Below are 56,029 nucleotides of genomic sequence, written 5' to 3'. Positions count from 1 at the left end.
GCCGATCTCGACGAGCCGAAGAAGCCGCGCGGCGGCATGATGACGGTCGCAGCGATCCTCGCGCTTGCCGTGGTCGGCACTGGCGCGGCCTTCGCCTACAAGACCTATGTCGGTTCGCCTCGCAGCGGCGAGCCGCCGATCATCAAGGCGGACAACACGCCGACCAAGATCGTGCCGGCGCCGACCGACTCCTCGGCCAAGGTGCCGGATCGCATGGCGAGCGGCGATGGCTCCGAGAAGATCGTGCCGCGTGAAGAGGCGCCTGTCGACGTCGCTGCCAAGGCGGGCGGTCCGCGCGTGGTGTTCCCGCCACTGAACCAGAACGCGAACCCGCCAACGGTCGCGAGCGTGTCGCCGTCCACGATCCCGCCGCCAAGCGCGGGTCCAATCCCGAGCAACGGCACGCTGCCGGCCAACACGCCGCGCTCGATCAGGACTGTGGCCGTGAGGGCCGATCAGACCGATAGCACCGCGCCGCAATCCGCGGCCGCCAAGCCGGCGGCAGCCGCGCCGAAGCCCGTTGCCGGGCCCGCCGCACCGCCTGCGCCGCGCAATCCGCCGACTTCGGCCAATGCCAGTGCCAACCAGCCGCTCTCGCTTGCGCCGCAATCGACGCCGGTTGCGGAGGTGCCGCAGCGGATGGCTGCGACCAACCCGACGCAAATCACGCCCGCCAGCAATGGTGGTGGCGGCTACGTCGTGCAGGTCTCCTCGCAGCAGAGCGAGGACAGCGCGGCCGCGTCCTACCGGGTGCTTCAGAGCAAATATGGCAGCGTGCTTGGATCGCGCTCGCCGGTGATCAAGCGGGTCGATCTGACCGACAAGGGCAAGGGGGTCGTCTATCGCGCTTTCGCCGGACCCTATGGTTCGGCCGAGGAAGCGACGCAGGCTTGCAACAGCCTGAAGTCCGCTGGCCTGTCAGCCTGCTTCGTCCAGAGGAATTAACGGCCGTTTCCTTGACCCCCTCGCGGGGCAGGGTTAATCGGCCGTTATGAGCACGCGGGCCTTCATTACCGGTGTATCCGGAACGGAACTAACCGCCGCCGAGCGGGAGTTTATCCGTGCCGAACGCCCATGGGGCTTCATCCTCTTCAAGCGCAATGTCGAGGCGCCGGCTCAAGTTGCTGCGCTGGTTGAGGAATTGCGGGCGGCTGCGGGCGCGGCTGACGCGCCTGTCCTGATCGACCAGGAGGGGGGCCGGGTGCAGCGGCTGGGCCCGCCGCACTGGCCGGTCTATCCGCCGGGCGCGATTTTCTCGACCTTGTACGACGCTGATTCGGTACTCGGATTGACGGCTGCGCGCCTCAGCGCCCGGCTGATTGCGTCGGATCTCACCGATCTTGGCATTACCGTGGATTGCTTGCCGCTGGCTGACGTGCCGGTGCCGGGTGCCGACGCCGTCATTGGGAACAGGGCTTACGGCACTGAGCCGGGCAAGGTTGCCGCGATCGCGCGCGCGGTCACCGAGGGCCTGGAGCAGGGCGGCGTGCTGCCGGTTCTGAAGCACATTCCCGGACATGGACGCGCCACCGCCGACACCCATTTCAAACTGCCGACGGTCGATGCTCCGAGGGATGAGCTCGACCGGACCGACTTTGCGGCATTCAAGCCGCTGGCCGACCTGCCGATGGCCATGACTGCACATGTTGTGTTTAGCGCGGTCGACCCCGCCCATCCGGCGACGACTTCTGCGACAATGATCACTCAGGTGATTCGCGGCGTGATCGGGTTCCAGGGTTTGTTAATGAGTGATGACGTGTCGATGAACGCGCTGTCGGGGGATATCGCCGAACGGACCCGCGCCATCTTCGCGGCCGGCTGCGACATGGCCCTGCATTGCAACGGCAACATCGAGGAGATGCGCGAGGTCGCCGGCCAGACACCTGAGCTGTCCGGCACGGCGCTGGCGCGCGCGAAGGCCGCACTTGCGTCGCGCAAGGCACCGCAGCCGTTCGACCGGGTGGCCGCACGCGCCGAACTGGACGCATTGATCGCACGGGCAAACACGGCATCCGCATGACCGCAGAAATCCTATCGTTTGAAACCGGGCGGCCTGCAGAGCTCGCCGAGGGTGAGCCGGCGTTGGTTGTGGACGTAGAGGGCTATGAGGGCCCGCTCGACCTGTTGCTCGCGCTGGCGCGGCAGCAGAAGGTCGATCTCGCCAAGATCTCGATCCTGGCGCTGGCCGACCAGTACCTCCACTTCATCGAAGCCGCGCGAAAGATCCGGCTGGAGCTTGCCGCCGATTATCTCGTGATGGCGGCTTGGCTTGCCTTCCTGAAGTCGCGCCTGCTGCTGCCGGAGCCGCCCAGTGCGGAAGGCCCGAGCGCAGAAGAGATGGCGACCGCGCTCGCCAACCGCCTGCGCCGGCTGGAAGCCATTCGCGAAGCCGCCAACCGGCTGATGAACAGGCAGCAATTGCTGCGCGACATCTTCCCGCGCGGCGAGCCAGAGCAGATCGCGGAGATCAAGCACCCGAAATACACCGCGACGCTGTACGACCTGCTCACCGCCTATGCCGCGCAGCGCCAGTCGCGCGTGCTGGCGAGCGTGCATCTGGCCAAGCGCACGGTGTGGTCGCTCGCTGAGGCACGCGCCACGCTGGAGCGGCTTGTCGGCAGCATCAGCGAACAGGACGACTGGGGCGTTCTCGACGACTTTCTGCTCCGGCACGTTGCCGATCCGACGCAGCGCGCGACGGTGCTCGCCTCGAGCTTTGCGGCTGCGCTCGAACTGGTGCGTGAAGGTCAGCTCGAGTTGAACCAGAAAGAGGCGTTCGCGCCCATCTATTTCCGGAAGGGGCGCCCGAAACCGGTCGTGGACGCAGCTCCTGCGCCTGATGCGCCGGTCGGTTAAGTGCAAGAAGGAGAAGCTACCATGGCAAGCCTGGCTGAAGTGCGGGTAGAAGAGGCCGAGCCGATGGAGAACGAGTCCCAGGCACGTCCTGAAGAGCTGCGGCTGCTGGAAGCGCTGCTGTTTGCTTCGAATGAACCGCTGGACACCGCGACGCTGGCCAAGCGCATGCCTGATGGGGTCGATGTCAAGGCTGCGCTCGAACAGCTCCAGGCCGACTATGCCTTGCGCGGCGTCAATCTCGTGCGCGTCRCCAACAAATGGACCTTCCGTACCGCCGGCGATCTCGCCTGGCTGATGACGCGGGAGAGCACCGAGACCCGCCGCCTGTCGCGCGCCGCGATCGAGGTGCTGGCGATCATCGCCTATCACCAGCCGGTGACGCGCGCCGAGATCGAAGAGATCCGCGGCGTCGTCACCTCGAAGGGCACGCTCGACGTGCTGCTGGAGACCGGCTGGATCAAGCCGCGCGGTCGTCGCAAGACGCCCGGCCGCCCCTTGACCTTCGGAACCACCGAGGACTTCCTGTCGCAGTTCACCCTGGAACAGCTTGGCGATCTGCCGGGCCTGGAGGAGCTGAAGGGCACGGGCCTGCTGGATTCGCGCCTGCCGACCGGATTCAGCGTGCCGACCCCGTCGGATGACCCGCAGCTGCGCGAGGACGAGGATCCGCTGGAACCGGGCGAGGACCTGGATCTGGCGCTGGCGCCTGCGGTCGAGCCCGAGACGCCGGAAGGCGGCAATGAGGGCGGCGAGGGTGGCAGCGAGGACTGACGTCCCGGCCGCTTAGAGGCTCCCTGCGACCAGTTAACACTGGCAAGATTACGTAGCGCCAACAGCGAATTGGCGCTGCCTTGGTCCTTGTTTTTGAGGCCTRCCAAGCCTAGGTTTCCGGGAAGATCGGCCGGGTCCCCGGCCAAGTGTGTTTGGAGGGTTGCAGGATGGGTTCGCTTAGCATTTGGCACTGGATCCTGGTGATCGCAGTCGTCCTGCTGCTGTTCGGCCGCGGCAAGATTTCGGATCTGATGGGCGACGTGGCCCAGGGCATCAAGGCCTTCAAGAAGGGCATGCAGGACGACGACAAGGTCGCCGACAAGCCCGAGCCGGCCAAGTCGATCGAGCACGCCGCCGCGCCGCCGACCGCGGCCCGGTCCGACGTCGGCAGCAAGGCCGTCTGAGTAAGCGTACGCGAGACGCGGGTGACGGCGCCGATCCTAAGCGCGAAGGATTGGGCCGGTCGCGGCTGGCGTGAACGGAAGGCCTCATGTTCGACATCGGGTGGAGTGAACTGGTCCTGATCGGGGTCGTGGCTCTGGTCGCCATCGGCCCGAAAGAGCTGCCGGGCGTGCTGCGCATGGTCGGGCAGTGGATGGGCAAGGCCCGCAAGATGGCTGCCGAATTCCAGGGCCAGTTCCAGGAAGCGATGCGCGAGGCCGAAATGGCCGACCTCAAGAAGAGCTTTGACGAGGTCAAGGAAGCCGCTTCCGGCTTTGCCGGCAACAATCTGATGACCTCGCTCCAGAAGGATGTCAGCGACGCGCTCCGCGTCGATGCGCTGGACAAGCCGGCCGAGACCACCACGACCACCGCCGTCGAAGCGCCGGCGACTTCAAGCGAAGCGCTGGCGATTTCAACCGAAACGCCGGCGACACCGACCACGCCGGAAGCGCCGACGCCCGAGACCTTCGTGGAAGCCGAGGCGCATGCGGCCGTGAACGAGCCGCTCGCGATCACCCGCGAGGTCGAGCAGGCCCAGGTCATTCAAGACACTGCGACACCTGAGGCGATCAAGGACGTCAAAGCGTCATGAGCGACGCCGATATCGAGGCCAGCAAAGCCCCTCTGATGGACCACCTGATCGAGCTGCGATCGCGGCTGATCAAGGCGCTGCTCGGCTTCGGCGTGGCCTTCATCTTCTGCTTCTTCTTCGCCAAGCAGATCTACAACGTGCTGGTCTGGCCGTTCGTGTGGGTCGCGGGTCCCGAGAATTCGAAGTTCATCTACACGGCGCTGCTGGAATATTTCATCACCCAGCTCAAGCTCGCGTTGTTCGGCGCCGGCTTCATTTCGTTCCCGATCGTCGCGACGCAGATCTACAAGTTCGTCGCGCCCGGACTCTACAAGCACGAGAAGCAGGCCTTCCTGCCGTATCTGGTCGCCACCCCGTTCTTCTTCGTGCTGGGCGCGGCGCTGGTCTATTTCGTGGTGCTGCCGATGCTGGTTCGCTTCTCGCTCGGCATGCAGCAGGCCGGCAGCGACGAGACCGCGCAGATCCAGCTCCTGCCCAAGGTTGGCGAATACCTGTCGCTGATGATGTCGCTGATCTTCGCCTTCGGCATCGCCTTCCAGCTTCCGGTGATCCTGACGCTGCTCGGGCGTATTGGGATCGTGACCTCGAAGATGCTGCGCGAGAAGCGCCGCTATTTCATCGTCATCGCCTTCGTCATCGCGGCCGTTCTGACGCCGCCCGACGTGCTGAGCCAGTGCTCGCTGGCGATCCCCCTGCTCCTGCTCTACGAGGGCTCGATCATCGCGGTCGGGATGGTGGAGAAGAAGGCGGCGGCGTCGAAGGCCGCCACCGGCACTGATGTGTCGACGCCGGCTAATCCGGCGGAGTAGGGCGCCACGTCCACCGGTGTCATTCCCCGCGAAGGCGGGGAATCCAGTACGCCGCAGCCTCTCGGGGAATCACGGGCGCCTCTGGAATACTGGATCGCCCGCTTTCGCGGGCGATGACAGCTGTGCTAGGGGGAACGCGCTGACGTACAACGTTCGCCGTTGTAGGTTTATGCGCTGATCCAGGACCACCGCCATGCACGACATCAAATCGATCCGCGACAATCCGCAAGCCTTCGACGCCGGCCTCGCCAGGCGTGGCCTGAAGCCGTTGTCGGCGTCGCTGCTCGCGATCGACGAGAAGCGGCGGGCGGCGATCCTGGCCTCGGAGCAGGCGCAGGCGCGGCGCAATGCGGCCTCCAAGGAGATCGGCGACGCCAAGAAGGCGAAGGATGACGCGCGTGCCGCCAAGCTCATGGCGGAGGTCGCCGAGCTCAAGACCACGATGCCGCAGCTCGAAGCCGTTGCGAAAGCCGCCGACGAAGAGCTTGCCACGGCGCTGTCGGCGATCCCCAATCTGCCGCTCAGCGAGGTGCCCGACGGCGTCGACGAGCACGGCAATGTGCAGCGCCATGTCTTCGGCAACCGGCGCAACTACGCGTTTGCGCCCAAGCCCCATGATGATCTCGGCGGCGCGCTCGGTGACATGGATTTCGAGACGGCGGCCAAGCTCTCCGGCGCGCGCTTCGTCGTGCTGAAGAAGGGGCTGGCGCGGCTCGAACGCGCGCTCGGCCAGTTCATGCTGAATCTGCACATCGACGAGCACGGCTATACCGAGATCAATCCGCCGCTGCTGGTCCGCAACGAGATCATGTTCGGCACGGGACAATTGCCGAAATTCGAGGATGACCAGTTCTGGGCGATCAAGGGCGAATTGCTCGCCGCACCCGATCTGGAGCGGCTGCGGACGGAGCGTCTCGGCATCATTCCGACAGCGGAGGTGGCGCTTACCAACCTCGTTCGCGAATCCATCCTCGATGAGAAGCAGCTGCCGATGCGCTTGACTGCGCTGACGCCGTGCTTTCGCGCGGAGGCGGGCGCCGCAGGACGTGATACCCGAGGCATGATCCGCCAGCACCAGTTCACCAAGGTCGAGCTGGTGTCGATCACGACGCCGGAGACCAGCAAGGACGAGCATGAGCGGATGCTGGCATGTGCCGAGGAAGTGCTGCGCCGGCTCGATCTGCATTACCGTGTGATGACGCTTTGCACCGGAGACATGGGCTTTTCGTCGCAAAAAACCTATGACATCGAGGTCTGGATGCCCGGGCAGGGCGAGGGCGGCGCGTTCCGCGAGATCTCGAGCTGCTCGGTCTGCGGTGACTTCCAGGCCCGTCGCATGGACGCCCGCTCGCGCGGTCCGGACGGCAAGCCACGATTCGTGCACACGCTGAACGGCTCCGGCACCGCGCTCGGCCGCGCGCTGATCGCCGTGATGGAGACTTATCAACAGGAGGACGGCTCGATCGCCGTCCCCGACGTGCTCCAGCCCTATATGGGCGGGCTGAAGGTGGTCGCGCGCGAGTAGGGCGTTTTCGAGCGAAGTGGATACCGGTTCGCGTCGAGAATGCGCGTCAAACAAGATAAAAATCTGAAGTCCCGTTCCGATTCTATCGGAACGCGAACCCGGTGCGTGTTGCCCGGCTGTCACGCAGAAACGTTTGGTTGCGAAGATCGGGCGGCTGGTTATTCTGCCGGCCATCCGACAATGCGAACTCACTGTTCATGGCCTTGCACAGCGACATCTTCTGGGTCGGCAGACAATGGGCGGTGACAGGTGCCGGTATCCAGGCTGTCGATCAGCGTCTGCGTGGTGTGCTCGACATCGCGATCGCGCGGCTCTGGGATGACGATCTCGTGTGCAGCCGGCGGGCCAAGCCCGGCGTGAATGCTGCGGATTTCGACAAGGCGCTGACCGTGGCGCGCGAACGCTTTCCGCAGACGCGGGAGCCGGAGCCGATCCTCGCGCAATTGGAGGCGCTCGGGGTGATCGAGGCTCCGGTTGTGAGCCTGGTGGTGCCGGCGATGAAGCTGCGCGCGGAAGGCAGGCTCGCACGCTTCCTGCCGCAATGGCGCATCCGCAGGTAGCAGGACCAGGCTGGGAACCCGCCGCCGGACCCAGTCGGCCGGTTTGCCTGATCGGCCCCGGCCGGATAAGACGGCTCAGACCCGCTTCAGGAACGATTTTTAATATGCGCATTCTCTGCACCAATGACGACGGCATTCACGCCCCCGGCCTCAAGGTCGTGGAGGAGATCGCACGCGCATTGTCCGACGACGTCTGGGTCGTGGCGCCCGAGCTCGACCAGTCCGGCGTGTCGCATTCGCTCTCGCTGAACGATCCGCTGCGCCTGCGCGAGGTCGGACCAAAGCACTTCGCCGTGCGCGGCACGCCGACCGACTGCGTCATCATGGGCGCGCGCCATATCCTCGGCACCAAGCCACCGGACCTCGTACTGTCCGGCGTCAACAAGGGCCGCAACGTCGCCGAGGACGTGGTCTATTCCGGCACCATCGCCGGCGCGCTGGAGGGCACCATCCTGGGGCTGCCGTCTTTCGCCCTGTCGCAGGAGTTCAGCGTCGAGACGCGCGAGCGCCCGCTTTGGGACACCGCGCTCAAATTCGGACCCGACATCCTGCGCAAGGTGATCGCCGCCGGCATCCCGAAGGACACCGTCATCAACGTCAATTTCCCGGCATGTACACCGGAAGAGGTGCTCGGCATCCGCGTCACGCGCCAGGGCAAGCGCAATCTCGGCTTCCTCAGGATCGACGAGCGCAGGGACGGCCGCAACAATCCCTATTTCTGGATCGGCTTCGAGCGTGCCGCGATGATGGATACGCCTGCCGAAGGCACCGATCTGGCGGCGCTGCGCGAGCGCTATGTCTCCGTCACGCCGCTCCGGCTCGACCGCACCAATGAGGCGTTTTCCGAAGCGCTGAGCGCGACGCTGAAGTAATCGCTAGCCGCCGCGAAGGGCGGCTTCGATGGTCTTGCCGAGCGCGTCGAGCTGGAACGGCTTCTGCAGAGCCGGCCGGTCGCGGTACTGCTCGGGCAGGCCGGAGGAGCCGTAGCCGGTGGCGAAGATGAACGGGCAGCCCTTCGCCCTGATGACATCGGCGACCGGAGAGATGACCTTGCCGTTGACGTTGACGTCGAGGATGGCGATGTCGAACTCGGTCGCCTGGGCGAGCCGCAGGGCCTCGGTGATATCGCCGGCCTCGGCAGCCACCTTGTAGCCGAGCTCTTCGAGCATATCCGCGACCATCATCCTGATCATCACCTCGTCCTCGACGAGGAATACAGAGCGGCCCGAAGGTCCGGTCGCGGTCATAGTCGTTGAGTCCTTGCCCATTTGCGGAAAACGTTCGCAGATAACGCGAATCGACGCAATGCGCGTTTCGGCGAGCGGACACCTGAAAATGGTCTTTGCAGCCAACCCGTTGCAAGCCGATTTATGGTCCAATACCGCGCCCGAACGGCTATCATGGGTTCCTGGGTAGGAACAGGATTCCTGCCCCGGGTCTTAACGAGACACGTGGCCCCGGACCCGACGAGACGATAAGCAGCGATGACCTCCGATCAGCACCCGCCGGAAAAGATGATGTTTCAGCTCTCGCTGAGGCGGCGGGGCATCAGCGATCAGGCGGTGCTACGAACCATGGAGGAGGTGCCGCGCGATCTGTTCGTCGAGGAGACCGATCGCGACGCCGCCTATCGTGACAGCGCGCTGCCGATCGCCTGCGGGCAGACCATCAGCCAGCCCTTCGTCGTCGCCTACATGACCGAGCAGCTGCAGCTCCAGAAGAAGCACCGCGTGCTCGAGATCGGCGCCGRCTCGGGCTATCAGGCCGCCGTGCTGTCGCGTCTCGCAGGCCAGGTGCTGACCGTCGAGCGCTACCGCAAGCTCGCGGAGGCGGCACGCGCCCGGCTCGAAAAGCTAAACTGTCACAATGTCGAGGTGATGCTCGGCGACGGCCTCAACCTGCCGGCCAATATCGGCCCGTTCGACCGCATCATCGTCACCGCCGCGATGGAGCAGCTTCCGGAGAACCTGGTCGAGCGGCTGGAGGTCGGCGGCATCCTGATCGCACCCATCGGCCCGCACCATGGTGTGCAGACGCTGGTCCGCTTCAGCCGGACCGAAGCCGGGATCGAGCGCAAGGAACTCGTCGAGGTCCGCTTCGTGCCGGCGCTGCCCGGGGTGGCGCGGGAGCTGTAGATTTCCGGATCGGTGCTGTGCCGCCAACATCTTATTGGGAGGGTTAAGCCGTTATTTACTCGCGACGTGTTTACTTAAAAGACCAGTTCTGTTGCGTACGAGTGAGTAACCATGTCTGTAGTCGCCGAGTTGCTTTACTCGCGCCGCGTGCCGCAGGTTGCGGTCTTGGCGCTGATCTCGTTCAGCTTCGCAGGGTGCAGCGCCGACATGCAGTCGCGGCTGTCCCAGTCGAATTTCTCCAATCCTTTCGCGTCTGAGCAGACCGGCTCGGTGCAGCAGGCACCGCCGCCGCAGCGTGAGCTGCCGCAATATTCGCGGCCGCAGACGCAGCCCGGTTATTATCAGTCGCAGCCCTTGCCGCCGCCGGCGGTCTCCGCGCCGCAATCCTATCCGGTTGCGGCGGGTGGCGGCGTGTCCGGAGGCGGTCGCGGCGTCAGCTCCTACGCGCCCCCGGCGCAGCCGCATCTGGAGACCACGGCCACCGTGCCGCCGCGCTCGGTCGCGGCCGCCCAGCCGGCCGGCGGGACCAAAATCATCGTCGGTACCAGCGACACTCTCGACGTGCTCGCCAAGCGCTATCGCGTCACGCCGCAGGCGATCCTCGCCGCCAACGGCTACAAGGGCCCGCGCGCGCTCTCGCCCGGCCAGCAATTGATCATCCCGCATCCGGCCACAGCGGCTGCGCCCGCACCGGCGATGGCTCCTGTCGCGGCGGCTCCCGCGATGGCGCCTGCTGCGAAGCCGGTTGCAGCTGTCGCCGCGCCGCCGAGCACGCACTTCGTCAACCACGGCGACACGCTCGCCAGCATCGCCCGCAAGAACCATATCTCGCCTGTCGAACTCGCCCGCGCCAACGGTCTTGCTCCGTCGGCCAAGCTCAAGCTCGGCACCAGGCTGACCGTGCCGGGTGCCAAGACCGCCGCCGTCGCGGCGCCGGTTGCTGCGGCTCCTGTCGCGGGCACGCTGCAGCCCGTTGCAGTTGCTCCCGCGCCCGCCACCAAGATGGCCGCTGTCGCCGCACCCGTGCAAAGCGCGCGTCTGGCCCAGGCCACGGCCAATGTCGAAGAGAAGGCCGCGGAGGCTCCGGCGAAAGCTGCGGAGACCACGAGCGCGCTGCCGACCTTCCGCTGGCCGGTGCGCGGCAAGGTGGTCACGAGCTACGGCGCCAAGACCAATGGCAAGTCCAATGACGGCATCAATCTCGCGGTGCCCGAGGGTACGCCGGTCAAGGCGGCAGAAGACGGCGTCGTCGCCTATTCAGGCAACGAGCTCAAAGGTTACGGCAATCTGGTCCTGGTTCGGCACTCCAACGGCTACGTCACCGCATATGCCCATGCGAGTGAGCTGATGGTGAAGCGCGGCGATACCATCAAGCGCGGTCAGGTCATTGCCAAGTCGGGTCAATCCGGGGAGGTGGCGTCGCCGCAGCTCCACTTCGAGATCCGTAAGGGATCGAGCCCGGTTGACCCGCTTCAATTCCTGAACGGGGCGTGAGGCGCGGGCCCGCAGAGTAGGGCACGCAATCACCACGAGTATGCTGTCATCGCCCGCCTTGTGCACATTGCGCACTGGTGCGGGCGGTCCAGTATTCCAGAGGCGGCGGTCGCCAAGCCGAGAAGCTGCCTCGAACCGTGGCGTACTGAGGCTTTTGTGGCCGGACAATCAATTTTCGAAAAACAACCCCATGCAAAGTAGCCGACGGCTGCCGGTGAAATGTCCTAATGTCCTGAAGCTGCTTCAGTTTCGATGGCGCAGCGGACTTGGCAGCCGGACCGTCAACGTTGTGACCAGGACCCTTTGATTTAGATCAACCTGGAAGTCTGTCGTTCCGTTTCCGTAGCAGCGCAGGCCAATGACGCACGGGTCCGGAGTTCGGCATGAAGCTGGCTGATACGAAATCGTCGCCTGATTCCGGACAATCGTACCAGCATCCAACAGGTGAGGGGATGCTGTTCGTGCCGGGTGGCACGTTTCGCATGGGTTCGGATCGGCACTATCCGGAAGAAGCGCCGGTCCACCGTGTCACCGTGGATGCGTTCTGGATGGATTGCCATCCAGTGACCAACCGGCAATTCAAGGCGTTCGCCAAGGCTACCGGCCACGTCACCGTTGCCGAGATCGCGCCCGATCCAAAGGACTATCCGGGAATACTCCCGCACATGGTCTATGCGGGCTCGCTGATGTTCTCTCCGCCCGCGCATCCGGTCAGTCTCCGGGACTTCAGCCAGTGGTGGACCTTCGCCAAAGGCGCGAACTGGCGGCATCCCTACGGGCCGGGCAGCGACATCCGTGGGCTGGACGATCATCCCGTCGTGCATGTGGCCTTCAGCGATGCGATCGCCTACGCAAAATGGGCCGGCAAGGATTTGCCAACCGAAGCGGAATGGGAGTTCGCGGCGCGCGGCGGACTGGACGGCGCCGAGTTCGCATGGGGAGATGAATTTGCGCCCGGGGGCCGTCACATGGCCAACACCTGGCAGGGCGAATTTCCACGCCAGAACACCAGGGACGACGGATACGAACGGACATCGCCGGTCACCGCATTTCCGCCGAACGGTTACGGGCTGCACGATCTGATCGGCAACGTCTGGGAATGGACGTCCGACTGGTACTCGCCTCGGCATGAGGCCGACGCTGCAAAAGCCTGCTGCATTCCAGAGAACCCGCGCGGCGGCCGCGAGGCCGACAGCTACGACCCCAGAACGACCAACGTCAAGATTCCACGCAAGGTCATCAAAGGCGGCTCGCATTTGTGCGCGCCGAACTACTGCCGACGCTACCGGCCGGCTGCGCGGCATGCGGAGCCGATCGACACATCCACGAGTCACCTTGGATTTCGGTGCATCAGGCGAGGTGTCTCTATCGCATCATAATGGGAGAGCGAGGCCATGTTGAATTGCATATTCAATGACAAGCCACCCTTTGCCGCAATTCCACCGTTCAAGACGTCCAGTTGCCACAAGAGGTCCTGCGCCTCGCTGCTTGGCGCGACGATATTGATGTCGCTGTCCGGGGCAGCCAGCACGCCGGCGACCGCACAGCCGGCACAGAAACCCAATATCCTCTTCATCATGGGTGACGACATCGGCCTGTACCAGCCGAGCATCTACCATCGCGGCCTGATGGTCGGCGAGACGCCCAACATCGATCGCATCGGCAACGAAGGCGCGATCTTCACGCATTACTATGCCGAGCAGAGCTGCACCGCCGGTCGCAACGCCTTCTTCACCGGCATGCATCCGCTGCGCACCGGCATGATTCCTCCGCAACTTCCAGGCAGCCCGTCCTATCTGCGGCCCGGCACCCCGGCGCTCGCCAAGTTCCTGCTCGATCTCGGCTACAACACCGGCGAATTCGGCAAGAACCATCTCGGCGATCACACCGACGCACTGCCGACCGCGCACGGCTTCCAGGAATTCTGGGGCTACCTGTATCACCTCGATGCGATGCAGGGCGTGAGCTTCCCGGACATCAACAAGTCCCCAACCCAGCAGACTGTTGCCCCGCCATGCAAGAATACGCCGATCCCCGGCATCCCGGAGGTACCGGGCGCGGTCGATCCGAAAACGTCGGTTTGCCTGACGCCTCCGCGCAACGTCCTGTCGTGCAAGTCCGATGGTACGTCCAGGACTCAGCAGTGCATCGACCAGGGCCCGCTGACACTCGAGCGATCGAAGGGTGTCGACGAGGAAATCTCGGCCAAGGTCATCGACTTCATCGATCGCAACGATCCGAAGACGACGGGCAAGCCTTTCTTCGTCTGGTACAACCCTGCGCGCATGCACATCACAACCGTGCTGAATGACAAGTACGCGGCCATGGTCGGCGAGCCCGGCGGCAAGGATTGGGGCCTCAACGAGGCCGGCATGAAGCAGATGGACGACAACATCGGCTATGTGCTCAAGAAGCTCCAGGACATGGGCCAGCTCGACAACACGATCATCGTGTTCACGACAGACAACGGCGCCGAGACCATCACCTTTCCGGACGGCGGCACCACTCCGTTTAAGGGCGGCAAGCTGAGCACCTGGGAAGGCGGCATGCGCGCTCCGGCGCTCGTTCGCTGGCCGGGGGTCATCAAGCCCGGCACCATCAAGAACGACATATTCGCGTCACTCGACTGGCTGCCCACATTTGTCAACATCGCCGGTGGTGCAAAGGGAGACGCGCTGAAGAAGCGCATCGAGGCCGGCCAATATCCCGGCATCGTGAAGACGACGCTCGATGGCGTCGATCAGGCCGAATACCTCTCCGGGCGTTCGGAAACGTCGGCGCGCGATACCTTCTTCTACTATTCGGGCAAGGATCCGTCGGCGGTGCGCTACAAGAACTGGAAGATCTACTTCACGATGGTGTCCGACAACCCGGCGGGCTTTATTGCCGGAGCGCTTCCCTATCACTGGGCCCAGGTCGTCAACATCAAGCGAGACCCGTTCGAGACTTCGATCGGTTCACAATACAAGACGCTCATGGGCCAGGGCGGCACAATCGGCTCCCCTTCGACAGCCTACATCTACGATTGGAACATGCTGCCCATCGGCCAGGCGCTCTGGCTGAAGGAACTCGAGAGCTATATTGCGTACCCGCCGCTGCAGGACCCGGCGAGCTACAATCTCGATCAGGTGATGCAACAGATCAAGCAGGCCAAGACTGCCGGTCGCAGCGACTAGCTGCGCGCCACGAGCGTGATCCGACGAAGCGGGCGCCCCAGGGCGGGGCGCCCGCCAACGGAATGGCAAGCAAGTGATCAAGCAGGCCGCGCCGGGCCAGTAGACACCTCCACAAGCGTYGTCGGCTTCCGGTGCATCAGCGAACAGCGCCAATTGCATAACAACGGGAGGAGCACGTCATGAGTAGCAAGCTTCCGCCAGAAGAATCCCACGACGTTGCGCCGCAATCGGGCGGCGGAATGAAACGCCGCGATCTGCTGCTGAGCGGCAGTTCGCTTGTGGCCGCTTCGGCGCTCTCGGCCGTCGGACTGACAACGCCGGCACAAGCGCAGCAGCCGGCTCCAGCGCCCGCAACGGGGGGACAACGGCCGAACATCGTTTTTATCATGGGTGACGACATCGGCTGGTTCAATATCGGTGCCTATCATCAGGGCATCATGGCGAGCCGGACACCAAACCTCGACAAGCTCGCCGCGGAGGGCATGCGCTTCACCGACTATTACGCCGAGGCGAGTTGCACGGCGGGCCGTGCCAATTTCATCACAGGAGAATTGCCGATCCGCACCGGGCTAACCACGGTCGGCCAGGCTGGCTCCCCGATCGGAATGCCGGCGCAGGCACCGACGATCGCGACCGCACTAAAATCCATGGGCTACGCCACGGGGCAGTTCGGCAAGAACCACCTCGGCGACCTCAACGAATTCCTGCCGACCATGCACGGCTTCGACGAGTTCTTCGGCTATCTGTACCACCTCGACGCGATGGAAGACCCGGCCCACCGCAACTACCCGCAAGCGCTACTGGCCACCGTCGGTCCGCGCAACATGGTTCATTCCTGGGCGACCGACGTCGACGATCCGACGGTGCAGACGCGCTGGGGCAAGATCGGCAAGCAAAAGATCGAGGACTCCGGACCGCTTTATCCAAAGCGGATGGAGACGGTGGATGACGAAATCCTGAAGATCACGTTCGACTTCATCGACAAGGCCAAGCGGGACAACAAGCCGTTCTTCGTCTGGCTCAACCCGACGCGCATGCACGTCGTCACGCACCTTTCGGAAAAATACGAGAACATGCGCAACTCCGAAAACGGCTGGTCGGTTTCCGAGGGCGGATTCGCCCAACTGGACGATATCGTCGGCGCCGTCATGAAGAAGCTCAAGGACGAGGGCTTCGACGACAACACGATCGTCGCGTTCACAACCGACAATGGCGCGGAGAACTTCACCTGGCCTGATGGCGGACAGACGCCATTTGCAGGCGGCAAGGGAACGGCCATGGAAGGCGGTTTCCGCGTGCCCTGCATGATCCGCTGGCCGGGCAAGGTGCCGGCGGGAAAGGTCGAGAACGGCATTATCTCCGGACTCGACTGGTTCCCGACCTTCGTCGCCGCAGCGGGCAATCCGAATATTGCCGACGAGTTGAGGAAAGGAAAGCAACTCGCCGGCAAGACCTACAAGGTCTACCTCGACGGATACAACCAGATGGACCTGATTACCGGAAAGGGCCCGTCTGCCCGCCACTCGGTCTTCTATTTCACCGAGGGCACACTGAGCGCGGTGCGTATCGACGACTTCAAGTATCGCTTCACCGATCAGCCAAGCGGCTGGTTGGGCGCCACGGTCAAGGTTGATTGGCCGATCCTCACCAATATCCGCCTTGATCCCTTCGAACGCACGAACATGCCCAACGGCGCGCAGGGGTCGTTGGCATTCTATAACTGGTTTGTTTACGAGTTCTGGCGGTTCCAGTTCGTGCAGCAGGAGGTCGGCAAGCTCGCCCAGACGGCGATCGAGTTCCCGCCGATGCAGAAGGGGGCGAGCTTCAATCTGGAAGCGGTCAAGGAGCAGATCGAAAAGGCCATGCAGTCGCAGGCTGGCAAGTAGCAGATAAATATGAGGTGAGCGGGCGCTCCGCGTCGGAGCGCCCGCCAACGGAATAGCGAGCAAGTGATCCAAGAGGCCGCGTCGGGCCGGTCACCACCTCCACAAGCCACGCCGGCTTCCGATGCGTCAAGCGAACAGAGCCAATTGCGTAACAACGGGAGGAGTACGTCATGAGCAATAAGCTTCCACCTGGAGATTCCCACGACGCTACTCCACAATCGGGCGGCGGAATGAAACGCCGCGATCTTTTGCTGAGCGGGAGTTCTCTTGTCGCCGCTTCGGCGCTCTCGGCTGTCGGGCTGACAACCGCGGCACAGGCGCAGCAGCCGGCACCCGCGCCAGCCGGGCAGCGGCCGAACATCGTCTTCATCATGGGTGACGACATCGGCATGTGGAATATCGGCGCTTATCACCGCGGCCTGATGGCCGGCCGGACGCCCAATCTCGACAAGCTCGCCGCCGAAGGCATGCTGTTCACCGATTACTATGCCGAGGCGAGCTGCACGGCAGGTCGCGCCAACTTCATCACCGGTGAATTGCCAATCCGCACCGGCATGACCACGGTCGGCCAGGCCGGCGCTGCCATCGGCATACCCGCGCAGGCCGTGACCATCGCCACGGCGTTGAAAGGAATGGGTTACGCCACCGGCCAGTTTGGCAAGAATCACCTTGGCGACAAGAATGAATTCTTGCCGACGGTGCATGGCTTCGACGAGTTCTTCGGTTACCTCTATCACCTCGACGCCATGGAGGACCCCGCGCACCCGAATTACCCGCAGGACCTGCTGAACGTCGTCGGTCCGCGCAATATGCTCCATACATACGCGACCGCCGTGGACGACCCCACCGTGGATCCACGCTGGGGCAAGGTCGGCAAACAGCGGATCGAGGATGCCGGAACGCTTTATCCAAAGAGGATGGAAACCGTAGATGACGAAATTCGCGATCTTGCGCTGAAGTTCATCGAGAAGGCCARGGCCGACAACAAGCCGTTCTTTCTATGGCTCAACCCGACCCGGATGCACATCGTCACGCATCTTTCACCAAAGTACGAGGCAACGCGCAACTCCAGGAACGGCTGGTCGATACATGAAGCCGGCATGGCGCAGCTCGATGACGACGTCGGCATGGTGATGCAGAAGCTCAAGGATATGGGCGTGGACGACAACACCATCGTGGTCTTCACCACCGACAACGGCACCGAGGTCTTCACCTGGCCTGATGGCGGGCAGACGCCTTTCGCGCAGAGCAAAGGCACCGTCATGGAAGGTGGCTTCCGTGTGCCCTGCATGATCCGTTGGCCGGGCAAGGTGCCGGCCGGCAAGGTCGAGAACGGCATCATTTCCGGTCTGGACTGGTTTCCGACCTTGCTAGCGGCCGCCGGCAACCCGAACATTGCAGAGGAGCTGCAGAAGGGCAAACAGATCGGTGACACGACCTATAAGTGCTATCTGGACGGCTATAACCAGATGGACATGATTACCGGCAAGGGGCCGTCGAACCGGCACGAAATCTTTTACTTCGGAGAGAGCGAACTCGGTGCCGTGCGCATCGACGACTTCAAGTATCGCTTCATCGACCAGCCAAAAGGCTGGCTCGGCGAAAAAACCAAGGTTGACGTGCCCTATTTGACCAATCTTCGCCTCGATCCATTCGAGCGCACGGGCTGGCCCGATAACGGGAGTAAAGAAGGCGCGCAGCAATACTTCGACTGGTTCAAATACGAATTCTGGCGCTTTGTATTTGTTCAGCAGCAGGTGGAAAAGCTGGCGATGACGGCGATCGAGTTTCCGCCGATGCAAAAGGGCGCGAGTTTCAACCTCGATGCCGTGAAGGCGAAAATCGAGGCGGCCCGGGCGGCGGTGGGCAAGTAGCGCCTGGCATCGACTGGTTTCATGGCGGGCGCACCGAATTTCCGTGCGCCCGCTGGGCAATGGAAAGGCGTCGACCATGAAGCCGATCATCCGTTTACCTGCTATCGATCGTCGCGTCCTTCTCTCGTCCCTGGCGATGCTTCCGGTACTGTCCGTTTCACTCCGTTCCAAATCCGCAATGGCACAAGCGCAGAGCGATCCACTGCCATCATGGAACGACGGCGCGACCAAGGCCTCGATCCTCGACTTTGTTGCGCGCGTCACGACGCAGAATGGGCCTTATTTCGTCCCGGTCGACCAGCGCATCGCGACCTTCGACAATGACGGCACACTATGGGTCGAGCAGCCGATGTACGTGCAACTGGCCTTCGCCCTCGACCGCGTGAAGGCCATGGCGCCAATGCATCCGGAATGGAAGACCAAGCAGCCGTTCGCGGCGGTGCTGGACGGCGACCTGAAGGCGCTTGCGGCTTCAGGCGAAAAAGGATTGGTCGAAATCATCGCCGTGACACATGCCGGCATGACCACGGCGGAGTTCGAGAAGATTGTCACGGATTGGTTGGCGACCGCGCGCGATCCCCGCTTCAAGCGGCCGCATACTGAACTGGTCTACCAGCCGATGCTCGAACTGCTCGCCTATCTCCGGGCCAGCGGCTTCAAGACCTTCATCGCGTCGGGCGGCGGCATCGAATTCATGCGGCCCTGGACCGAGCGGATTTACGGAATACCTCCGGAGCAGGTGGTCGGATCGTCGATCAAAACCCGATTTGAGATCAAGGACGGTGCGCCAACGCTCTTCCGGCTGCCCGACATCAATTTCATCGACGACAAGGCGGGCAAGCCGATCGGCATCAACGAGCACATTGGCCGGCGTCCGATCGCCGCCTTCGGCAACTCCGACGGCGATCTCGAAATGCTGCAATGGACGACGCTCGGCGCCAGTGGCGCGCGGTTCGGCCTGATCGTCCACCATACCGATGCGGAACGCGAATATGCCTATGACCGCGACTCGCATTTCGGGAAACTCGACGTCGCGCTCGACGCCGCGGCCGTCAACAAGTGGGCGGTCGTCGACATGAAGAAGGACTGGAAGCGCATCTTTGCCTTCGACTGACATCCTCTAAGGACCCATAAGTGCCATCTGGACGGCAATAGCCAGTGGACATGGTTACCGGCAAGAGGCACCCAACGCATTCCGGACTTGTACACCGACCATCTTTGTCGCCTGCGGCACCGCGTTCGAGGCGCGGACGTCCGCTGTTAACGCAAGAAGGACATCAGCAGGACGTTGGGCGCCGCCTTGGGCGGCACCACGGTCGGTGGCCAATAGGGTTTGGAACCCTTGGCATCCATATTGATCGTTCCGCCGAACGGCGCGGGCGGGTTTGGGAGATATTTGCCGTCTATCGTCGTCGTGGCGCTGAGTGAGCCCGGCGTTCCCGAGATCTGCTGGGCGAAGGTCGGGCCAATTGTGAGAGCCAGAACGGAGGTCGACCATACCAATGCGCGCATGGTGGGAGTGATGTTCATGGTCAGACTCCCTCGAATTGACTATTCGAAGCTAAACCTGCGAACAGCATGCGCCATACGCTTCAGGATGGCCGCATCGTCATCGACCACAATCACGAAGCGCCATCATGTCCGTGTAGCCCCGGTACGGGCGTGCGCCAAGAGTCTTGGCCGACCGTTGATCCAGATCAATGGAATAGTCCACCGTGAGCACAACGAAGGGTCGTTGTTATAAAGGCGGGCTTTGCCGACGGGCGCTGAGAATGTCCGGTGATCGGGACCGACCGGACGCGGYTGGCCTCGCGGTCGGTTGCTGACGAGGCGACGACGTCTTCTAAAAGCGAACATTTCCGGACTAGTGATCAAAGAAGTCTGCACGATGTCGGACCGTGAACCCATTCTCAAGCCCGTTGCGATCGCAGACCTGCGCCCGACCCAGATGACGGTCGGCATTCGGGAGGTCAAGGAGAAGCGCAAGCGCTGGCGCGACGAGAGCAAAGAGAAAGGAGCCGAGTTCCTGGGTAAGCACATGATCCCCGTCGTGCTTGGCCCAAAGGACCGCCACTACGTCATCGATCATCACCACCTGGCGCGTGCGCTCCATGAAGAAGGGGTCGAAGAGGTATTGGTTACCGTGGTGAAAAACCTCAGGACGCTGGAGCCCAATTCGTTCTGGTTCGTCTTGGACAATCAAAGCTGGATGCATTCGTACGACGACGAGGGCCGTCTGCGCCCTTACAAGGATTTGCCGAAGACCGTGGCCGGGCTTATTGACGATCCGTTCCGCTCGTTGGCGGGCGAACTGCGGCGCGCCGGCGGGTACGCCAAGGACACGACGCCGTTCAGCGAGTTCTTGTGGGCGGATTTTTTGCGTCGCCGGGTCAAGCGCAAAACCGTAGAGACCCACTTCGAGGCCGCTCTCGAGCAAGCCCTGGAATTGTCCAAAACCGAGGAGGCGAGCTACCTGCCCGGCTGGTGTGGTCCCGTCTTGGAGGATTGAAGGCATGCCTATCCCGCTCGAAAAATCCGCAAGCGCGCCGAAGACCCGAGGAGCCGTGCTGGCCCGGTGCGAGAGGCTAACGGACAGCGGCATCGACTAGAGGAAAGAGCAGCTCATGGCGCAAACAGAGGCCGACAGAACACTGAGCCATCTGGATCACGAGCTTGTCGCGTCGCTAAACGACTTCCTCGATCCGAACCAAGAGTGGCGCCGCCTCTTCTCGGAGCTGCTCGGAACGTTCTTCCTCGTCCTCGTGGCCGCCGGTGGCGGCATGATGGGGCAGGCCTTTCCCGGCACGATCAGCCGTGCCGCTGCGGTCGTCGCACCCGGTCTGATGGTGATGGCGATCATCCTCTTCATGGGCAAGGTGTCCGGCGCTCATCTCAATCCCGCGGTCAGTATCGCGTTCTCGGTGCGTGGCGACTTCCCATGGCGTCGCGTACCGGGATATATCGTCGTGCAGTTGATCGGGGCGACGCTCGCGGCACTGTTCCTGCACGCCGTGATCAACGTGTCGGCCAGCTACGGGTCGAACTATCCCGCGTCGGGATACTCCGCGTCCGATGCGTTCCTGATGGAGGCCGTGCTGACCCTCGGTCTCGTCAGTGTCATTCTCGGCACGGCATCAGGCGCTCAGAACATCGGGATCATCGGCGCGATCGGCGTCGGCGCGTACATTGCACTTGCCGGGCTGTGGGGGAGCCCTATCTCGGGAGCGTCGATGAACCCAGCGCGCACGTTCGGCCCGAACCTAATCGCGACCGACTTCACGAGCTATTGGGTGTATGTCGCAGGTCCACTCGTGGGTGCAGTTCTCGCAGTGGGTGCAGCATGGGTGCTCCGCGGTGCCGGCGGCGGCCGCGCAGGCTCAGGTGCGGCACAGGGGAGCCTTTTCACCGAAGTCGAGCACCCGGAGAAAGGGTGAGGCGCAGGCATAATGGGTCATGAACTCTCGCTGTTCGTGGGTACGTTCGCGACTTTGCTCGCGATAATAAATCCGTTCGAGGTCCTGCCGGTCTATCTGAAGATGCTGGAAGGCAAGGACGCCGCCACACATCGCAAGGTGGCATGGAAAGCTTGCCTCTATGCGCTGCTTCTATCTCTCTTTTTCTTGATCTTCGGAACGCTGATCCTACGCTTGTTCGGCGTGCCGCTGAGCATGGTCCGCATCGTTGGCGGGATCATCCTGATGAAGATCGGCTTTGAACTATTTTCACCATCCGCTTCCGGTGGCGTGATTCCGGCCAGCGGCGCGGATCAGAGCGGTAACATAGCTTTCGTGCCGCTTGCGATGCCGCTCATGTGCGGACCAGGCGCTATCGCCACCATCCTCGGCATGACTGCCACGATTAAGCGATCATCAGCGGAACTGGCCTCTTTCGTAGCGATCGTCGTGGCTATTTTCGCGACGATGGTCGTCACCTACCTGTGTCTGGCATATGCCGGGAAACTTTTCGACAGGCTCGGCGCAATGGGGATCGATGCTATCACCCGAATAGTTGGCTTCTTCGTCTCTGCGATGGGCGTTGCGCTGATCTTCGACGGTATCATCGAGGCATTGCAGACGCATGGTGTGACGATTCTGCGTTGAACTAGCTGTTGGTGGCGCCACGCAAATTCCGGGGCGATCTTGACCTCGGATGTATTCTGCCAATCGGAGATGTGTTATGAACCGAACCGAGTCCAAGGTGGACCGTATTACGCGGCGTCGGGAAGTTGTCCGCCCACAGTACAAAGGACGCGATCATCCACTTCGGACACCGAGACACAAGTCTCGTTGCGCGCCAGGTTGCCGTGTCAATTAACCGGGAACAGCAACGCGACAGTAGTTCGCAGTGACCAGGCCGGAGCGCCAGTCGGACGTATCACGTTGTAATAGGCTTGAATCGATGCGTTGATCGGTTGATCACCCACTCTGAAAACCCGACCGATACCGCCGCCAACCGGCACTGTCCACCGCTCCCCCGACGCCGCGAGCCAATCCGCGGTGATGATGGGTGACGTGTTCAGGTACCAGCCGTGCGCCATGTTGTAGTTGGCGAAGGGCTGGGCGAGGAAGGCGTTGACGGGCGGTCGCAGCGGATTGCCGCCGACCGACCACTGGTTATTGAGCAATACACCGATCACCCAATGTGGCGGCGTGACCACTAACACGGCCGTTGGGCCGAACAAGAATTTACCGGTCCCGAGGATGGGGTCGTTTGCGGACGGAACGGTGAAGACTGGTCCCACGCCCCAGATCAGCGGTCCGGGGTGCACGGGGGACACAAACAACGATTGAGTAATGTCGCCAATCCCGTTGGTGTTGCTGTCGAAGAACGGACTTGGCTGGCTCACCAACGGAATGATGGTACGTGAGATCACGTTCCAGTCTTCGTTTAAATGCATGGGCACGACGGGTTGAATGTTGAGTACTTCCTGGGTGCGATTGAATGGTCCGGTATTGAAATTGGTGTTGCTCTGAAACGGCACGCTGACCAAATCCGCGATCGGGTTTTGTGATTTCTTCTGTAGATCTTCGTCGTCCGAAGGCTCGTGGGAATGCTTCGGCGCCTCGGCCACCGCAGGAAGGCCGCTTTCGAATTTATAATTGATGCCAGCTTTGACCATTTGTAGGTCGCGGTTCAAAGCGACCGAGGGGACGGTGGGAGAACGCCAGTTCGATAGCCCAAGATAATCGTATTCGAGTTTGACGGTCCAATGCGACTTGAAGCCGTATTCGATGCCAGCGCCCGCCAACCAGCCGGTGTTCGTGCTGGTCCCGTTCCAAGTGGCGCCGGGGAGGTTCAAAGTAGCGCTGCTGTTGACCCAGCCGCCGCCAAGCTTGCCGAATACGAGCCATCGATCATTCACGAGGCCGACACGGCCCGCCACGGTGCCGATCCAGTGCTGGTCTACAAAGGCTAATGTCGGAGCAGGAAGGACCGGATGACCGAAGCCGGCTCCATCGAACTCACCTTCGACACCAAACAGAAAGTGACCGGCCTGGAAGTTATAGCCCGCCTGCACGCCTCCAACGAATTCGGTCAGGCCGCCATACAGATTGTTGCCGGGAATGTTCAGGCTGCCGTTGGACCATCCTCCACCGAAGTTGGCACCAACATAAAACCCTCCCCAATTATACAATGGTGCCACGATTGGTGCTTTGTATATCGGAGCTTTGACGGGCAGGTCGGACRCAAGAGCGGGTCCGCTCAACAATCCTGCCGCGATGCAAATGAGGAAAACTTTCTGCACCGTCGCCTCCTCAAGGTCGGCCACAACTCGCAAACATATGACCAAGAAGGTCTCTGACCAATCAACTTGTTTGACCTGCATCAAGCCTAGCTTGCAATGTCGATGCAGGTGACATTTCGGCAACAACGAAATTGAGGATCTTCGTGCCGCTTCGTGTTCTTTAAGTGAACATTGTTGTCTGACTTTGCGATCGTCTCCTGTTTGAGAACGCGCTGGGCGATCTGGCAGTGAAGCATTGGAATTTGTGCCCATGGTGGTCATCCGCACCGCAATAGAAGTTTCGGCTAGCGGGGAGGTTGCTGCGTAGCCGGCTTCCCCATGCCTTGGCCGTACAGGGCCTTGGCGTAATCGCCTCTGGCGTGAGCATCGACGGCATCCTCGAATAGGCCAGCGGCCACAGGTGCGGCGAAGACTGACGCTAGAACGACGCCGACGAGCGTGAGTTTGAGGTTCATCGTCTGGCAACTTTGCTCTTGGTCACACTCGATTACCAATAAGCAGTCGTGAGGCTTATGCGACCTAACAACGGTTGGCATCGCGTTGCAGCAAGAGACGCCGGCGAACGGCGATGCGAGCTTGCTTTTCTCACTCGTTGTTGGGGTCCGAAAATAGAATCAGTGGCACAAAATGCATACTCAACAATTCCAGCTATGAGAGGGTTGCAGTAGGTCTGCCGTGGCGCCCGATCGGACTTGGGTTACCGAATGTGGCTCTTTGGTCGCAGCATTGATCTTTCTTGCGATAGATCTATCCCCGTTGAATTTTACATGATGAGCCCCGATCGCCTCGGGGGTACGCTGTCGCCGGATTGTATTCGGAGGTAACACATCTTACGAGGCACGACATGACAGTGAGCATTGCACTGGCGGCGGGGCAGAGTGAGCGATCGAAATCAGCACGTCGACGCAGACTTGGCGTTGCTGCATTCGTCCTGACGTCCGCGATCGTTGGTTTTTCCCATTGTGCGTTGGCCGATGAAGGCGGCGTCAGCTTCTGGGTCCCCGGTTTCTTTGGAAGTCTGGCGGCCACGCCGCAGCAGCCGGGTTGGTCGCTGGCAAACATCTACTATCACACCTCTGTCTCCGCCGGCGCCGACGTCGCGCGTGCGCGCGAGTTCACGCTCAACAGGGTTCCGGCCAATGTTACCCTCGACGCAAAACTGAATTTGAACGTCAACGCCACGGGCGATCTTGGCTTTGTGATCCCAACCTATGTATTCGCGACGCCGGTTCTCGGCGGCCAGGCGTCGGTGTCCCTGTTAGCAGCCTACGGCGTCGTCGGCACCAGCCTGGCAGGCACCTTGTCAGGCGTGCTCACGGGCCCTCTCGGCAACAACGTCCCCTTCGCGCGGTCCGACACCATCAGCGACACCACATGGGGCTTTGGGGATGTCGCGCCGGTATTTCAATTGCGCTGGAACGCCGGGGTCCACAACTACATGACCTATATCATGGGCGACATCCCGGTTGGCGCTTACCAATCCGATCGCCTGTCGAATATAGGCATCGGACACAGCGCGATCGACGTCGGCGGCGGCTACACCTATTTCAATCCGCAGACCGGCCACGAATTCTCCGGCGTGATCGGCTTCACCTACAATTTCAAGAACACTGCAACGCAGTATCAGAATGGCGTCGACATGCACTTCGACTGGGGTGCATCGCAATTCCTGTCGAAGCAGGTCATGGTTGGCCTCGTGGGCTATGTCTACAAGGAACTCGGCTGCGACAGCGGTTCAGGTGACCGTGTCGGCTGCTTCCAGTCCCAAGTGGTCGGCATCGGCCCCCAGATTGGATTCCTGTTTCCGGTCGGCGACATGCAGGGCTATCTCAATTTGAAAGCTTACGGCGAGTTCGCTGCGGAAAACCGGCCATCGGGCTGGAATACCTGGGTCACCTTCTCTATCTCGCCGCCCGCGCCCGGAGCACCTCCGACGACAAAGCCCATCGTCAGAAAATACTAGCAGCAATCAAGCTGCGGCTGTCAGTTTGCTGATCATTCTTTGCAACACGCGGGCAACCGGTGGCACCTGGTCCCCGTCGAAGCTCGTTCCGGTGACCACCACCGATGCCGTAGTGCCGGCGCGTAGCAGGCGTCGCCTTCGCGCGCGATTCATTTGCGATCTCGCCCGCCGCGCCTGAAAGTACCGTCACGCCGACCCGGCACATGGTGACGAAGCAAGGCACGCGCCCTTGACCCTCGCCTTCGAGGAAGGGCGGCACCTAGCCAGGTGGCGATCCGACCGCTAATTCACCGTCAGCTTCACGCCGAGCCGCCCCGCAAGCTCCTGCACGAACTGCCAGGCAACGCGGCCCGAGCGGGAGCCGCGCGTGGTCGACCATTCCAGCGCCTCGCGCTCCAGCGCCTCGTCGTCGACCTCAATGCCGAAATGGCTGCAATAGCCCCGCACCATGGCGAGATATTCGTCCTGGCTGCAGCGGTGGAAGCCGAGCCACAGGCCGAAGCGATCGGACAGCGAGACTTTTTCTTCGACGGCTTCGCCAGGATTGATCGCGGTCGAGCGCTCGTTCTCGATCATCTCGCGCGCCAGCAGATGGCGGCGGTTGGAAGTGGCGTAGAGGATGACGTTCTCGGGCCGGCCCTCGATGCCGCCTTCGAGCACGGCCTTGAGCGACTTGTAGGACGCATCATTGCCGTCGAAGGAGAGGTCGTCGCAGAACACGATGAAGTAGAAGGACGAGGCGCGCAGCTGCTCCATCAGCGCGGGCAGGCTCTCGATGTCCTCGCGATGGATCTCGATCAGCTTCAGCTTATCGGCGGCCTTGCGCTCCGCGTTGATGCTGGCATGCGCCGCCTTCACGAGCGACGACTTGCCCATGCCGCGCGCGCCCCAGAGCAGGGCATTGTTGGCCGGCAGGCCGTTGGCGAAACGCTCGGTGTTCTCCATCAGGATGTCGCGCATCCGGTCGACGCCTTTCAGCAGGAACAGCTCGACGCGGCTGACCCGCGGCACCGCAGCGAGGCGGCCGTCCGGGTGCCAGACATAGGCGTCCGCCCGCTCGAACGATTCGCGTTCGACGGCCGGCTTGCCCTGGGCGGCGAGGTGCGCCGCGATCGTCTCCAGCGCGCGGACGATACGATCCTGGGAGAGGTCCGGGGCTGCCTTATCGACTGCCTTGGGGGTTGCCTTGGGACGTTTTGCCGCGACGCGGGCAGGCGTCCTGGCAGGGGTGCGGGGGCCTTTGCCGGCCGGGCTTTTGCTTGGTTTTTTGGGCATGTCCGAAGTTCCTGAGAATGCAGCCTTATCGGGCCTGAGGGCGCGCCGCAAGATGGCCAAATCGACGGTCTGGCAGCGTTGCAATTGGGGCAATGGCCGCTATAGTCCGCGCGAATTTGACCGAACCGGTCGCCTTTGAGGGCCTGACCGGTTTTCCCCCGTTTCCACGAGGATCGTCCGAATGTTCATTACCCCTGCGTATGCCCAGGCCGCGGGCGCCGGCGACACCAACAGCATGTTGATGTCGCTGCTGCCGTTCGCCCTGATCTTCGTGATCATGTACTTCCTGATTCTGCGCCCGCAGCAGAAGAAGGTGCGCGACCATGCCGACCTCGTGAAGAACATCCGCCGCGGCGACACCGTCGTGACCTCGGGCGGCCTCGTCGGCAAGGTCACCAAGGTCGTCGACGACGACCAGATCGAGTTCGAGATTTCCGACGGCGTGCGCGTGCGGCAGATGCGCCAGATGATCTCGGGCGTGCGCGCGAAGGGCGAGCCGGCGAAGGAATCCAAGGATAGCAAGGAAGCCGCCAAGGACGACGCCGCGTCGAAGTGAGCGCTTCCGCGAGCATCCCAATCTCCTGATCTGACAGGTCCAGTCGATGTTGTATTTCACGCGGTGGAAGGCGCTCGGGATTATCCTGACGGCGCTGATCGTGTGCCTCTGCGCGGTGCCGAACTTCTTCCCCGAAGCGCAGGTCAAGACCTGGCCCGCCTGGGCGCAGCGCCGGCTCGTGCTCGGCCTCGATCTCCAGGGCGGCTCCTATCTGCTGCTCGAGGTCGATTCGAGCTATGTGAAGAAGGAGAGGCTGGACCAGGTCCGCGACGACGTCCGCCGGACCCTGCGCGATGCCAAGATCGGATTCACCGGCGGCGTGACCGTGCGCAACGACGCGGCCGAGGTTCGYATCACCAAGGAATCCGACGTGCAGCCGGCGCTCGCCAAGCTGCGCGAGCTGTCCCAGCCACTGGGCGGACTGATGGGATCCAGCGGTCAGCGCGACCTTGAGGTGACCGATGCCGGCGGCGGCGTGATCCGCCTGGCGATTCCGCAGGCTGCGATGCTCGACCGCATGCGCAAGACCATCGAGCAGTCGATTCAGATCGTCGAGCGCCGCGTCAACGAGCTCGGCACCGTCGAACCGGTCATCCAGCGCCAGGGCAACGACCGCATTCTGGTGCAGGTCCCAGGTCTTCAGGATCCGACCCGCCTGAAGGAATTGCTCGGCAAGACCGCGAAGATGGAATTCCGCATGGTCGATGCGTCCGTGCCGCCGGATCAGGCGCAGCAGGGACGGTTGCCGCCGGAATCCGAGCTGCTGATGAGCGCCTCGCCGCCGCCCACGCCCTATGTGGTCAAGAAGCAGGTGCTGGTCGCCGGTGGCGACCTGACCGACGCCCAGGCGAGCTTCGACCAGCGCACGGGTGAGCCGGTCGTCAGCTTCAAGTTCAACACCTCGGGCGCGCGCAAATTCGCGCAGGCCACGCAGGAAAACGTCGGGCTGCCCTTCGCGATCGTGCTCGACAACAAGGTGATCTCGGCGCCCGTCATCCGCGAGCCCATCACCGGTGGCCAGGGCCAGATCTCCGGCAATTTCACGGTGCAATCGGCCAACGATCTCGCGATTCTCTTGCGCGCCGGCGCGCTTCCGGCCCCGCTCACGGTGGTCGAGGAGCGCACCGTCGGTCCGGGCCTCGGCCAGGACTCGATCGAGAAGGGCGAGCTTGCGGCTTACGTCGGCTCGATCCTGGTCATCATCTTCATGCTGCTGACCTACCGGCTGTTCGGCGTGTTCGCGAACATCGCGGTGGCCATCAACGTCGCCATGATCTTCGGCCTGTTGTCGCTGCTCAACGCCACGCTGACGCTGCCCGGCATCGCCGGCATCGTGCTCACCGTCGGCATCGCGGTCGACTCCAACGTGCTGATCTACGAGCGCATCCGTGAGGAGTTGCGGGGTGGCCGCAATGCGATTTCGGCGATCGACGCCGGCTTCAAGCGGGCGCTTGCGACCATCCTCGATTCCAACATCACCACCTTCATTGCTGCCGCCGTGCTGTTCTACATCGGCACCGGCCCGGTGCGCGGCTTTGCCGTGACGCTCGGCATCGGCATCATCACCACGGTGTTCACCGCCTTCACGCTGACCCGGCTGATCGTAGCCTGGTGGGTGCGGTGGAAGCGGCCGCAGAGCGTGCCGATCTAGGAGCTAAGACCGTGACTCACTACGTTCTCATCGGGCTTGGCATTCTCATTGCCGTTCTCACCGTGGTCGCAGCGCTCGGGCTGCTGCCGTCGCTGCGCATCGTCCCGGACGATACGCATTTCGACTTCACGCGCTTCCGCCGGATCAGCTTCCCGATCTCGGCGGCGCTGTCGATCGTCGCGATCACGCTGTTCTTCACCCATGGCCTGAATTTCGGCATCGACTTCCGCGGCGGCACGCTGCTGGAAGTGCAGGCCAAGTCCGGCGCCGCCGACATCGCCGCGATGCGGACGACGCTCGATGCCTTGCATCTCGGCGAAGTCCAGTTGCAGCAGTTCGGCGGCCCCGAGAACGTCCTGATCCGCGTCGCGGAGCAGCCGGGCGGCGACGCTGCCCAGCAGGAAGCCGTGCAGAAGGTGCGCGGCGCGCTCGGCGATTCCGTCGAATATCGCCGCGTCGAGGTGGTGGGACCGCGCGTGTCCGGCGAACTGCTGGCCTATGGCATGCTCGGCCTGATGCTCGCGATCGTCTCGATCCTGATCTACCTCTGGTTCCGCTTCGAATGGCAGTTCGCGCTCGGCGCCATGATCGCCAACGTGCACGACATCGTGCTGACGATCGGCTTCATGTCGATCAGCCAGGTCGATTTCGACCTGACCAGCATCGCGGCCCTTCTGACCATTCTGGGCTACTCGCTCAACGACACCGTCGTCATCTACGACCGTATCCGCGAAATGCTGCGCCGCTACAAGAAGATGCCGATGCCGCAGCTGCTCAACGAGTCGATCAATTCGACCCTGTCGCGTTCGATCATCACCCACTTCACCGTGACGCTGGCGCTGTTGGCTTTGCTGCTGTTCGGCGGCCATGCCATCCACAGCTTCACCGCGGTGATGATGTTCGGCGTGGTGCTGGTCGGCACCTATACCTCGATCTTCATCGCGGCCCCGATCCTGATCTATCTCGGCGTCGGCGAGCATCGCGAAGATGCGCCCGATACGGCTACGCCGGCGAAGAAAAACAAGGCATGATCCGAACCGCATGCCCTCGCAGGCGTTTGCGAGGGCAGTAAGCTCATTCGGACGAAGCACATGGCCGGCGATCCCAACGCACCGCATTTTCCCCGCTCGGCGCCGATCGAAGCCTATGGCAAGGGCGGCTTCGCCTTTGCCGGCATGTCGCATCGGGGATCGCTGCTCTGCCTGCCCGACGCGATCTGGGCCTGGGACGTGACGGACCCGACGAAGATCGACCGCTATTCGCTGGATCGCGTCTTCACGGCGGCCAACAGCATCGACACGCTTCTGATCGGTACCGGAACCGGCGTCTGGTTGCCGCCGCCGGACCTGCGGCAGGCGCTGAAGGCGGTGAGGGTGGTGCTGGATACGATGCAGACCGGTCCCGCCGTGCGCACCTACAACATCATGATCGGCGAGCGGCGCCGCGTCGCCGCGGCGCTGATCGCCGTGCCATGAGCAGCGCTGCGCCTCCGGCCGATTCGGTCGCCTTCTGCGCCGGCCTCGTGCGCAGCCATGACTTCCCGCGCTATGCCGCAACGCTGTTTGCGCCGGCCGCCGAGCGCCAGGCGCTGCTGGCGCTCTATGCCTTCAATGTCGAGATCGTCCGCGTCCGCGACCAGGTGAGCCAGCCCTTGCCCGGCGAAATCCGCCTGCAATGGTGGACCGACATGCTGTCGGGCCACGTCCACGGCAGCGCCGAGGGCAACCCGGTGGCGGCGGAGCTATTGCGTGCGATCAGCGATTTCGACCTGCCGGTCGAGCCGTTGTCGCTGCTCGCCGACGAGCATCAGTTCGATCTCTACAACGATCCGATGCCGACCATGGCGGCTCTGGAGGGTTATCTGGACGCGACCTGTTCGGCATTGTTTGCCCTCGCGGCGCGGGTCATGGCGCCGCCTTCGGAGGCGGCCGAGCATGTCGCAAGGCATGCCGGGCTCGCCCAGGGCATCGCGCAGGTGATTGCGAATCTGCCGCGCGACTCGGCGCACCGGCAACTGTTCCTGCCGCAGCAGCTGCTGGCGGCCCATGGCTGCCAGATGGAGGACGTGTTCGCCGGCAAGGAGACGCCAAATCTGCATGCGGTGCTGGGCCAGCTCGTGGGCGAAGCCGAGCAGCATTTGACGACGGCCTTGTCGTTGTTGCCGGAGGTGCCGGCGCCGGCACGGCCAGCGTTTCTGCTGCTGAGCCAGGTGCGGGGTGACCTCAAGCGCCTGTCGCAACCCGGGCGCAATCCGTTTGCGCCGCAGCCCCCGTCGCGGCTGCGCACGCTATGGACGCTGTGGCGGGCTTCACGTTCCCGGGAATTTACCAAATAGCGGCCGGTTTATCGCCTCAAACGGTCAAATGCTCTATGCTGTCCTATGGCTGAGTTGTCCCAAAACACGTCCCCCGATCTTAGCGGCCTTCCGGTCGCTCTGGGCGACATTCATGCCGCCGCCGACACCATCCGCGGCGCCGTCGTCGAGACGCCCTGCAGCTACAGCCGCACGCTGAGCAACATCTGCGGCTGCGACATCTGGCTGAAATTCGAAAACCTCCAGTTCACCTCCTCGTTCAAGGAGCGGGGTGCGCTCAACCGGCTCACCGCGCTGACGCCGGAGGAGCGTGCGCGCGGCGTCATCGCGATGTCGGCGGGCAACCACGCGCAGGGCGTCGCCTATCACGCCAAGCGGCTCGGCATTCCCGCCACCATCGTCATGCCGGTCGGCACGCCCATGGTGAAGGTCGAGAACACCAAGCACCACGGCGCCGAGGTGGTGGTGACGGGCGCGACGCTGGAGGAGGCGGCCGTCTATGCGCGCAGCCATGGCGAGGCCCGCGGCATGATCTTCGTCCACCCCTACGACGACCCGCTCGTCATCGCGGGGCAGGGCACTGTCGGGCTCGAGATGCTGAAGGCGGTGCCGGAGCTCGATACGCTGGTGGTCCCGATCGGCGGCGGTGGCCTGATCAGCGGCATCGGCATTGCCGCGAAATCGATCAAGCCGACGGTGCGGATTCTTGGCGTCGAGGCCTGGCTCTACCCCTCGATGTACAACGCCATCCATGACGGCAATCTGCCCGCGCGCGGCGACACGCTCGCCGAAGGCATCGCGGTGAAATCGCCGGGCAAGATCACGACCGAGATCGTCCGCCGCCTCGTCGACGATATCGCGCTGGTGAACGAAGCCGAGCTCGAGCGTGCGGTCGCGACCCTGATCTCGATCGAGAAGACGGTCGTCGAGGGCGCCGGCGCCGCCGGGCTTGCCGCGCTGATGTCCGATACGTCCCGCTTTGCCGGCCAGAAGGTCGGCCTCGTCCTGAGCGGCGGCAACATCGACACGCGGCTGATCGCCTCCGTTCTGACGCGTGAGCTGGCGCGCGAGGGGCGGCTGACCCAGTTGTCGCTCGATATCCCCGATCGGCCGGGGCAATTGGCCGCCGTCGCCTCACTGCTGGCCGAGGCCGGCGCCAACATCATCGAGGTCTCGCATCAGCGGACCTTCTCCGATCTGCCGGCCAAAGCGACGCTGCTTCAGCTCGTCATCGAGACCCGCGACAGCGCGCATCTCGACGAGGTCATGGCCAAGCTCGGCGCATCCGGACTGAGCGCGCGCTGCACCTGAGCGGCGCGCCGCTATCGCGGCGCCAAACCCGCGAGGTGGCCGATCAGCCGGTCGATCTCGGCTTCCGTGTTGTAGTAATGCGGGGAGGCCCGCACGACCGGTGGCAGCGAGCGGATTTCGGCATCGATACGGGTGCTCCCCGGATCTGAAGCGCCGATGGTGATGCCTGCCGCAGCGGCGCTTCTGACGATGGCGTCCGCCTCATACCCATCCAGCGTGAAGCTGACGATGGCGCCCGGTGCGCGTCCGAGGTCGCGAATAGTCACGCCGCGAACGGAGGCGAGGCCGCCGCGAAGACGGTCCGCAAGCAGACGGCAGCGCTGCTCGATGGGGCCGAGGCCGATCGCGAGGGCATAATCGATGGCAGCGCCGAGACCGAGACGTGCCGCGTAATTGTTCTCCCATGTCTCGAAACGGCGGGCATCGTCACGGAGCCGATATTCACCGCGCGAGACCCAGGGCGCGGCGAAGTGATCGATCATCGGCGGCTCGAGTCGTTGCAGCATCTCGCGGCGGACGTAGAGAAAGCCCGTGCCGCGCGGGCCGCGGAGGAATTTACGCCCCGTCGCCGACAGCATGTCACAGCCGACGGCTTCGACGTCGACCGTCATCTGGCCGACCGCCTGGCAGGCGTCGAGCAGATAGGGAATCCCGTGCGCCCGCGCGATCTTGCCGATCGCCGCCGCGGGATTGACCAATCCGCCATTGGTCGGAACCCAGGTGACGGCGATCAGCTTCACGCGCTCGTCGATCATGCGTTCGAGCGCGTGGACGTCGAGCTCGCCGGTGGCGTCGCTCGGCACGACATCGATGATCGCGCCCGTGCGCCTTGCGACCTGAAGAAACGCGACGTAGTTGGCTGCGTATTCCGCTTCGGCGGTCAGGATCCGATCGCCCTGGCGAAACGGAAGCGCGTAGAACGCCATCTGCCAGGCAATTGTCGCGTTCTCCATGAGGGCGATCTCATCGGGGGCGGCATTCAGAAGGCGCGCTACGGAGCCGTAGACCGCATCGAGCCGATCGGACTCGCGGTCGGCAGCGGCATAACCTCCGATCTCGCCCTCCAGATCGATGTGGTCCTTCATTGCCGCGACGACGGCAGTTGGCATGAGGGCCGCGCCGGCATTGTGGAGATAAGCGAGGCGGGAGGCGGCCGGGGTGTCGGAACGTATCCGGTCGATGTCGATCAAGTGCTGGTCTCCGCCTCTGCTATCCCGATCCCATGAATTAGGCGCGTTGACGAGCGCGAGCAAGCTCATGTGCAGCTTGGAACAAAATGGCGGATTATTGCCTCGTCTTGGTATCGGATTCCAAATCGGCGGCCTTTCTCCCCGGATTTTGAGAAACCCGGTGGCTTCGAACGCTATATCTTCCCGGATCGGGAAACAGACCATGCAAGAGAAAACGCAATCCCGCTCAATGACCGGGACGCCCAGGACCAACATCACCCGACGGATCGACCTCACGACCCTCAGGCTGTTCATCGCCATCTGTGAGGAAGGCAATTTGACGCGCGCCTCGCAGCGCGAGGCGATCGCGCCCTCTGCTGTCAGCAAGCGCATGCATGATCTCGAGGAAGTGCTCGAGGTCGCGCTGTTCGAGCGGCATCCGAACGGCATGGCGCTGACGCCGGCCGGTGAATCGCTGCTGCATCATGCGCGCGTGACGTTGCTCAACGTCGAGAAGATCGCCGTCGACATGGCCGAGCATGCGCGCGGCGTGCGCGGGCATGTGCGGATGCTGGCCAATCTGTCGTCGATCGTCGAATTCCTTCCCGACGATCTGCCCGGCTTCTTTCGCTCGCACGAGTTGGTGCGGCTCGATCTGCAGGAGCGCCCCAGCGCCGATGTCGTTCGCGGCGTCGAGGAGGGCGTGGCCGAAATCGGCATCTGCTCGGCAGACGTGTCGACGCGCGGGCTGGAGCGGTTCTCCTATCGACGCGACCGCCTCGTCATCGTGGTGCGATCCGATCATCCGCTTGCGTCGGCAAGAGACGTTTCGTTCGCCGATACACTCGACTACGACCATGTCGGCCTGTTTGCGACCAGCTCGATCTATCTGCGCTCGCAATACACCGCGCAGCAGATCGGCAAGTCGATCCGGTTGCGGGTCCACGTACCGGGTTTTGATGCGGTCTGCCGGATGGTGCAGGCCGGCATGGGGATCGGCCTCATTCCCGACCGTGCGTTCGAGGTCCTCAGTCACGGCATGAATCTGACGGCCGTCGAGTTAAGCGACGACTGGGCCGATCGCGAACTGGTGCTGGTGGCCAGGGATCCCGCGGGATTGTCGGCGACGAGCCAGTTGATGCTCGATCATCTGCGATTGCCCGGAACCAAACCTCACTGATGGCGGCCTTCGTGTCGTTCGTCATCCGCGAACGCGTGTTCATCAAAGGATATTGGACTTAAGGCCCTGCGCTCGGCGACACCACGATCAAAGACGATCGAGGAGCGCCAGACGTGGACGGACCATTATCCGGAATACGAGTCGTCGAACTCGGAACTTTGATCGCGGCACCATTTGCCGCGCGGCTCTTTGCTGAGTTCGGCGCCGAAGTCATCAAGATCGAGCAGCCGGGCAGCGGGGATCCGTTGCGCAGATGGCGCAAGCTGCATCAGGGCACCTCGCTCTGGTGGTACCTGCAATCCCGCAACAAGAAGTCGATCGCGATCGATCTGAAATCGCCTGACGGGCGCGACGTCGCGCTGCGCCTGGCCGCGCAAGCCGATGTCGTGATCGAGAATTTCAAGCCAGGAAGCCTCGAGAAGCTTGGCCTCGGCTGGGACGTGCTCTCAAAGCTCAATCCGGACCTGACACTGGTCCGCATCTCCGGCTACGGGCAGACCGGCCCTTACCGCGACCGCTCCGGGTTCGGCGCGATCGGAGAGGCCATGGGCGGGCTGCGCTTCACTACCGGCGATCCCGACAGCCCGCCGGCCCGGGTCGGCATCAGCATCGGCGACAGCCTTGCTTCGCTTCATGGCGTGATCGGCGCGCTGATGTCGCTGCTTCGTGTCAAGACAGGGCAGGGGCGAGGGCAGGTGGTCGACGTCTCGCTCTATGAGAGCGTGTTCAACCTGATGGAGAGTCTTGTCCCCGAATATGACCTCATGGGTCATGTCAGGACCCGCACCGGCGGCGCCCTGCCGGGCATCAGTCCATCCAATACATATCCCAGCTCCGACGGGCGCCATGTCGTGATCGCCGGCAACAGCGACGCGATCTTCAAACGCTTGATGCTGGTCATCTGGCGGCCGGACCTTGCCGACGATCCGGCCCTTGCCAGCAATGACGGACGTGTCCGCAGCAACGCCTTGCTCGATGCTGCCATCACTGCATGGACCTCGCAGCGAACGATGGACGAGATCCTCGCACGTCTCGATGCGGCCGACGTTCCCGCGGGCCGGATCTATTCCGTCGCCGATATTGTCGACGATCCCCATTACGCCGCCCGCGAGATGATCCTGCAGACCGAGCTGCCGGGCGATGTCACCGTAAAGATGCCGGGCATCGCGCCAAAGCTCTCCGACACCCCGGGCGCCGTCAAATGGCCTGGCCCGACGCTGGGACAGCATACCGACGAGGTGCTCGCGGGTCTCGGCTTGCAGGCAGGCGATATCGCGCAGCTGCGCCGCAGCGGAGCGGTGCAATGACGGCGCCGCCACCGGACATCCGGATCCAGGAGGTCGCTCCGCGCGACGGCCTTCAGATCGAAGCGAAATGGGTCGAAACCAGCGAGAAAATCCGGCTGATCAATTCGCTCTCTGCGATCGGCTTCAGTCGCATCGAGGTCTCGTCATTCGTGTCAGCGGCGGCCGTGCCGTCGCTGCGCGACGCCACGGACGTCTTCACCGGCATCGAGCGGCGGCCAGGCACGATCTATACGGCGCTGATCCCGAACCGGAAGGGTTCTGAGCTGGCGCTGGCCGCACGCGCCGACGAGCTCAATTTCGTGATGTCGGCGAGTGAAACGCACAACCGTGCCAACATGAACATGACGCATGCGGCGTCGCTGGCGTCGCTCAGCGAGATCGTGAAGCCGGCCCACGCAGGCGGCGCGTTGGTCAACGCGACGGTTGCGACCGCGTTCGGCTGTCCGTTCGAAGGCCTGCAGCCTCTCGAGAAGGTGCTCGATATCGTCAAGCGCTATCTCGATCTCGGGGTCGACGGCGTCACGCTCGCCGACACCACGGGCATGGCCAATCCCAATCAGGTCTCGCAGCTGGTTGCCGCGGTCTTGATGCTGGTCCCTGCGGACATGCTTACGCTTCACTTCCACAACACGCGCGGTCTCGGGCTGGTTAACGTCCTCGCGGCCTATGACACCGGCGCGCGCCGCTTTGACGCCGCGCTGGGCGGCCTCGGCGGATGTCCATTTGCGCCGGGCGCCACCGGCAATGTCTGTACCGAAGACCTCGTCAATCTCTGCCACGAGACGGGCTTGCGAACCGGTCTCGATCTGCAGCGCTTGATCGATCTCTCGTTCCGATTGCCTGGAGTGGTCGGACATGAGGTGCCGGGACAGGTCGCCAAGGCCGGCCGTCCCCTCGATCTGCACCCCATACCCGAGCGGCTGCGACGCTCGGGCTGATCGACCGCTATCAAAATTCAAAACACATTGGAGGAAACCATGACGATTGCCACGGCGGCGACTGCCGACCTCGATACTGGACTCACAGAGCATCAGGTCATCAAGAAGATTGCGTGGCGGCTGATGCCGCTGATCATCGTCTGCTACTTCTTTGCGTTCTTCGACCGCGTCAACATCAGCTTTGCCAAGGCTGCGCTCCAGGCCGATCTCGGCCTCAGCAACACAGCCTACGGATTTGGCGCCAGCCTGTTCGTCGTTGGCTACGTCCTGCTGGAAGTGCCGAGCAATATGCTGCTCTATCGCTTCGGCGCGCGGCGCTGGATCGCCCGCATCATGATTTCCTGGGGGCTGGCGACGGCGGCGATGGTCTTCGTTCATAGCGAGTGGCAGTTCTATGCGCTGCGCTTCGTGATTGGCGCCATGGAGGCGGGATTTGCGCCCGGCATTCTCTATTACCTGACACTCTGGTTTCCAAAATCGCATCGCGGCCGCATGACGTCCGTGTTCTTTCTCGCCACTGCATTCTCGGGGATCATCGGCGCGCCGATCTCGGGTCTCATCCTCAACTATCTGAACGGGCTGCACGGTCTGGCCGGTTGGCAATGGCTGTTTCTGGCTGGCGGCATTCCCTGCGTTGCGCTTGGCTTCGTCGTGCTGCTGCGCTTCGACGACGGGATCGAGCAGGCCGAATGGTTGAGCGACGACGAGCGCCGATTGATCTCGGTTCAGCTGGACCGCCAGAAGAACGAGATCGGCGAGCATTCGGCATGGCGCTCGCTGCTCATGCCCGGCGTGCTGCTGCTCGGATTCATCTACTTCCTGATCCAGATCGCCTCCTACGGCCTCAATTTCTGGGCGCCCGACCTGATCAAGGCGGCCGGGGGCGGAAGCGCGGCTGCGATCGGCTTCCTGACCGCCGTTCCCTATATCTGCGGCGCCATCTGCATGATCGTCGTAGGCCGATTGTCGGATGCATCGGGGGAGCGCCCCAAATTCGTCGCGGGTCTGGTGCTGACGGCGGCGGTGGGCTTCTTCGCCTCGGGCGTATTCGACAGGAACGTCGTCACGCTGGTTGGCGCGCTTGCCATCCTTGGTGCCGGCGTGGTTGCGGCCATTCCGACATTCTGGACGCTGCCTCCGAAAATTCTCACCGGTGCGGGGGCAGCGAGCGGGATCGCACTCATCAACACGCTGGGGCAGGTCGGCGGCATCGTCAGCCCGGTCATGGTTGGCTCGGTCAAGGATGTGACCGGCAGCACGACGCCGGCGCTCTATGTCATTGGCGGCTTGTGCGTGCTCTGTGCGTTGCTGCTGCTGACGGTGCTTCCGCGAGACCTGAAAGCCAGGGACGTGGCGGAACCCCGGGTCGCATAGGCCGCGGCATTGGCGCGCCTTGGTGAGGCGCATTCAAGAGGGTATCTAGGCGAAAGACATCACACCGCCGTCCATTCTCAATGGATGGCGGTGTGATGGCCCGGAACCGAAGGGGACGCGCAATGGCGAAGAACACGATTTGCCTCTGGTACGACAAAGACGCCGAGGCGGCTGCCCGCTTCTATGCCGAGACGTTCCCCGACAGCGCAGTGAGCGCCATCCACCGCGCGCCCAGCGACTACCCGTCGGGTAAGGCCGGCGACGTGCTCACCGTCGAGTTCACCGTGGCCGGGGTCGCCTGTCTCGGCCTCAACGGCGGTCCGATCTTCAAGCACAATGAGGCCTTCTCGTTCCAGATCGCCACCGACGATCAGGAGGAGACCGACCGCTATTGGAACGCCATCATCGGCAATGGCGGGCAGGAGAGCGCCTGCGGCTGGTGCAAGGACAGATGGGGCCTCTCCTGGCAGATCACGCCGCGGGTGTTGACTGAGGCACTGGCGGCGGGCGGTGCCGAGGCCAAGCGCGCCTTCGATGCGATGATGGGGATGACGAAGATCGATGTCGCCGCGATCGAGGCCGCGCGCCGCGGCTGAAATTTTCTCGTCTCAGATACAGAGGCCGAGCAGCTTGACGTGGCAGCCGCTGGATTTGGGCTTGCTGGCGGGCGCGGCCTCGCGCTTCACGGCAACCAGCGGCTCCTCGTCCTTCTTGCCTTTACCTTTGCCCTTGCCCTTCGGCTCGTAGTCGCCCGCGATCACCATGGCCCAATAGGTTCGCTTGCCGCTGGCATTTTTTGCGCTCGCGATACCGACGCGGGAGGCGTTGTGCAGCAGCAGGTTCTTGCGATGCCCGGACGAGTCGATCCACTGTCCCAGCGTCTTCTCGAAATTGTCGTAGCCGTAGGCGATGTTCTCGGCCGCGCGGCCCGCGCCGGCCGGTGCGACGCGCCGGTTGAACGGGCCGAGCGCGTCGTGGCTGAGGTCGTCCTTTGCCGCCATCGCGCGGGCCTGGTCCATGGCGATGCGGTCAAGGGTTGAATCGCGGACGACGCGGACTTCGCCGTTCTTGAGGCGAAAGCCGGAGATCAGCTCGGCCGGGGATTCGGCCATCGCGGGCGCAGCTGCGAGCAGCAGAAGGCCAGCGATCACGCCGCCAACCACACCATGCATCATCACCCTCCGAATGCCCATGACCCGCCGCCCGAATGATCCGATCGCTTCTCTATCGCCAATGTGGACGCTTCAAGGCGCGAGCAGCCCGTCAGCCCGCCGGCAGGTCCGCCTCGAAATTGAAACGGTCCCGCAGGTTCTTCCGCTGTTCCAGGATGTCCTTGAGGAAGGCGCGGTCCTGGTCGTTCTTCATCATCGGCTCGATCAGGTCGAGCTGGTTCATGGCGACCAGTTGCAGGATCTCGGTCCGCGGCTTGCCGCTGGTATCGCGGGGCAGCGCGTGTACGACCTGGATGTGCTCCGGCGGCTTTGGACCCTTGGCGGCCGAAAGTTCGCTGCGAAGCTCGCCTTCRAGCGTGGCCTGATCGGCCTCGACGAAGGCATAGAGCCCGACGCCGGAGCGGCGGTCGGCGAAGGCGACGATGGCGGTGTCGCGCACGGCCGGGTTCTTGCGGATCAGCTCGGCCAGCACCGGCGCGTCGTTGACCAGCCGGCGGCCGCCGCCCTCGCGGTCGGTGAAGTTGAACAGGCCGCGCGTGATCGCGCGATAGACCTTCTTGCCGGTCGCGAGCCACAGGCTGGCGGCGAATGATTTCTTCGCCAGGATTTTTCGCTCGCGCGGCGTCAGCGCCTCGGGTGCATAGGAACGCTTGTGCTTGAGCAGATGCCGCAGGTCCTCGTAGGCGAGGATGCGGTAGAGCCGGCCACGTCGGTTGAAGCAGGCCGCGAGCTGGAAGTCGGTGACATAGGCGCGGCCGTCGCGGCCGACCAGCCAGTTCTGCTCCTTGGCGAGATCGTTGTGGCAGATGCCGGCGCGGCGCAGCCGGCGTAGCGCCGCCTTGGCCGAGCGGAAATAGGCGAGGTCGCCATGCGGCTTGGCGAGATGGAGCGCGACGCCGTCGACAAAGCCGCGTACCAGGGCGCGGCGTCCGGCCCACAGCAACTCGGGGCCGACGTTCAGGCCTTTTGCAAGAACGAGTGCGTGTTTCTCGCGCGCGAACAGATGACGGGCCAGGAGGAATGACCACCACGGCACTTCGTCGAGCCGGCGCAGCACGGCGTCGACCTCGCCGCTGTCACCGCGGAAGCGGCCGCGCTCGACGGTCGAGAACACGTCGCGCTTGAGCAGCACGCCCTCGGTCCAGCGCGCCGACAGTGTCGCGGCGTCGTCTTTGGGAAGACTCATCGAAAAACTCACGCGGCTGCGGCGATGCGCAGGTGATCGGCGATCCAGCGATCGAGATCGGCGAGTGCCAGCGCGCTCATCGCCTGCTTCTTGGCCACCGTCTTTTCGTTGCCGCGCAGGCGCGTGCCGTCGGGCTTCTTCGTCGGCGCGCTCGCGAGCGGCGGGAACAGGCCGAAATTGATGTTCATCGGCTGGAACGAGCGTGTACCGGGCTCGATGGTCTCGATATGGCCGCCGGTGATGTGACCGAGCAGCGATCCCAGTGCCGTCGTAGCGGGCGGGCTCGCCAGCGTCTCGCCGCGCGCATCCGCCGCCGCATAGAGACCGGCGATCAGGCCGACGCTGGCGGATTCCACATAGCCCTCGCAGCCGGTCATCTGACCGGCGAAGCGCAGCCGCGGCTGCGCGCGCAGGCGCAGCTGGCCGTCGAGCAGCTTTGGCGAATTGAGGAAGGTGTTGCGATGCAGGCCGCCGAGGCGGGCGAATTCGGCCTTCTCCAGCCCCGGAATGCTGCGGAAGATGCGTTGCTGCTCGCCGTATTTCAGCTTCGTCTGGAATCCGACGATGTTGTAGAGCGTGCCGAGCTTGTTGTCCTGGCGCAGCTGCACGATCGCGTAGGCCTTCGTGGTGGGATCGTGCGGATTGGTGAGGCCGACCGGCTTCATCGGGCCGTGGCGCAACGTCTCGGGGCCGCGCTCCGCCATCACCTCGATCGGCAGGCAGCCGTCGAAATAGGGCGTGTTGGTTTCCCATTCCTTGAACTCGGTCTTCTCGCCTGCGATCAGCGCGGCGACGAAGCCGTCATACTGCTCCTTGGTCATGGGGCAGTTGATGTAGTCGGCACCGGTGCCGCCGGGGCCGACCTTGTCATAGCGCGACTGGAACCAGGCGACCGACATGTCGATGGACTCGCGATGCACGATTGGCGCGATCGCGTCGAAGAAGGCGAGAGCGTTCTCGTCGGTCAATTCGCGGATGGCGTCGGCCAGCGGGGCGGAGGTGAGGGGGCCGGTCGCCACGATCACGTTGCTCCAATCGGCCGGCGGCAGGCCGGAAACCTCGCCACGGGCGATCTCGATCAGGGGGTGGTCGTTGAGCGCCTTGGTGACGGCCGCCGAGAAGCCGTCGCGGTCGACCGCGAGCGCACCGCCGGCGGGCACCTGGTTGGCGTCGGCCGCGCGCATGATCAGCGAGCCGAGCCGGCGCATTTCGGCGTGCAGCAGGCCGACGGCGTTGTTGGCGGCGTCGTCCGAGCGGAACGAATTGGAGCAGACGAGCTCGGCGAGCCCATCGGTGCGGTGCGCTTCGGTCATGCGGTCCGGCCGCATCTCGTGCAGCACCACGGGCACGCCGGACTTGGCGACCTGCCAGGCGGCTTCGGAACCGGCAAGGCCGGCGCCGATCACGTGCACAATGTTGGATTGGGTTCCTGTCATGGGGCGGACAGGTAGCGCTTTTCGGCGGTCAGTGGAATCGCCGAGATGGAGTTTTCTGCCATCAGAAACGACAACGCCCGCACGAGGCGAGCGCTATCGGTTCGTCCGGTGAAGGGCTGAACGAAATCAGCCCTGATACTGACCGGCGGCAACGCGCGGGATGTCCGAGCGATCGAGGCCGATGTCGGCCAGTTCGCGATCGCTGAGCTGGGACAGCTCGGCAACATTGCGCTGATAGTCCCGGAAAGCCTGGATCATGCGGATGAGCGAGAGCAGCATTGGTAGTCTCCTGTAGTTCGATTCAGCCCTTGCCCGGGCCTCATCGTTGAAATGAATATAGGTGAGAGTGGTGCAGTGCGAAAGTTCCGATGTTGCGATGCAGCTAAGCGCGAGGTGCATAGCGGTGGTAACGGACGATTAACCCGGGAGCACTCTCGCCTAAAGGGTAGGCGAAATAGGGAATGCTTTGCCATAAATCACCGTGAATTCACGGGTTTACTGCAACCACTCTCGTTACCGGTGAAATGGAAATAGGTAGGGTTCCAACTGTTCTCAAGGCGATCAGTCAGCGCCTGCGCCCAAGTCTCGCATGCGCGAATCGCATGATAGCGGAACTATAGATATGAATATAAATCCATTCATATGTGGGACACTATGCGACCGGGTCCCGACGATCCAACTCGCTTTGGGCTGGCGGATCACCAGACGGCCGGGCGTGAAGCCTGCCGAAACTCACCCTGCCTCGTTTCAGACCGCAACCGCCTCTCTGGTGCGGTGCACACACGCCGAACGTGTGGCGTTCATTACAAGGGTGTAATGAAAATCAGAAATTTTGCATGGTGCCTCTGCGCCGCACGCAACATCACGCAATTCTCGCGAGGAATTTATTGCGGCAAGTTGCCGCGCCCGGAGGAAAGTCATGTCGCAGATTCTGGCAATGTCGCTGGTTCTGTCACAAGAACAAGAGAAGGAAAGTAACATCATGACGAAGTTACTCGGGGTTATCGCAATTGCCGCCGTCGCGTTCGCCGTCGCGCCGGCCCAGGCTGCCAAGCACGCCATGGGCGGTTGCAGCTCAGCCAACCTGGAGAAGACGGAGACCGCGATCGAGAACATGGCCGACGGCGACAGCAAGTTCGTGGCGCAGAAGGAGATCGCGGCTGCGCAGGACGCGCTTCTCAACGGCAAAATGGGTGTGTGCGGCGCGCACCTGAACAAGGCGATGAACGCCACCATGGGGAAGTAAACGCACCAAGAGAGGGCCGATCGCCGGGCGATCGGCCCTACGCGTCCTGTCGGGCGCTATTTAAGGGGCGCGTGCGAGCTGGGTCGCGAAATAGGCGACGGTCTTGGAGTAGACTTCGCTCTTATTCCATTGCTGCAATACCGCAAAATTCGGACTGCCCGGCTGCCAGTCCTTGCCGCGCTGCCAGCCGTAGCCCGCGAGATAATTGGCGGTGGAGGCGAGCACGTCGGGCGCGTTGTGCAAGAGGTCGCGCTTGCCATTGCCGTCGAAATCGACGGCGTATTTCATCCAGGACGACGGCATGAACTGGGTCTGACCGAGCTCGCCGGCCCATGCGCCCTTCATGTCGGCGGGGGCGAGGTCGCCGCGCTGGACGATGCGCAGCGCATCCAGCAGCTCGGCACGAAACTGGTCGGAGCGACGGCAATCATAGGCCAGCGTTGCCAGCGAGCGGATGGTGGCGAACTTGCCGGTGTTGACGCCGAAATCGGTCTCGAGACCCCAGATCGCGACCAGCACCTCGCCGGGCACGCCATAAGTCTGTTCGATGCGGGACAGCACCGAGCCGTACTGCTTCATCATGTTGGAGCCGCGCTGCATGCGCGGCGGCACCATGCGGCCGGAGAACTCCTCGAAGGTCTGGGTGAAGACTTTTTGCGAGCGGTCCCGGTTGAGCACGCTCTGATCGAGCGTCACGCCGGCAAGCCCGGCGGCAACGGCCTGCTGCGAGACGCCCTTGGCCGCGGCGTCGGCTTTGAAGTCCGCGAGCCAGGCGTCGAAATTGCCCGAGCCGCAGGCAACAGCGGCGAGGGCTGGCTGGGCGGTTAGGATTGACGCGGAGAGGGCGAGGGCTGCGAGAGCGAGACGAGAAATCGTCGGGGTCATCAGATGAAATGGATTCCGTGAAGTGATCTGACCGGCGGGGGCAATTTCGATTGTAACCGCGGCCAAAGCAAGGCGTATGACAGCACGCAATCCTGCCCGAGCCGAGCCCGGGCAGGATCGCATGTCACGATATCGTCAGGCGTCCGTCCGATTGCGCCAGGGGAAGAGGTTGGCGGGGAAGTCGGCGGCCGGCTTGCGCGGGCGATGCGGCGGGGGCGGCACCGGACGTGCACCGGGCTCCGAGACGATCACCTTGCGGTAGAGGTGCCAGGTGGCRTGGCCGAGCAGGGGGATCACCACGGCAAGGCCAAGGAACGCCGGAATCGTACCGAGCGCTAGCAGCACCGCCACGATCAGGCCCCAAGCCGCCATCGGCACCGGGTTCTTGGCGACGACGCGTAGCGACGTCACCATCGCCTCGAAGGCGCCGGCATGGCGGTCGAGCATCAAGGGGAACGACACGGCGCTGATGCAGAGCGCGGCAAGCGCAAACAGAAAGCCGGTGCCGCAGCCGACCACGATCAGCCACCAGCCTTGCTGGGTCGTCAGAACGCGCGTCATGAAATCAGAGATACCGGTCGCGCCCTCATAGCCGAACGCCGCGACATAGATCGCCTGAGCGGTCGCAACCCAGGTCACGAACAGAGCGAGCAGCAGCGTGCCGAGACCGAGCATGGCGCCGAACGAAGGCGAGCGCAGTACCTCCATGGCATTCCAGGCGCTGGCCTCCTCATAACGTTCCCGCCGGCTGGAGAGCTCATAGAGACCGAGCGCGGCGAACGGGCCGATCAGCGCGAAGCCTGCGGCCAGTGGGAACAACAGCGGCAGCACCGAATAGCCCATCACCGCGCGGGCGAGCACGAGGCCCAGCACCGGATAGATCACGCAGAGGATGATGGCGTGGCTCGGCACCGCCTTGAAATCTTCCCAGCCGCGCCTGAGCGCGTCGTGCAGATCGGACAGTTGGATGGTTCGGATCACCGGTCCAGCCGCATCCGCGGGCTGGGCCACAGTGGGGACATTGCCCGGGTAGAGTGTGGCCATGGTCGCTAGCTCCCTTGCCATGCAGCCGAATTCGGCGCCGGCAACGGCGCAAGCGGCCGCTTTTCTGAGTTTCGCGATTCCGGCCAGACGCGAATTCCGGACGTCATCGCGAACTGAAAGTGGAGCGTACGCCCATTTCCGAGTCCTGTCCCACACGCTTGGTTGAGATTCGATGCCGCACCGCAACCTCAACGATGTCATTCGGTCGTCATTTCGCCGCAGATAAGCTGATGCTGGTTGTCGGTTCGCAGAACTTCGCGGGCGTAACGCAGTAACTTCGTCTATAAGTGCCACTCAAGGCCCTTCCAACGGATCCTTTTCGGGGAGAAGACATGAGCATTTTCGGGAAAATCATGGGCGCGATCTTCGGCAGCCATCCGGCTTCCGCCGCGCCCGCAGGTGGCGCACCCTCGGGTAGCGCACCCGCCAGCGCCGCGCCGGGCGGATCGGCGCCTGCTGCCGCGCCGATGGCAACCGTGGACGTTGCGGCCATCGTCGACAAGCTGGTCGCTGCCCAGAAGGAGAAGCTGGAATGGCGCACCTCGATCGTCGACCTCATGAAGGCGCTCGACATCGACTCCAGCCTTGCCGCGCGTAAGGACCTCGCCAAGGAGCTCGGCTACAGCGGTGACATGAACGACTCGGCGAGCATGAACGTCTGGCTGCACAAGCAGGTGATGTCCAAGCTGGCCGCCAATGGCGGCAAGCTGCCGCCGGAGATCAAGCACTGACCGATTGCTCGGTCGTAAGCCAGGGGCCCGCGATCTCGCGGGCCCTTTTGCGTTCAGGCGACGAGGTCTGCTTCCTCCGGATGCCTGTCGAGATAGTCGACGACGAAGCCGCAGCCGGCGATCACCTTCTTGCCGTCACGGCGGATCAAGTCCAGCGCGCCCTTGACCAGCTCGGATGCAATGCCGCGGCCGCGTAGCGCGTGCGGCGTCTCGGTATGGGTGATGATCACGGCCGACGGCGTCAGCCGGTAATTGGCGAAGGCGATTTCGTTGCCCGCATCGAGCTCGAAGCGACTCCTGTCCTTGTTGTCCCGTACCGCCATGCCAGATCCCTTCGAAGCGCTGCGTGTGCTCTGATCTAGGCGCCTGAACCGGCCCTTGCCAAGGTGCGACCAAGGGAGGTTGCCGCAGGGGAGATATCCGGAAAATGCGTGTCCCGCTCAGCCTCTTGGCGCTGCTTGCGGCGCTCGTCTCGACCGCGCCGGTGTCGGCTGCGGCCGAAGGCGCCCCGGCCTGGGAGGCCTGCGTCGGGCTGACCAGCACGCCGGACGCCCGGATCAAAGCCTGCTCGACTGTGATCGATACCAGGAGCGAGAGCGGGCAGAGGCTCGCCGGCGCCTATTGCAATCGCGGCCATGGGCTCACCGAGAAACGCGAACTCGACGCCGCGCTGTCCGATCTCGACGAGGCAGTCCGGCTCGATCCCGGCTATGCCTGCGCCTACAACAATCGCGGCCGCGTCTACAGCTTCAAGCGCGATTACGATCGCGCCATCGCCGAATACGACCAGGCCATCAAGCTCGATCCGTCGCTGGTGCTGGCCTACAGCAATCGCGGCGAGGCCCGTTTCAACAAGGGCGACCTCGACGGCGCCTTTGCCGATTTCGACGCGGCGATCAAGCGCGATCCCAACTATGTCACCGCCTACGCCAACCGTGGCTTCGTCTACGCCCGCAAGCACGACACGGCGCATGCGCTTGCCGACTACAGCATGCGGATCAAGCTTGCACCGGATCTGATTGCCTATATCGACCGCGGCAACGTCTACCGCGACAGCGAGCAGCTCGACCGGGCCTCCGCCGACTACGGCGAGGCGATCCGCGTCGCGCCGACCGACGCACGCGGCTGGCGCAATCGCGGCATGATCCGGCTCTATCGGGGCGACAACAAGGGCGGCCTCGCCGACTACGACAAGGCGCTGCAATACGATCCCTCCGACGTGTTCTCCTGGAACAATCGCGGCCAGGCCAGGCTGCGCCTCGGCGACAGGCAGGGCGCGATTGCCGACTTCAGGAAGGCGCTGGAATTGCGTCCAGGACTGCCGTCCGCGCATGATGCACTGCAGAAGCTTGGGGCTCTGTAGCGAGCGTTCGATCAACGCGTGAGCCATAATTCGCTAATGCTGCCTCGCTGGCAAAAAACATCAGTCCGTCTTGCAATCGTGCACCCGGTTCCCCACGTCTCGTTACAGGACATACGCCCGAATGCGGCCGGCACGGTCGCTAGACATTCGGAGTGTCATGATCGCCAGCCGCTGACGTATGCCTCTTTTGGAGGAGGGTACGATGTCGGACTTTAGTTTCATCAAGACTCATCGAACATGGGAAGATTGGTGCGGGATGCTGCTCGGCGCGCTGATTGTCGCATCGCCGTGGTTCCCCATCCAGGATCACTCGTCGATCGTCGAACGCCAGACGATGATCCTGAACACGGTCGCAATCGGCCTCGTCGTATTTGGCCTGAGCCAGCTCGAATATGTCGCGTTGCAGCGCTGGCAGGAGGTGGCGACGATCCTGGTCGGGCTGTGGCTTATCGTCTCGCCCTATGTGTTCGGTTATTCCGGCGAAGGTTTTCTCCGGATCTACCATACGAGTCTGGGAGCGGTAGCGGTGATCCTCGGCGTGCTCCAGCTGTGGCAGGACTGGGATCTGAGTGACCAGGATATGCTGAAGCATGGGCAATAGGCGGTAGATTTGAGCAGGCCTGCCGCGCGCTCGGCGGCCTGCGCTCGCTATCTCTTCACCAAATCCGCATACTCCGGATGTTTCTCGATCCACGCCTTCACGAACGGGCATTGCGGGATCAGTTTCAAGCCGGCCGCGCGGACCCGGTCGAGCGCGCCTTGCACCAGCTTCGAGCCGACGCCCTTGCCACCGAGCTCTTTCGGCACGTCGGTATGCTCGAAGGTGATGACGTTGCCGTCGAGCTTGTAGTGTTCAGTCGCGAGATGGCCCTCCACCTCCAGCTCGAAGCGATGATCGGCCTTGTTATCGATGACGTCGCTCATGGTGTCTCCCGTCAGGTCTTCAACGAGTCCGCCAGCATCTTGCGGATCGACCAGGCCTCGCCGTCGGACGAGCCCTTGATGTCGTCGATCCGCCAGCTGTTGGCCTCGCGCACGAAGTCATAACGCACGATCTGGTCGGCGGGTTTGCGGTCGTTGCGGTGGCCGGTGATGGTCACCGCGATCGTCGCCTTGTCGGCCTCCATCTTCTCTGCGTCAACCTTGAAGGATTTCACGTCCGGTTCCTGCGAGTTGGTGACGGGATCGAAATCGACCGGACCAACGTCGCCCTTCGGCGTATGCGCATCCGCCTTGGCCCACAGCGCGACCAGCGCCCTCGAGAGATATTTTGTTTTGGCCGCCTTGTTCTCGATGACGAAGGCGCCGCCACTATCGCCTTTGCCCTTGGCTGCGCGCGTGTAGATGGCGGTCAGGATCGCGACGGGATCGCTGGAGGCAGGCATCACGGCGAATGCCGGGGAGGCGGTGGCAAGCAGAGAGGCGGCGACGAAGGTCCGACGGGTGAGCATGAAATGTCCCTGAGATAATGACGTGCGACCGCATGGCCGGAGCGGCCGGCGTCAGCGCGTATCTCTGTAGACCGATGGCGCGGCCGCTCGGTTCAATCGGTCGCTTTGGCGAGCCTGGAATCTTCAGATTGCGGCTGCGGGCGGAGGCAACCCTGGCAGATGACGAGGGAGCGGGTGACCTTGGCGTCCTGCTCGGCCTCGATGCCGTCCTGGGCCTGCCACCATTCCTTCGAATAGGGCTGAAGTCCGGCTTGCGACCTGTTGTGCTCGGAGCCGGCGTCGGCGCGCGTGGCACGCGGAGCCCCGGAACGTGGCTGGTTGGGATCCTCGCCGGCGCCATCCCAGGCATAGCGCGCAGGCTTGAAGGCGGGGTCGGCGGAGAGGTGCGCCTGAGGCGCCACGGCACATCCGGCGAGCGCCAGCGACAACAGGAGGAAGGCGGGCGCTTTGACCATGATGCGGCACTCTTTACGCGAGAACTGAGCGAGGTTGCGCCGATCGTGTTTAAAATTCCCTGAACGGTCGCGGCCGCGCTGGCGACAAACGCGAATGCGCTATCTGATCCTCCTGCTCACACTGCTCGCCACCGCTGCGCGCGCCGATGATGCAAAACCGTTCAATCCGGCCGATTATCCGCCCGGCGTGCAGCAGGCGCTGCGCTACGCCAATGAGGAATGCGACAGCCAGGACGGTGGACTGGTGACCTTCGCGCCGGACACCGTGCGCAAGATCGACCTGACCGGGGACGGCCGTGAGGATTACATCGTCGATTTCCGCGACACCAAATGCGGGGAGCGCGAGACCACCTATTGCGGAACCGGCGGCTGCGTCATGAACGTCCTGGTGACTCTGCCCGATGGCAGCGTGCGCCCCGTGTTCGACGGCTATGTCCGCAGCTACAAGATCTTGCCGCCGCCGATGAAGCGTGGCGCGGCGCGCACCATTCGCTTCGATCTGCACGGTAGCTATTGCGGCGGTTTCGGTGCGCAGGCCTGCTGGAAGGAGAAGGCCATCACGGCGACGCCGTTTGYGTTCAAGCAGCCGTAGGGCAGATGCGCGACCGGCGGCCTTGCTACGCCGCATTCGATGGCGATAAATGGGCTGCAAGGAGCGGGCGGCTCGTGCGCCGCCCGCCGTCGAAGAGGAAGCCCGATGCAGCCCCTGCGCATGTCCCGCCGCGTCATGAATCTCGCTCACATGCTGACCCAGAATGCGCGGCGGCATGGGTCGCGTCCTGGTTTCGTCTGGGGGGACAAATCCTGGACCTGGCGCGAGATCGATGCGCAGGTCTCGGCGCTGGCCGCCGCACTCGCCGCGCGCGGCATCGCCAAGGGCGACCGCATCCTCGTCCATTCCAAGAACGGCGACGAGATGTTCTTCTCGATGTTCGCCGCGTTCCGGCTCGGTGCGGTCTGGGTGCCCACCAATTTCCGCCTGATGCCGGATGAGGTCACCTATCTCGCGCAGGCCTCCGGCGCGAAGGCGTTCCTGTGCCACGTCGATTTTCCCGAGCACGCTGCAGCCGTGAAGGGGGGGGCGCTGGAGTTCACCTGGAGCGTCGACGGCAAGGGCTCGTTCGGCGAGCGCTCGGTGGCGGAAGCCATCGCCTCGCAGGCCGGTGCAAGCGTTGCGAACGTCGCCGTCGAGCACGACGATCCCTGCTGGTTCTTCTTCACCTCCGGCACCACTGGCCGCTCCAAGGCCGCGGTGCTGACCCACGGCCAGATGGGTTTTGTCGTCACCAACCATCTCGCCGATCTCACCCCCGGCGTCACGGAAGCGGATGCGTCGCTGGTGGTGGCGCCGCTGTCGCATGGCGCCGGCGTCCATCAGCTGGTGCAGACCGCCCGCGGCGTATGCACCGTGCTGCTGCCGACGGAGAAATTCGACATCGACGAGGCGTTCCGCCTGATCGAGGCGCATCGGGTCAGCAATCTCTTCACGGTGCCGACGATCCTGAAGATGATGGTCGAGCATCCCGCCGCCGACAAATACGATCATTCCTCGCTGCGTCACGTGATCTATGCCGGCGCGCCGATGTACCGCGAGGACCAGAAGGCCGCGCTGAAGAAGCTCGGCAAGGTCATCGTGCAGTATTTTGGCCTCGGCGAGGTCACCGGCAACATCACCGTGCTGCCGGCGGCGCTGCATGATCCCGAGGACGGGCCCTATGCGAAGATCGGCACTTGCGGCTTCGAGCGCACGGCCATGCAGGTCTCGATCCAGGACGACGAGGGCCGCGAGCTGGCAGTCAACCAGAGCGGCGAGATCTGCGTGATCGGGCCTGCAGTGCTCGCCGGCTACTACGACAACCCCGAGGCCAATGCGAAGGCGTTCCGCGACGGCTGGTTCCGCACCGGCGACCTCGGGCACATGGACGAGGAGGGGTTCGTCTACATCACGGGACGCGCCTCCGACATGTACATCTCCGGCGGCTCCAACATCTATCCGCGCGAGATCGAGGAGAAGATCTTGACGCATCCTGCGGTCGGCGAGGTCGCCGTGCTCGGCGTGCCCGACGCGACCTGGGGCGAGGTCGGCGTCGCCGTCTGCGTCGCGCGCGAAGGCGAGAAGCCGGTGAGCGAAGCCGAGATGGCGGCGTTCCTCCTGCCGAAGGTGCCGCGCTACAAGATGCCGAAGCGGTTCTTCTTCTGGGAGGCGTTGCCGAAGTCCGGCTATGGCAAGATCCCGAAGCGCATGGTGCGCGATGAGCTCGAGGCGCGCGGACTGCTCGATCTCGACAACAAGCAGGCGGGCTGAGCATACGCGATGCGAAGTATCAAGCAGCCGGGCGCGCCTGTCGCCGAACGCATCCAATGGGTCGAGGCGAGGGGGCGCGCGTTCTCGTTCAGGCTCGAAGCGGGTCTGCCGCTGCTCGAAGCCGCTCGGCGTGGTTTTGCGGCGGAGGGGTTTGCCAGTGGCGTGCTGAATTTTGGCAGCGCTGCGCTCGGACCATTCGCATATGTGATGCCGGCGCTGTCGAAGACAGGTGAGAACGCAGCGTTCTACAGTGACACTTTTCGCCCCAGCGGCGTGATGCGCACGAAACTCGGCAGCATGACGCTCGGTATGCGCGATGGCGCCCCGTTCTTTCATTGCCACGGGCTCTGGACGGAGCCGGACGGCAAGGCAAGCGGCGGCCACATGCTCCCGGACGAGACGGTTGTCGCCGCGCCGTTCGAGGTCGAAGCGTTCGGCATCGACGGCGCGATGTTCACCGCGGAGCCCGATCCCGAGACCAATTTCAAGCTGTTCGGGCCGGTGCCTGGTGTGAGCACCGGCGCGCGCACCACGAGCCGCGCCTTCTCACTTCGGCTGCGGCCCAACCAGGATTTTGCCGGCTGCCTCGAAGCGTTCTGCCGCGCGCATGGCATCGCACGCGCGAAGATTCACGGCGGCGTCGGCTCGACCATCGGCGCGCGCTTCACCCATGGCGGCGTGACCGAACCGTTCGCGACCGAGCTCGCTGTGACAGCGGGGACGATTGTACAGGGCAGTTCGGGTGCACCGGAGGCGGCGCTCGACATTGCCCTGATCGACTACACTGGCGGCATCGCTGAGGGCCGTCTGATCCGTGGGGACAATCCCGTGCTGATGACCATGGAGCTGGCGCTCGAGGTGTTGGGCTAGTATCGGCGAGCGATCATCAGTGAGCACGTAGCTTGGCGATGGCCAAGAACGTGGATTCACTTATCCCTGATATGCCCGAGCTCGATCCTTGAAAGAGGTTGAGCAAGGGAGATTGACCCTGGCCGATGCTCTCGCCGTTTCTGACGTCATACATGGCGGAGAACCGGCTCAACAGTTTTTCAACCTTCGCCGGATCGGAAAGATCCTTGATCTTCATGAATTTGTCCACGACCTTGGCTTGCTGATCGATCTGCATCGAGGCCATCGAGTCAGGCAAATCGAAGGTGGTTCTGAACACCTCTGAAAGAGCCTTGTCGGCAAGGATGTCGTATGCGGACGTGATTTCTCCCGCCTTTCGCTGGAAATAGAGCGCAAGGCGTACGCCGGGATTCGTCTCCCCCTGCTGCTGCTCCAGGCTTTGCTGGAGATAGTTCGCCTGTGTTTCCCGGAATTGATCTCTCTTCTGAGGACCCATCATCGGGAGGCGCGCGACGTTGCCCTTGCTGTCGAAGTTGAACGACGCAACGATTTCGGCAAAGCGAGGATCGCTCTGCGTGTTCGCGAAGCTCTTTGGGTTGTTCAGGTCGGAGCTGAAGATCTTCTTGAGAAATTCGGTGCTGACCTTCTTAGGGTCCAAACCCTTGGCCAAGAGAATGAAATCGACCATCGGCCTGTTTGCGAGAAGCTCGGAAACGCTGTCGATGCCTGCGATTGCCTCTTGATAAGCCGTCGCATCTTTCGTGGCTAGTGCCCGAATTGCCTTCTCCTGCTGAGGGCTTGCCTGTTTCAGCGCGGCAACGACGTATTCTCTCGCGATCTGAAGGACCTGAGCCGAGTCTTGAGCCACCAAGGGGGTCGTCAGATTGCCTTTTGCGTCGAAGTTGAAGGCGCGTGCGAGCTCTACATACCGATTGTCCTTGAGGGTATAGACGTAGCTCTTGGGGTCGTTGACGTCGCTTTCGAGGACTGCCTTGATCGTCGCCTTCGAGACCATTCCGGGATCGAGGCCGACGGCGCCCAGCGCAAAATCATACACGCCAGGTGTCGATACGAACGCCTGGACTGAATTGATCTTGCTGAGGTCCGTTCTGAATTGCTTGATCGCCAAAGCTTCGTATATCGGGCTTGCCGCCGAATAGACGGCGGCCTTGCTGTCGTCGAACCGCTTTTTCGTGATCGCGACATTTGCGGCAGTCTGGGCGGACACGCCTGACGGAAGCGACCCGTCGGGCGAGAACTCGAACGCGCCGGCCAGGTCTACAAACCCGCCAATCGTCGCTATCTGGTCACTGAGGCTGGAAATGCTTTTCGTATATGACTCCAGGTGACTTTTTTCGACCAGGATCTGGATGTTCAACTGGGTCACGTCGGCGCCCGGTTGCGATAGTTGGGCCTTGTAACCGGTTATCTTTAGATCAGCGGCGCTGGCGTCCGATTTGGCTTGAGCAAGCTGGGCGTTGAGGCCGGTCAACTGAGAAGCGAAGGTGGTGTTGACGTAGCTATTTGGATCGGACGGATCGCTGCGCAAGACCTGACTTATCGTGTCACCCGGCCACTTGCTTTGATCGATCCCGTATGCCGAGTAGACATAGTTGCGAAGACGGTCGTTGTTCAGGAGTTGGTCTGCACTGCTGATCTTGCCGATTTCAGCGCTGTAGTAATTCGAGTCTGCGGCAAGCGCATCGACCTGGCTCTTCTTGGTCGTCGTGTACAGACCGATCATCTCGTCGGTCTGGTCTCCCGATTGCGCAACTGGCGTGGCACTGCCATTGAAGGAGAATGCCGCGGCAAACTCCCGGTAGCGCTTGTCTACCAACTTGTTGACGAAGCTCTTTGGGTCGGAGAGGTCGCTCTCCAGCACCTTCTTCATGAAAGCCTTGGCGTAGGCCATGTCTTCCAGGCCATATGCCTTCATCGCATAATGATACAGGCGATAATCTTTCATAAGATCATCGACGGTCCGCACCTTGCCGATGTTGGCTTTGTAATAGGCGGATTCTCGCGCGACATCGGGTTGCTGTTCAACCCGCGTCAGGGACTGCTTGAGATGGTGCGCAATGTAGTTGTAGCTGAAATACGTTGATACCATCGCGCATTCCTCGCGGCTCTACGGTCCTGGACTTCCGTCAATCATTGCCGGGTCGCGGGGTGGGGGCTGGCCTCATGCCAGCAAGCTGTCTCGCAGCAACGTTTTCTTAAGGCGATTCTTCGCTGCAATCTTAGGTTTTAATTTGCGTCCAAGTGACGCATGCCGGGTTTTGTTGCTGTATGTTTCTCAGGTGCTGCTTTCGCGAGGATTGTGTTCCTGATATGTTCCAGTCGAAATATCGACCGGAGTGGGTTGGAAGCAGAGCATGAGCCGACGAAGCAATCGCACCATCAACCTGCCGGCGCCGTATCTGAAGCGGGTCTGGCTCGATCCGTCGCGAGTTCACGATCGCGAGGCATATCCGTTTTGCCTGCCCATCTTCCCGGATGATTTCGAGCTCAACTTCGACGCCGCCATCACGATCATCGTCGGAGAGAATGGCACCGGGAAGTCGACGATCCTCGAGGGTATCGCAGCGCTTGCCGGCTACGACGATGCGGGTGGAGGCAAGGGCTACATGCCCGTCGACCATTCCGAAGCGCGGGAGAAGATGGGCGGCCAGCTTTCCAGGGCCTTGCGCGCAAGCTGGCTGCCGAAGATCGCCAACGGCTGGTTTTTTCGCGCCGAGAGTTTTTTCTCGGTCGCGCGATATCTCGACGAGGCCGCACGTGATGCCGGCCAGGCCGGCCCCGACTTCCTGTCGCATTCCCATGGCGAAGGTTTTCTGCGCTTCTTCGAGGAGCGCTGCCAGCGCCAGGGCATCTTCATCTTCGACGAGCCGGAATCGGCGCTGTCGCCGGCGCGTCAGATCGAATTCCTGAAGCTCTTGCGACGCATGGACGAGTCCCGCATCTGCCAGGTCATCATGGCAACCCATGCGCCTCTGCTGA

At 63.1% G+C, this 56,029-nt stretch carries 55 protein-coding genes and 1 pseudogene (2 of these 56 cut by a window edge); 40 read left to right on the top strand and 16 right to left on the bottom strand.

Features of this window, described 5'->3' with window-relative positions:
• The 10 genes from AB4Z51_RS09540 to surE form a co-directional block, all read left to right on the top strand.
• On the top strand, nt 1–945 hold the 3' portion of the coding sequence (locus AB4Z51_RS09540; protein WP_441497331.1) for an SPOR domain-containing protein. 657 nt of this gene lie to the left of the window's left edge; the window shows 945 of its 1,602 coding nt (coding positions 658–1,602); its start codon lies beyond the left edge, outside the window; the stop codon is at nt 943–945.
• A gap of 46 nt (nt 946–991) precedes the next feature.
• Entirely contained in the window at nt 992–2,020 is a 1,029-nt protein-coding gene (gene nagZ / locus AB4Z51_RS09535) for a beta-N-acetylhexosaminidase (RefSeq protein WP_135213748.1), read from the top strand.
• The gene (locus tag AB4Z51_RS09530; RefSeq protein ID WP_063983110.1) at nt 2,017–2,856 is read left to right on the top strand and encodes a segregation and condensation protein A; all 840 of its coding nucleotides are present in this window, start codon (nt 2,017–2,019) and stop codon (nt 2,854–2,856) included. Before nagZ ends, AB4Z51_RS09530 begins: the two co-directional genes overlap by 4 nt.
• Before the next feature lie 21 nt (nt 2,857–2,877).
• Nucleotides 2,878–3,627: an SMC-Scp complex subunit ScpB gene (scpB, locus tag AB4Z51_RS09525; RefSeq protein ID WP_441497322.1), complete on the top strand. Its 750-nt coding sequence runs from the start codon at nt 2,878–2,880 to the stop codon at nt 3,625–3,627.
• Between the two features lie 167 nt (nt 3,628–3,794).
• The gene (locus AB4Z51_RS09520) at nt 3,795–4,031 is read left to right on the top strand and encodes a twin-arginine translocase TatA/TatE family subunit (protein WP_028156107.1); all 237 of its coding nucleotides are present in this window, start codon (nt 3,795–3,797) and stop codon (nt 4,029–4,031) included.
• 86 nt (nt 4,032–4,117) lie between these two features.
• Nucleotides 4,118–4,663, top strand: a complete 546-nt coding sequence (gene tatB / locus AB4Z51_RS09515; RefSeq protein WP_135213747.1) for a Sec-independent protein translocase protein TatB — start codon at nt 4,118–4,120, stop codon at nt 4,661–4,663.
• Nucleotides 4,660–5,472 carry a twin-arginine translocase subunit TatC gene (gene tatC / locus AB4Z51_RS09510; RefSeq protein ID WP_063983113.1) on the top strand — a complete coding sequence of 271 codons (813 nt, stop codon included), beginning with the start codon at nt 4,660–4,662 and terminating at the stop codon, nt 5,470–5,472. The genes tatB and tatC overlap by 4 nt, the downstream gene beginning before the upstream one ends.
• Before the next feature lie 193 nt (nt 5,473–5,665).
• Nucleotides 5,666–6,997, top strand: coding sequence for a serine--tRNA ligase (gene serS / locus AB4Z51_RS09505; RefSeq protein WP_135213746.1), 1,332 nt, complete (start codon nt 5,666–5,668; stop codon nt 6,995–6,997).
• A 197-nt stretch (nt 6,998–7,194) separates the two neighbouring features.
• A complete protein-coding gene (locus AB4Z51_RS09500) occupies nt 7,195–7,557 on the top strand; it encodes a hypothetical protein (RefSeq protein WP_135213745.1) in 363 nt (120 codons plus the stop codon).
• A gap of 104 nt (nt 7,558–7,661) precedes the next feature.
• Nucleotides 7,662–8,429: a 5'/3'-nucleotidase SurE gene (surE, locus tag AB4Z51_RS09495; RefSeq protein WP_063983116.1), complete on the top strand. Its 768-nt coding sequence runs from the start codon at nt 7,662–7,664 to the stop codon at nt 8,427–8,429.
• Between the two features lie 3 nt (nt 8,430–8,432).
• Here surE and AB4Z51_RS09490 read toward each other — a convergent pair whose 3' ends face one another.
• Entirely contained in the window at nt 8,433–8,804 is a 372-nt protein-coding gene (locus tag AB4Z51_RS09490; RefSeq protein WP_028152469.1) for a response regulator, read from the bottom strand.
• Between the two features lie 237 nt (nt 8,805–9,041).
• Here AB4Z51_RS09490 and AB4Z51_RS09485 point away from each other — a divergent pair, with 237 nt between their 5' ends.
• The 7 genes from AB4Z51_RS09485 to AB4Z51_RS09455 all read left to right on the top strand — a co-directional run bounded on the left by AB4Z51_RS09485 (nt 9,042) and on the right by AB4Z51_RS09455 (nt 19,236).
• Nucleotides 9,042–9,692 carry a protein-L-isoaspartate(D-aspartate) O-methyltransferase gene (locus tag AB4Z51_RS09485; RefSeq protein ID WP_441497321.1) on the top strand — a complete coding sequence of 217 codons (651 nt, stop codon included), beginning with the start codon at nt 9,042–9,044 and terminating at the stop codon, nt 9,690–9,692.
• A 111-nt stretch (nt 9,693–9,803) separates the two neighbouring features.
• Nucleotides 9,804–11,186: a LysM peptidoglycan-binding domain-containing M23 family metallopeptidase gene (locus AB4Z51_RS09480; protein ID WP_135213743.1), complete on the top strand. Its 1,383-nt coding sequence runs from the start codon at nt 9,804–9,806 to the stop codon at nt 11,184–11,186.
• Between the two features lie 383 nt (nt 11,187–11,569).
• A complete protein-coding gene (locus AB4Z51_RS09475; protein ID WP_135213742.1) occupies nt 11,570–12,565 on the top strand; it encodes a formylglycine-generating enzyme family protein in 996 nt (331 codons plus the stop codon).
• Between the two features lie 126 nt (nt 12,566–12,691).
• Nucleotides 12,692–14,362, top strand: a complete 1,671-nt coding sequence (locus AB4Z51_RS09470) for an arylsulfatase (protein ID WP_063986350.1) — start codon at nt 12,692–12,694, stop codon at nt 14,360–14,362.
• A 239-nt stretch (nt 14,363–14,601) separates the two neighbouring features.
• Entirely contained in the window at nt 14,602–16,248 is a 1,647-nt protein-coding gene (locus AB4Z51_RS09465) for an arylsulfatase (RefSeq protein ID WP_167767926.1), read from the top strand.
• A 230-nt stretch (nt 16,249–16,478) separates the two neighbouring features.
• Complete coding sequence (locus tag AB4Z51_RS09460; protein WP_441497330.1) at nt 16,479–18,122, top strand: arylsulfatase; 1,644 nt, start codon at nt 16,479–16,481, stop codon at nt 18,120–18,122.
• A 136-nt stretch (nt 18,123–18,258) separates the two neighbouring features.
• Nucleotides 18,259–19,236, top strand: a complete 978-nt coding sequence (locus tag AB4Z51_RS09455) for an HAD family hydrolase (RefSeq protein ID WP_244623060.1) — start codon at nt 18,259–18,261, stop codon at nt 19,234–19,236.
• 161 nt (nt 19,237–19,397) lie between these two features.
• On the opposite strand, the pseudogene AB4Z51_RS09450 reads toward AB4Z51_RS09455, so the two are convergent.
• Nucleotides 19,398–19,634 (bottom strand): annotated as a pseudogene (locus tag AB4Z51_RS09450) (hypothetical protein); the annotation flags it as partial.
• Between the two features lie 376 nt (nt 19,635–20,010).
• Here AB4Z51_RS09450 and AB4Z51_RS09445 point away from each other — a divergent pair.
• The 3 genes from AB4Z51_RS09445 to AB4Z51_RS09435 all read left to right on the top strand — a co-directional run bounded on the left by AB4Z51_RS09445 (nt 20,011) and on the right by AB4Z51_RS09435 (nt 22,222).
• Nucleotides 20,011–20,631: a ParB-like protein gene (locus AB4Z51_RS09445; protein WP_441497320.1), complete on the top strand. Its 621-nt coding sequence runs from the start codon at nt 20,011–20,013 to the stop codon at nt 20,629–20,631.
• Between the two features lie 115 nt (nt 20,632–20,746).
• On the top strand, nt 20,747–21,556 hold the full coding sequence (locus AB4Z51_RS09440; RefSeq protein WP_441497319.1) for an MIP/aquaporin family protein: 810 nt from the start codon (nt 20,747–20,749) through the stop codon (nt 21,554–21,556).
• Nucleotides 21,557–21,568: 12 nt separating this feature from the next.
• Nucleotides 21,569–22,222, top strand: coding sequence for a MarC family protein (locus AB4Z51_RS09435; RefSeq protein ID WP_135213738.1), 654 nt, complete (start codon nt 21,569–21,571; stop codon nt 22,220–22,222).
• A 206-nt stretch (nt 22,223–22,428) separates the two neighbouring features.
• Here AB4Z51_RS09435 and AB4Z51_RS09430 read toward each other — a convergent pair whose 3' ends face one another.
• Nucleotides 22,429–23,868: an outer membrane protein gene (locus AB4Z51_RS09430; RefSeq protein WP_441497318.1), complete on the bottom strand. Its 1,440-nt coding sequence runs from the start codon at nt 23,866–23,868 to the stop codon at nt 22,429–22,431.
• 844 nt (nt 23,869–24,712) lie between these two features.
• Between AB4Z51_RS09430 and AB4Z51_RS09425 the strand changes: the two genes are divergently transcribed.
• The gene (locus AB4Z51_RS09425) at nt 24,713–25,831 is read left to right on the top strand and encodes a SphA family protein (protein WP_441497317.1); all 1,119 of its coding nucleotides are present in this window, start codon (nt 24,713–24,715) and stop codon (nt 25,829–25,831) included.
• A gap of 282 nt (nt 25,832–26,113) precedes the next feature.
• Here AB4Z51_RS09425 and AB4Z51_RS09420 read toward each other — a convergent pair whose 3' ends face one another.
• On the bottom strand, nt 26,114–27,106 hold the full coding sequence (locus AB4Z51_RS09420) for an ATP-binding protein (protein ID WP_135213737.1): 993 nt from the start codon (nt 27,104–27,106) through the stop codon (nt 26,114–26,116).
• Between the two features lie 181 nt (nt 27,107–27,287).
• On the opposite strand from AB4Z51_RS09420, the gene yajC reads away from it, so the two are divergent.
• From yajC to AB4Z51_RS09390, 6 genes are read left to right on the top strand one after another with little or no spacing between them, the layout of a single operon-like run.
• On the top strand, nt 27,288–27,662 hold the full coding sequence (gene yajC, locus AB4Z51_RS09415) for a preprotein translocase subunit YajC (protein ID WP_071913636.1): 375 nt from the start codon (nt 27,288–27,290) through the stop codon (nt 27,660–27,662).
• 46 nt (nt 27,663–27,708) lie between these two features.
• A complete protein-coding gene (secD, locus tag AB4Z51_RS09410) occupies nt 27,709–29,313 on the top strand; it encodes a protein translocase subunit SecD (RefSeq protein ID WP_071913639.1) in 1,605 nt (534 codons plus the stop codon).
• 11 nt (nt 29,314–29,324) lie between these two features.
• Entirely contained in the window at nt 29,325–30,344 is a 1,020-nt protein-coding gene (gene secF / locus AB4Z51_RS09405; protein ID WP_028152341.1) for a protein translocase subunit SecF, read from the top strand.
• A 60-nt stretch (nt 30,345–30,404) separates the two neighbouring features.
• Complete coding sequence (locus tag AB4Z51_RS09400; RefSeq protein WP_028152342.1) at nt 30,405–30,788, top strand: Mth938-like domain-containing protein; 384 nt, start codon at nt 30,405–30,407, stop codon at nt 30,786–30,788.
• Complete coding sequence (locus AB4Z51_RS09395) at nt 30,785–31,648, top strand: phytoene/squalene synthase family protein (RefSeq protein WP_135213736.1); 864 nt, start codon at nt 30,785–30,787, stop codon at nt 31,646–31,648. The genes AB4Z51_RS09400 and AB4Z51_RS09395 overlap by 4 nt, the downstream gene beginning before the upstream one ends.
• Before the next feature lie 45 nt (nt 31,649–31,693).
• Nucleotides 31,694–32,938, top strand: a complete 1,245-nt coding sequence (locus AB4Z51_RS09390) for a threonine ammonia-lyase (protein ID WP_063983131.1) — start codon at nt 31,694–31,696, stop codon at nt 32,936–32,938.
• 11 nt (nt 32,939–32,949) lie between these two features.
• Here AB4Z51_RS09390 and AB4Z51_RS09385 read toward each other — a convergent pair whose 3' ends face one another.
• Nucleotides 32,950–34,128: an aminotransferase class V-fold PLP-dependent enzyme gene (locus tag AB4Z51_RS09385; protein WP_135213735.1), complete on the bottom strand. Its 1,179-nt coding sequence runs from the start codon at nt 34,126–34,128 to the stop codon at nt 32,950–32,952.
• Between AB4Z51_RS09385 and AB4Z51_RS09380 the strand changes: the two genes are divergently transcribed.
• The 5 genes from AB4Z51_RS09380 to AB4Z51_RS09360 all read left to right on the top strand — a co-directional run bounded on the left by AB4Z51_RS09380 (nt 34,118) and on the right by AB4Z51_RS09360 (nt 39,502).
• On the top strand, nt 34,118–35,287 hold the full coding sequence (locus tag AB4Z51_RS09380) for a LysR family transcriptional regulator (protein ID WP_441497316.1): 1,170 nt from the start codon (nt 34,118–34,120) through the stop codon (nt 35,285–35,287). The two genes, AB4Z51_RS09385 and AB4Z51_RS09380, sit on opposite strands and share 11 nt — an antisense overlap.
• 113 nt (nt 35,288–35,400) lie before the next feature.
• The gene (locus AB4Z51_RS09375) at nt 35,401–36,594 is read left to right on the top strand and encodes a CaiB/BaiF CoA transferase family protein (protein ID WP_135213734.1); all 1,194 of its coding nucleotides are present in this window, start codon (nt 35,401–35,403) and stop codon (nt 36,592–36,594) included.
• Nucleotides 36,591–37,532 (top strand): hydroxymethylglutaryl-CoA lyase, encoded by a 942-nt coding sequence (locus AB4Z51_RS09370; protein WP_135213733.1) that lies wholly within the window; start codon nt 36,591–36,593, stop codon nt 37,530–37,532. Before AB4Z51_RS09375 ends, AB4Z51_RS09370 begins: the two co-directional genes overlap by 4 nt.
• Before the next feature lie 39 nt (nt 37,533–37,571).
• The gene (locus AB4Z51_RS09365) at nt 37,572–38,906 is read left to right on the top strand and encodes an MFS transporter (protein ID WP_135213732.1); all 1,335 of its coding nucleotides are present in this window, start codon (nt 37,572–37,574) and stop codon (nt 38,904–38,906) included.
• Between the two features lie 122 nt (nt 38,907–39,028).
• Nucleotides 39,029–39,502, top strand: coding sequence for a VOC family protein (locus tag AB4Z51_RS09360; RefSeq protein ID WP_038933037.1), 474 nt, complete (start codon nt 39,029–39,031; stop codon nt 39,500–39,502).
• Between the two features lie 12 nt (nt 39,503–39,514).
• Here the strand turns inward: AB4Z51_RS09360 and AB4Z51_RS09355 are convergent, their stop codons facing one another.
• The 4 genes from AB4Z51_RS09355 to AB4Z51_RS09340 form a co-directional block, all read right to left on the bottom strand.
• Nucleotides 39,515–40,099 (bottom strand): CAP domain-containing protein, encoded by a 585-nt coding sequence (locus AB4Z51_RS09355; RefSeq protein ID WP_439036681.1) that lies wholly within the window; start codon nt 40,097–40,099, stop codon nt 39,515–39,517.
• 70 nt (nt 40,100–40,169) lie between these two features.
• A complete protein-coding gene (locus AB4Z51_RS09350) occupies nt 40,170–41,264 on the bottom strand; it encodes an AMP-binding enzyme (RefSeq protein ID WP_135213731.1) in 1,095 nt (364 codons plus the stop codon).
• An 8-nt stretch (nt 41,265–41,272) separates the two neighbouring features.
• A complete protein-coding gene (gene trmFO / locus AB4Z51_RS09345) occupies nt 41,273–42,700 on the bottom strand; it encodes a methylenetetrahydrofolate--tRNA-(uracil(54)-C(5))-methyltransferase (FADH(2)-oxidizing) TrmFO (protein ID WP_135213730.1) in 1,428 nt (475 codons plus the stop codon).
• A gap of 126 nt (nt 42,701–42,826) precedes the next feature.
• The gene (locus AB4Z51_RS09340; protein ID WP_007590701.1) at nt 42,827–42,979 is read right to left on the bottom strand and encodes a DUF1127 domain-containing protein; all 153 of its coding nucleotides are present in this window, start codon (nt 42,977–42,979) and stop codon (nt 42,827–42,829) included.
• A 640-nt stretch (nt 42,980–43,619) separates the two neighbouring features.
• Between AB4Z51_RS09340 and AB4Z51_RS09335 the strand changes: the two genes are divergently transcribed.
• Nucleotides 43,620–43,946: a hypothetical protein gene (locus tag AB4Z51_RS09335; RefSeq protein WP_028152352.1), complete on the top strand. Its 327-nt coding sequence runs from the start codon at nt 43,620–43,622 to the stop codon at nt 43,944–43,946.
• A gap of 60 nt (nt 43,947–44,006) precedes the next feature.
• On the opposite strand, the gene AB4Z51_RS09330 is transcribed toward AB4Z51_RS09335, so the two are convergent.
• Together AB4Z51_RS09330 and AB4Z51_RS09325 are read right to left on the bottom strand one after the other, a co-directional pair.
• Nucleotides 44,007–44,831 carry a lytic murein transglycosylase gene (locus AB4Z51_RS09330; protein ID WP_063983140.1) on the bottom strand — a complete coding sequence of 275 codons (825 nt, stop codon included), beginning with the start codon at nt 44,829–44,831 and terminating at the stop codon, nt 44,007–44,009.
• A gap of 135 nt (nt 44,832–44,966) precedes the next feature.
• Nucleotides 44,967–45,875, bottom strand: a complete 909-nt coding sequence (locus AB4Z51_RS09325; protein ID WP_166341915.1) for a DUF2189 domain-containing protein — start codon at nt 45,873–45,875, stop codon at nt 44,967–44,969.
• 332 nt (nt 45,876–46,207) lie between these two features.
• Between AB4Z51_RS09325 and AB4Z51_RS09320 the strand changes: the two genes are divergently transcribed.
• On the top strand, nt 46,208–46,606 hold the full coding sequence (locus AB4Z51_RS09320; RefSeq protein ID WP_028156132.1) for a DUF3597 domain-containing protein: 399 nt from the start codon (nt 46,208–46,210) through the stop codon (nt 46,604–46,606).
• Between the two features lie 53 nt (nt 46,607–46,659).
• Here the strand turns inward: AB4Z51_RS09320 and AB4Z51_RS09315 are convergent, their stop codons facing one another.
• Nucleotides 46,660–46,929 (bottom strand): GNAT family N-acetyltransferase, encoded by a 270-nt coding sequence (locus AB4Z51_RS09315; protein WP_135213726.1) that lies wholly within the window; start codon nt 46,927–46,929, stop codon nt 46,660–46,662.
• A gap of 104 nt (nt 46,930–47,033) precedes the next feature.
• Between AB4Z51_RS09315 and AB4Z51_RS09310 the strand changes: the two genes are divergently transcribed.
• Both AB4Z51_RS09310 and AB4Z51_RS09305 read left to right on the top strand, forming a co-directional pair.
• Nucleotides 47,034–47,969, top strand: a complete 936-nt coding sequence (locus tag AB4Z51_RS09310) for a tetratricopeptide repeat protein (protein ID WP_135213725.1) — start codon at nt 47,034–47,036, stop codon at nt 47,967–47,969.
• A gap of 178 nt (nt 47,970–48,147) precedes the next feature.
• Complete coding sequence (locus tag AB4Z51_RS09305; RefSeq protein WP_441497315.1) at nt 48,148–48,570, top strand: SPW repeat protein; 423 nt, start codon at nt 48,148–48,150, stop codon at nt 48,568–48,570.
• Between the two features lie 47 nt (nt 48,571–48,617).
• On the opposite strand, the gene AB4Z51_RS09300 is transcribed toward AB4Z51_RS09305, so the two are convergent.
• The 3 genes from AB4Z51_RS09300 to AB4Z51_RS09290 form a co-directional block, all read right to left on the bottom strand.
• Complete coding sequence (locus tag AB4Z51_RS09300) at nt 48,618–48,893, bottom strand: GNAT family N-acetyltransferase (protein WP_135213723.1); 276 nt, start codon at nt 48,891–48,893, stop codon at nt 48,618–48,620.
• Between the two features lie 11 nt (nt 48,894–48,904).
• The gene (locus AB4Z51_RS09295; protein ID WP_135213722.1) at nt 48,905–49,420 is read right to left on the bottom strand and encodes a DUF3828 domain-containing protein; all 516 of its coding nucleotides are present in this window, start codon (nt 49,418–49,420) and stop codon (nt 48,905–48,907) included.
• A gap of 92 nt (nt 49,421–49,512) precedes the next feature.
• On the bottom strand, nt 49,513–49,875 hold the full coding sequence (locus AB4Z51_RS09290) for a hypothetical protein (RefSeq protein WP_135213721.1): 363 nt from the start codon (nt 49,873–49,875) through the stop codon (nt 49,513–49,515).
• 94 nt (nt 49,876–49,969) lie between these two features.
• Here AB4Z51_RS09290 and AB4Z51_RS09285 point away from each other — a divergent pair, with 94 nt between their 5' ends.
• The 3 genes from AB4Z51_RS09285 (at nt 49,970) to AB4Z51_RS09275 (ending at nt 53,050) form a co-directional block, all read left to right on the top strand.
• A complete protein-coding gene (locus AB4Z51_RS09285; RefSeq protein ID WP_441497314.1) occupies nt 49,970–50,467 on the top strand; it encodes a hypothetical protein in 498 nt (165 codons plus the stop codon).
• A gap of 105 nt (nt 50,468–50,572) precedes the next feature.
• The gene (locus AB4Z51_RS09280) at nt 50,573–52,180 is read left to right on the top strand and encodes an acyl-CoA synthetase (protein WP_167767906.1); all 1,608 of its coding nucleotides are present in this window, start codon (nt 50,573–50,575) and stop codon (nt 52,178–52,180) included.
• Nucleotides 52,181–52,189: 9 nt separating this feature from the next.
• Nucleotides 52,190–53,050, top strand: a complete 861-nt coding sequence (locus AB4Z51_RS09275) for a PCC domain-containing protein (protein ID WP_441497313.1) — start codon at nt 52,190–52,192, stop codon at nt 53,048–53,050.
• A 16-nt stretch (nt 53,051–53,066) separates the two neighbouring features.
• Here AB4Z51_RS09275 and AB4Z51_RS09270 read toward each other — a convergent pair whose 3' ends face one another.
• Entirely contained in the window at nt 53,067–55,139 is a 2,073-nt protein-coding gene (locus AB4Z51_RS09270; RefSeq protein ID WP_439036680.1) for a DUF1217 domain-containing protein, read from the bottom strand.
• A 265-nt stretch (nt 55,140–55,404) separates the two neighbouring features.
• On the opposite strand from AB4Z51_RS09270, the gene AB4Z51_RS09265 reads away from it, so the two are divergent.
• Nucleotides 55,405–56,029: the 5' portion of an AAA family ATPase gene (locus AB4Z51_RS09265; protein ID WP_135213716.1), read on the top strand. 143 nt of this gene lie beyond the right edge of the window; only the first 625 of its 768 coding nucleotides appear in the window; its start codon is at nt 55,405–55,407; its stop codon lies beyond the right edge, outside the window.

The organism is Bradyrhizobium sp. 2TAF36, from assembly GCF_052114925.1.
In the GTDB taxonomy this organism is placed as follows: domain Bacteria; phylum Pseudomonadota; class Alphaproteobacteria; order Rhizobiales; family Xanthobacteraceae; genus Bradyrhizobium; species Bradyrhizobium barranii.
Note: the sequence above shows the minus strand (reverse complement) of the source record. Positions and strands in the feature narration are given on the sequence as shown.

Excerpts from the sequence above, each read along its gene's own strand:
- serS (WP_135213746.1), top strand. The coding sequence starts at position 5,666 with ATGCACGACATCAAATCGATCCGCGACAATCCGCAAGCCTTCGACGCC.
- AB4Z51_RS09370 (WP_135213733.1), top strand. The coding sequence starts at position 36,591 with ATGACGGCGCCGCCACCGGACATCCGGATCCAGGAGGTCGCTCCGCGC.
- AB4Z51_RS09465 (WP_167767926.1), top strand. The coding sequence starts at position 14,602 with ATGAAACGCCGCGATCTGCTGCTGAGCGGCAGTTCGCTTGTGGCCGCT.
- AB4Z51_RS09270 (WP_439036680.1), bottom strand. The coding sequence starts at position 55,139 with ATGGTATCAACGTATTTCAGCTACAACTACATTGCGCACCATCTCAAG.
- AB4Z51_RS09520 (WP_028156107.1), top strand. The coding sequence starts at position 3,795 with ATGGGTTCGCTTAGCATTTGGCACTGGATCCTGGTGATCGCAGTCGTC.
- AB4Z51_RS09330 (WP_063983140.1), bottom strand. The coding sequence starts at position 44,831 with ATGACCCCGACGATTTCTCGTCTCGCTCTCGCAGCCCTCGCCCTCTCC.
- AB4Z51_RS09475 (WP_135213742.1), top strand. The coding sequence starts at position 11,570 with ATGAAGCTGGCTGATACGAAATCGTCGCCTGATTCCGGACAATCGTAC.
- AB4Z51_RS09390 (WP_063983131.1), top strand. The coding sequence starts at position 31,694 with ATGGCTGAGTTGTCCCAAAACACGTCCCCCGATCTTAGCGGCCTTCCG.
- AB4Z51_RS09290 (WP_135213721.1), bottom strand. The coding sequence starts at position 49,875 with ATGGTCAAAGCGCCCGCCTTCCTCCTGTTGTCGCTGGCGCTCGCCGGA.
- AB4Z51_RS09480 (WP_135213743.1), top strand. The coding sequence starts at position 9,804 with ATGTCTGTAGTCGCCGAGTTGCTTTACTCGCGCCGCGTGCCGCAGGTT.
- AB4Z51_RS09280 (WP_167767906.1), top strand. The coding sequence starts at position 50,573 with ATGCAGCCCCTGCGCATGTCCCGCCGCGTCATGAATCTCGCTCACATG.
- AB4Z51_RS09455 (WP_244623060.1), top strand. The coding sequence starts at position 18,259 with ATGCTTCCGGTACTGTCCGTTTCACTCCGTTCCAAATCCGCAATGGCA.
- AB4Z51_RS09425 (WP_441497317.1), top strand. The coding sequence starts at position 24,713 with ATGACAGTGAGCATTGCACTGGCGGCGGGGCAGAGTGAGCGATCGAAA.
- AB4Z51_RS09310 (WP_135213725.1), top strand. The coding sequence starts at position 47,034 with ATGCGTGTCCCGCTCAGCCTCTTGGCGCTGCTTGCGGCGCTCGTCTCG.
- nagZ (WP_135213748.1), top strand. The coding sequence starts at position 992 with ATGAGCACGCGGGCCTTCATTACCGGTGTATCCGGAACGGAACTAACC.
- AB4Z51_RS09295 (WP_135213722.1), bottom strand. The coding sequence starts at position 49,420 with ATGCTCACCCGTCGGACCTTCGTCGCCGCCTCTCTGCTTGCCACCGCC.
- AB4Z51_RS09530 (WP_063983110.1), top strand. The coding sequence starts at position 2,017 with ATGACCGCAGAAATCCTATCGTTTGAAACCGGGCGGCCTGCAGAGCTC.
- AB4Z51_RS09490 (WP_028152469.1), bottom strand. The coding sequence starts at position 8,804 with ATGACCGCGACCGGACCTTCGGGCCGCTCTGTATTCCTCGTCGAGGAC.
- AB4Z51_RS09400 (WP_028152342.1), top strand. The coding sequence starts at position 30,405 with ATGGCCGGCGATCCCAACGCACCGCATTTTCCCCGCTCGGCGCCGATC.
- AB4Z51_RS09320 (WP_028156132.1), top strand. The coding sequence starts at position 46,208 with ATGAGCATTTTCGGGAAAATCATGGGCGCGATCTTCGGCAGCCATCCG.
- AB4Z51_RS09340 (WP_007590701.1), bottom strand. The coding sequence starts at position 42,979 with ATGCTGCTCTCGCTCATCCGCATGATCCAGGCTTTCCGGGACTATCAG.
- AB4Z51_RS09335 (WP_028152352.1), top strand. The coding sequence starts at position 43,620 with ATGTCGCAGATTCTGGCAATGTCGCTGGTTCTGTCACAAGAACAAGAG.
- AB4Z51_RS09500 (WP_135213745.1), top strand. The coding sequence starts at position 7,195 with ATGGCCTTGCACAGCGACATCTTCTGGGTCGGCAGACAATGGGCGGTG.
- AB4Z51_RS09470 (WP_063986350.1), top strand. The coding sequence starts at position 12,692 with ATGTCGCTGTCCGGGGCAGCCAGCACGCCGGCGACCGCACAGCCGGCA.
- tatC (WP_063983113.1), top strand. The coding sequence starts at position 4,660 with ATGAGCGACGCCGATATCGAGGCCAGCAAAGCCCCTCTGATGGACCAC.
- AB4Z51_RS09435 (WP_135213738.1), top strand. The coding sequence starts at position 21,569 with ATGGGTCATGAACTCTCGCTGTTCGTGGGTACGTTCGCGACTTTGCTC.
- AB4Z51_RS09380 (WP_441497316.1), top strand. The coding sequence starts at position 34,118 with ATGTCGATCAAGTGCTGGTCTCCGCCTCTGCTATCCCGATCCCATGAA.
- tatB (WP_135213747.1), top strand. The coding sequence starts at position 4,118 with ATGTTCGACATCGGGTGGAGTGAACTGGTCCTGATCGGGGTCGTGGCT.
- AB4Z51_RS09395 (WP_135213736.1), top strand. The coding sequence starts at position 30,785 with ATGAGCAGCGCTGCGCCTCCGGCCGATTCGGTCGCCTTCTGCGCCGGC.
- AB4Z51_RS09275 (WP_441497313.1), top strand. The coding sequence starts at position 52,190 with ATGCGAAGTATCAAGCAGCCGGGCGCGCCTGTCGCCGAACGCATCCAA.
- AB4Z51_RS09315 (WP_135213726.1), bottom strand. The coding sequence starts at position 46,929 with ATGGCGGTACGGGACAACAAGGACAGGAGTCGCTTCGAGCTCGATGCG.
- AB4Z51_RS09365 (WP_135213732.1), top strand. The coding sequence starts at position 37,572 with ATGACGATTGCCACGGCGGCGACTGCCGACCTCGATACTGGACTCACA.
- AB4Z51_RS09300 (WP_135213723.1), bottom strand. The coding sequence starts at position 48,893 with ATGAGCGACGTCATCGATAACAAGGCCGATCATCGCTTCGAGCTGGAG.
- AB4Z51_RS09420 (WP_135213737.1), bottom strand. The coding sequence starts at position 27,106 with ATGCCCAAAAAACCAAGCAAAAGCCCGGCCGGCAAAGGCCCCCGCACC.
- yajC (WP_071913636.1), top strand. The coding sequence starts at position 27,288 with ATGTTCATTACCCCTGCGTATGCCCAGGCCGCGGGCGCCGGCGACACC.
- AB4Z51_RS09360 (WP_038933037.1), top strand. The coding sequence starts at position 39,029 with ATGGCGAAGAACACGATTTGCCTCTGGTACGACAAAGACGCCGAGGCG.
- trmFO (WP_135213730.1), bottom strand. The coding sequence starts at position 42,700 with ATGACAGGAACCCAATCCAACATTGTGCACGTGATCGGCGCCGGCCTT.
- AB4Z51_RS09440 (WP_441497319.1), top strand. The coding sequence starts at position 20,747 with ATGGCGCAAACAGAGGCCGACAGAACACTGAGCCATCTGGATCACGAG.
- AB4Z51_RS09355 (WP_439036681.1), bottom strand. The coding sequence starts at position 40,099 with ATGGGCATTCGGAGGGTGATGATGCATGGTGTGGTTGGCGGCGTGATC.
- surE (WP_063983116.1), top strand. The coding sequence starts at position 7,662 with ATGCGCATTCTCTGCACCAATGACGACGGCATTCACGCCCCCGGCCTC.
- AB4Z51_RS09305 (WP_441497315.1), top strand. The coding sequence starts at position 48,148 with ATGCCTCTTTTGGAGGAGGGTACGATGTCGGACTTTAGTTTCATCAAG.
- AB4Z51_RS09445 (WP_441497320.1), top strand. The coding sequence starts at position 20,011 with ATGTCGGACCGTGAACCCATTCTCAAGCCCGTTGCGATCGCAGACCTG.